This window comes from Salinibaculum salinum (assembly GCF_037645885.1).
GTDB classification, from domain to species: Archaea; Halobacteriota; Halobacteria; order Halobacteriales; family Haloarculaceae; genus Salinibaculum; species Salinibaculum salinum.
Genome location: NZ_JBBENW010000003.1, coordinates 57672 through 107074, shown reverse-complemented (window position 1 = coordinate 107074; position 49403 = coordinate 57672). Strand labels below are relative to the sequence as shown.

The following is a 49403-nucleotide window of genomic DNA, read 5'->3' as shown; positions in this document are numbered from 1 at the left end:
GGAGGCGAGGCAACCAGCTCCATCACGCCAGACGCTTCTTGAGGAGGTGAATACAGCGCTGTATGCTGGTTTCACGTCTTAACCGAATACGAATGGAGACGGCTCTCTCACACTCTGCCGGCGTCGGGCTGTGGCTGGTCTACTGGGTCGTCAAGGCCGCAAACGGCGAGATGACGTTCGGCGAATGCGAGGACGGGAACGAAATCACACTCAGGTTCGACGCCGTCGACACTCAGTGATGCTGTCGGCAGTCTCTTCGAACCGATATCCGACGCTCAGGCTATCGGCACGCTTCGGTGGCGTACAATAGAATTACCGGCCCCAGTCGTGGTCGTCGTCGACACCCTCGCTATCGACGAGTTGTTGGCGCTCTGGAAACGCAATCCAGACGAGAATCACGCCCACGATCCCGCCAGCGACGGTGGCCACGAGGAACCAAACCAGACCGGCGTCGGCCTGTAGGGTAATGAGACCGGCCGAGAGTCCCACGAGCAGGATGAACCCAGCTTTGAGTTTCCATGCGAAGGCGTCGCGCTCCTCGTCAGAGATGGGACCGACCATCAGATTTCCCTCGCTGTGCTGACGTGCATGCCGACGAACCGCCAGCGGTCGGTCCGTTCGAGTGTGCCACTCCAGCGGGTGTCGAATTCGTGGCGCGTTTGCTGTTCGGTATCGGTCCAGGCGAGGCCTACCTCGTCGGCAAACCACGCCACGGTTTCGCGCTGGTCGACGACGAGATCGTGGCTGTCGACTGTCCACTCAGTCGTCGTCGCCGTCTGCTCGCGCAGTCCGTCGGCGACGGCCTCACCACCTTCGAGCGTCTCGGAGATGCCAAACTTGACCGTCGTTTCGGCGTCCGAAAAGTAGGGGGCGAGCGCGTCGCCGTTCCGAAGCGCGCGGTAGTACGACCGGATAGCCTGCTCGGGTGTTTCGTCGACCGATGGTCTGTCGACCATCTCAGTAGAATCCCCGGTCGACGTCTTCCTCGATGACGTCCTCGAACTCGCTGTCGAGTAGCTCCTCGGCTTCCTCGAACGTGTTGGTCAACTCGCCCATCTGATCCGGTCGGTCGTAGTCGTCGAAATCCATCGGGCCGTAGGCGGGGCTGTCGAGCGCGTCCATGATGTCGTCGAACAGCGCTTCCGGTGTGGTCGGTGCGTCGGCGTGGGTTTCGACGACCGTTTCGAGGTTCTTGGCTTTATTTTTTGCCTCGTCTTCGTCTTCGGCGGGCTGTTGCACCCCGAACAGCCCCGTCGCGTCCTCCTTCCCGGGAAAGAGTGGGTCGAGTTCGTCGTCGAGCGAGCGGGCAATCCGTGCGCCGACTCCCTGAACTTCGTACGGATTTTTCGCGTACGTTTTCAGCTGAAAGACACCGACACCGGGGTGGCCGATGTAGAGGTCTTCGCCGATGCCGTTCGCGCGGTCGCCACCGATGCCGCGCCAGCCATCGGGGTCTGCGTTGCTCTCGACTACGTCCTCCATGATGTCATCCCAGTCGCGAACACGCATCGTTACCAGTCGAAAGGAGTTCTGTGGGAAAATAGGCATCGAAACGCGCGACTCGCTCTCACACCGACCGGAAGCGTTTTTCCGCCGCCACCCCTGCCCGTTGCCGTGAACGTTCGCGGCGTCGTCACCGAAGTCCCCGAGCCCAAAACCGTCAGTACACAGTACGGCGAGCGCGACCTCGTCGAGATTGCGGTCCGGCCCGACCGGGGCCGCGGCGACCCGACGACGGTGACGCTGTGGGGCAAGTGGAGTGAGACAGCCGACTATCTCGACGTAGGGATGGAACTGGCGGTCTACGACGCGGAGGAACGCGAGTATCGTGGCGAGACGCAGTACACGACCGGCGATGGAACGATGGTCGTCGTCGAACCGGACTTTCTGGTCGACGTGACTGACGTGCGCCAGTGGGTCCAGTGTCCTCGGATGTACTACCTGAACAAGATTGGTGGGACGCCGCTCGCCGAACCGGTCGTCAAGGGGACCATCGTCCACGAAGTGTTCGGCGACCTGCTGCGAGGCCGTGACCTGGACGAGGCAGTTGACGCCCGCATCGAAGAGGCCGGACTGGACCTTGGACTGCTCGGTGCCGACAGCGAGTCGATGGCGGAGACGGTGCGCCAGCATGCGAGTGCTATCCAGGGGTGGCTCAACCAGGGGACCCTGACGGGTGGCGACGACTGGCGCTCCGAGCAGACGCTCGTCAGCGAGCGCTACGGACTGAAGGGCCGGGCCGACGCGGTCCGACGCGGGATGCCGGTCGAACTCAAGACGGGCAAGAACACCCGTCGGGACCCCCGCTTCCACGACAAGGTGCAGGCGGCCTGCTACGCGCTCATCCTCGGCGAGCGTCGGGGCGACCACCCCGATACCGGCACCCTGCTGTACACGAAAAACGCAGCAGTCGAGCGAACAGAGGAGAGCGGTGACCTCTCGCCAGCCAAGGACTTCTCTATCGGGTCGGGGCTGCTGGAGTTCGTCCTCAGAGAGCGCAACGCGCTGGCGGCGATGGAACACGACAGCAGCGTTCCGACGGGGTACGAGGCCGACGCCAAGTGCGAGTACTGCTTCGAGCAGGACACCTGCATGGCGATTTCCGGCCGACTCGACCAGGAATCGAAGGCCGGACAGGTCGGGACCGCGATGCCCGAAGAAGAGCGCGAGTACTTCGACCAGTTCTACCGGGCAATCGAGATGGAGCGCCGTGCCGTCCACCGGGAGTACGCCAAACTCTGGGAGCAGACCCCCGAAGAGCGGGCGAACGCCGACCGGGCGCTGGTCGACCTCGACCCCACTGGCCGGCGGGAAATCGACGGCGGTCGCTGGGAACTGCGCGCGACGGGGACGGGAGCGGTCTCGAAGATTCGGGAGGGCGACCTGGTTCTCGCGAGCGACGGCGACCCGGTCGGCGGCGATGCCGGACTGGCGCGCGTCGAGCGGTTAGCGAGCGAGGCGCCACGCGCCTCGGAGAGCGCGAACGGCGAAGCCGTGAGCCACCCGGAAATCGTCGTCAGCGTGGACGAACCGTTCGACCTCCGCCGACTGGACGTGTATCCCTCTGAAATCGGGGCCGACAGGATGTTGACGGCGCTCCACGACGCGCTGCTCACCCAATCGGACGAGCGCAAGGACGTGCTCTTTGGCCGGCGCGACCCCGAGTTCCGGGACGTTTCGGAGACGTTCGTCGACAACAACGCGGCCCAGAACGAGGCCGTCCAGTTGGCCGTCGGGGCCGAGGACGTGGCACTCGTCCACGGCCCTCCCGGGACTGGAAAAACGTACACGCTGGCCCAGATTGTTCGGGCGCTCGTCGACCGCGGCGACCGCGTACTCCTCTCGGCCTTCACGAATCGCGCCGTCGACAACGCCATCGAGGCGCTGGAAGAACAAGGCTTTACCGACATCGTCCGCGTTGGCACGGAGAGCGGCGTCCGCGAGGATATGCAGTCTTACCGCCTTCAGACCGCAGGCAACCCCGGCGAGTGCGTCCGCGAGTTGCGGAATGCGAGCGTCGTCGCGGCGACCACCGCCTCCTGTGGCTCCCGGGTGATGCGCGACCAGCAGTTCGACGCGACTGTCGTCGATGAGGCTGGGCAGCTCACCGAACCCGGCACGCTCGCCGCGACGGCACTGGCGAATCGCTCGGTACTGGTCGGCGACCACCATCAGCTCCCACCGGTCGTGCAGGCCGAAGACGAGATCGCCGGCGACGAGCGCTGTGCGGACCTCGGCGAGAGTCTCTTTCAGCGGCTCATCGAGCGCTATCCAGCGGCCAGCGTCATGCTCGACAAGCAGTACCGGATGGCCCAGCATATCCAGGCGTTTGCCTCCCAGGAGTTCTACGGCGGGCAACTTCGGCCCGCAAACGGGACCGTTGCTGGACAGCACGTTCGCGATTTGTCTGGCGTCGACGTGAGCGAACTCCCCGACCACCTGCAGGACAGAGTCGCGTTCGTCGACCCCGACGGCGCGACGGTCGGCAACACCAACCCGACCGAGGCGGAGGCGGTTGCCGAAACCGTCCAGTCGTACCTCGACGCGGGGGTTTCGCTGGCGGATATCGGCGTCATCGCGCCCTACCGGGCGCAGGTGGCCGAAATCAACAAACACGTCCCCGACGGTGTGGCCGTCGACACCGTCGACCGGTTCCAGGGGTCTAGCAAGGAGGTCATCATCATCTCCTTCGTTGCGACGGGCGACCTCGACAGCCCGATTTTCGAGGACTACCGGCGCGTGAACGTCGCGCTCACGCGTGCAAAGAAGGGGCTCGTTCTGGTCGGTGACGCCGCCGCACTGGCAACCGACGAGACGTACGGGCGGATGGTCGAGTGGGCGCGGTGACCGGCGACCAACACAGATTTGTAGTCCGATAAAAAAGCGCGTTCTGTGTACCGATTCCGAGCCGCGAGCGAGGTGATCCGCGAGGGGGTACCGCCCGCACTCACCGACGTGTTTGCCGTGATTACGGAGTTGGGTGGCCTCCCTTTTTTGCTCGTTGCGCTCTCGGTCCTGTACTGGGTCGGTGATCGACCGTCGACGGCGACTGTCATCAGCTACACGCTGGTCGCGCTGGTCGTCACGCTCGCGCTCAAGCAACTGTTCATGTTCTCCCGGCCACCGGTGAGCGTGCAGGCAGTCGCAGAACGACCCGAAACCTCTGGGTTTCCAAGCGGACATGCCATTTCCGCGACGGTCGTCTACGGCGGTCTCGTTCTCGCACGCGACCGCCTCCGGGACATCCGGTTCGTCGGGGCTGCTGTGACCGTCATCGGTCTCGTGGGGCTCTCTCGTATCGTCATCGGCGTCCACTACCTCGGTGACGTGCTGGCCGGCTACGCGGTCGGTGCGGCCATCCTTGGCGGGCTGTGGCTCACCGTCGGCCAACGCGCAGCGCTTGGCTGTCTCGTCGCAGCAGCGGCTGCAGCGCTGACGTTTCCGGTGACCGCCGGCAGCGGCTACGCGCTCCTCGGACTCGGCGGGAGCATCGGCGGCGCGATAGCCCTCTGGACGAGCGACATCGAGCGACTCCCTACCCCAGAATCGGTCGGCCAGACGGTCGTGTTCGTCGTCGCTGGCCTCGTTTTCACCGGCATGACCTACTTGATTGCAGAGACGCTGACCGTCGCACCCATCGCCGTGCTCGCCAGTGCCGTCCTCGTCGCCGGAATCGTCCTGTTTCCGCGACTGCTGGAGACCGCGCCGCTCGACGCGCTGAGGGCGAACTGAATCTGCCGGATGAGCCGATACACGCGCCGTTTTTTGTCGCTCGACGCGCTGGTTTCCGTATGGACTTTCCACTCGGCACCGGCACTGTGGCGGTGGACCTCTCGGACCGCGAGGTAACCGTCGCGACGCCAACGGGCGGCGAGGCCGTCGACGTACGAGAGGCGGCCACCACGGCCGTAGCGAATCCCCACGGCTCACCGCTCTCGGCACGCGTCGACCCCGACGCGACGGTCGCAATCGTCGTGACTGACGTGACACGGGCGACGCCCGACGACGTGCTGCTGGACGTACTCCTTGACGAACTCCAGCGGATCGGCGTCGCCCGCGAACAGGTATCGGTGATTCTCGGCCTCGGGCTTCATCGCCCGATGACCGACGGAGAAATCGAGGACGCGCTCGGTGAACACGCCGACCTCGCCGAGAACCACGACCCCGACGCGACGGTCGAAGCGGGGACTGTCGAGGGCTGTCCCATCGAACTCAATGAAACTGTCGCAGCCGTCGACACCGTGCTGGCGACGGGAATGGTTGAACCCCACCAGTACGCGGGCTTTTCCGGCGGTGCAAAGACCGTCGTCATCGGCGCTGGCGGCGAGTCACAGATTCGCTACTCCCACGGCCCGGAGATGCTCGGGCGGGATGGCGTCCGTCTCGGCCGTATCGAGAACAACCCCTTCCGTGAGTTCGTCGACGAGGCCGGTGACGTGGTCGGACTCGACTTCTCGCTGAACGTCACGCACGGTCCGGCGGGTATCATGGGCGCGAGCGCTGGCGACCCGCGGGCAGTCGTCGCAGACCTCGCTGGGACTGCCAGAGAGGCACTCTCTGTCGAGGTATCTGAGAAGTATGACGCCGTCGTCGCGGGGGTCGGCGCACCGAAAGACGCGAATCTCTACCAGGCGACGCGGGCGGCGACGTACGTCGCACTCGGCGCGAACAATCCGCTCCGGGAAGGTGGGAGACTCGTCGTTCCCGCAGCACTGCCGGAGGGTGCCGGCGAAGGGACTGGCGAACAGCGGTTCTACGAGTGGCTCTCGACTGCTGACTCGGCAGCGGAACTGTACGAGGAGATGGCACAGGGGTACGAACCCGGCGCACAGCGGGCCTTCGTCGTGGCCCGGGTGCTTCGTGAATACGACCTGTGGGTGACCAATAGTCAGCATCCCGCAGTGGTCGAGGACTGTCTCATGCATGCCGCCGAGACGGTGGAAGATGCCATCGAACCCGGGAGTTCGGTGCTTGTCGTTCCGGACGCGTTGAATACGCTGCTCGTGTAGTCTTACCAGAGAATGTGGGGCCAGACGAACTGGAAGAGCACCCAGATGAGCGCCGTCAGCACGCCGGTCATGATGATGTTGAGGATGACGCCCGCTTTCATCATATCCTTCTGTTCGAGATAGCCGGAGCCGAAGACGATAGCGTTCGGCGGAGTCGCGACCGGTAGCGCGAACGCGAAACTCGCCGCAATCGCACCGGAGACCGCGAGGAAGACGGACGCGGCAACGTCGGGTAGTCCGAGTGTCGCCGAGAAGACACCCCCGATACCGATGAGGATGGGAATGATAATCGTCGACGTCGCAGTGTTCGAGGTCATCTCGGTCAGGAAGATAACGAGCAGGACGACGACGGCGACGACGAGGACAATCGGCGAACCGGTGAGCGACGTGAAGACGACATCGGCTATCCACTCGGTCGCACCGGTGTCCGCGAGCGCGTCGGCCAGCGAGATACCACCGCCGAACAGCAGAATTGTCCCCCAGTCGATGTCGACGAGGTCGTCCCAGTCGGCGGTGTCGGCAAGCACGAGTGCGGGGATAGCGAGCATCCCGACCATCACGTAGTAGAGCGCACCCTGGTGGCCGCGGACGCCGAATATCGTCATCCCGTCGCTGGTGCCGTAGAGGGTGTTGAACCAGGCCTGGGGCAGCGGCAGAACGTTGGTGTCGATGAGGTACTGGACGCCCTCGCCGAGTCCGCCGACGACCCAGAGGACGGCCGTCGCGGTGAAGATGTACGCGACGCGCTTGCCACGCGGACCGAGGGGACCCTCGTCTCGGAGTTCCTGGCGGGCTTGCGCGCGGGCGTCGGTCACGTCGTCGATGCGCGGCGGATACAGCACCATTGTCAACAGTATCCAGACCAGTGGCAGCGTGATGAACACAACCGGGAGCCCGATGAGCAGCCACTCGGCGAAGCTAATCTCGTAGCCCAGAATCGAGTTGAGCTGGCCGGCGAGAATTGCGTTCGGTGGCGTCCCGATGAGCGTTCCGACGCCACCGACACTTGCGGCGTACGCCGTTCCGAGCAACAGCGAGCGTTGGAAGTTCGTCGCCCCGGCTCCGTCCAGCGAACTCGCTCCGTCAGTGCCGTCAACATCTTCGATGTCCTCACTGGGGTCGGCATCCGGTGCGGAAATCCGTTCGCGGCCGACGACCTGTGCGAGGACGCCAAGCGCGATAGGCAGCATCATCGCTGCAGTCGCCGTGTTCGAGACCCACATCGAGAGGAACGCGGTGGCGAGCATCACCGCGAGAACGAGTCGCCGCGGTGACGACCCCATCGCCACCATCATCCGGAGGGCGATGCGGCGGTCGATATCGTACTTCTGGAGCGCGTTCGCCAGCATGAACCCGGCGATAAACAGGAAGATGATGTGGTCCGCGAACCCTCTGAGCGCGGCGTCCATGTCTCCGTAGACGCCGAATCCAGTGAGCAAGATTGGAATCGAGAGCGCGGTGACGGCCAGCGGGAGTGACCCGGTGACCCATAGGAAACCAGCGAAGAACATCGTTGCAAACGCGTACTGCCCTCGTAGCGAGAGTCCCTCGGGCGTCGGCGCGAACGCGATGAGTGCCGTTCCGACTACCGCAACGGCAAACGCCAGCAGTCGCCTCTGAGCCTGCGATTTTCCGAGTTGTATCATCTATACACGGCTGTTTACCGTATTGTACTGATTAATACTTCGAATAGCACCCAACTGGGTGCACGGTATCGTGTCACGCGGCCTGGTATCTGGCGTGGACGGCCGACAGTATCAGAAGTAATCGACCAGAACGCGAACCTGGTCGTCGGTCAACTCGGCGACGTAGAGCTCGAGGAGTTCACGCCGCCGTGCAGGTGAGAGCGCTCTGGCTCCGGATTCGAGCATCGAAACGTGCGCCTGCTGGACATCGTCGACTTCCGCCTCGACATCGCGTTGGCCGTACCCCGCAGCGACCCGGAGGAGCCGCCAGGCCCGCGGTGACACGTCGTCGACATCGAGCGACTCGGGCGACGCCATTACACGAAATCGTGGTCCGTCGCGATATAAAACCATCCGGGTCCGCGACCCCGACCCGTGGTGGTTCTTTGTCGCGCTTCGTACAGTTGCTGTCTGTCCCAGCAGTCGTGGATAGCGTGAAGACGGGACAGACGACAGCTTCAATCCGTCTCGGCGGCTTCCTCGTCGGTGATGGTCTCGCCTTCAATCTCCGAGAGCACGCGCTCGTGGAACTCCTGTAGGACCGCGGATTCGTCCTCGGCCAGCACTACGTCACTCGCCATCAGCGTCGCCAGCCCGAACGCCCGCGGCGTCGGCGAGTCCACACGCTTCAGGACGACTTCGATGTCGTTGGCTGTGATATCGGACAACACCGACTCGATACCGGCGACGTTGAGCTTGTCTTCCAGAATCTCGCGGTAGGTCTCTTCGATGACAGCAAATTCGTCCAGGTCGTGTGCGAATCCGAGCAGCATGTCGCTGCTTACCTGCTGCTGGCTGGCCGACTTCTCGTGGCCCTTGTAGCGTTTGAGAATCATCAGCGCCCGCGTAGCGTTGATTCGGAAGTACCGCTCCAGCAGGTCCGTTCCGTCGAGACTCGCCCGGAGGTCCGCCCGCACCTCGTCTGGATCGACATCCGCGACGATACCGGCGATGTCGACCTTCCGATTGAGCGGGAGCGAGAGCGTAAAGCCGTGGTCTGCGACAGCAACTTTCACGTTGGCGTTTGCCTGTTGCGCGCAGTGGGAGGCCAGCAACCGGGAGAGCCCGTCGTTGAACCGTCGGCCGTAGTTGGAGTGGACGTAGTAGTGGCGCTCGTACTCATCGTGGTCCAGTTCCTCCTCGATGATCAGGCGGCTGTCGGTCGCGACGCTCTCGATTCCGGCGTAGCGGACCTGCTGGTCGAACATCCGCGTAATGGCCTGGACGCTGTTCTCGTCGAGGGGGAACTGTCGAAGCCAGACGCGCACCTCCGAACGGCCGCCGCTGGCGAGTCGCTCACAGAGTTCCCGCTGGAACTGGAGAATCTCCTGACCCAGGTCGTAGGAGAGCGGGAGCCGTTCGGAGAACCACGACGGGACGGTCGGGCGCGCAGCCGTCCGGTCGACGTAGACCTTCGAACCCCGTCGGTACCGGAACTCGAAGTTGTCGCCGCCCAGGACGAATACGTCGCCACTGTCGAGCGTATCGAGATACGATTCGTCCAGTTGCCCGACCCAGTCCTTGTTGCTGCGGGTGTAGACATCGCAGGTGAACGAATCCGGAATCGTCCCGATGTTGGTCATGTAGATAACTCGGGCGAGGCGGCCACGCTTTCCGATGAGTTGTTTCCCAACTGGATACTCCTCGTAGTGGTGCTCCCCGTCGGGCGGGTCGTTCGTATCACGCCAGATCTTCGCGTAGACGTTCTTCTCCTCCATTCCGTCGTAGTCTGCGGTGAGATAGCGGAACAGTTGTGCCAGGTCGTCGTCGCCGTAGTTCCGGTAGGGGTAGGCTCGCCGGAGGATGTCGACGATTTCCTGTTCCGGTCGCGGTCCGTTGATTGCCATGCCGTAGACGTGCTGGGCGGCCACGTCCTGTGCGTTCTCGGGGACGAATACTCGGTCGACGAATCCCGCTTCGGCCTTTTTGAGCATGACCGCGCACTCGACGAGTTCGTCGCGGTCCAGCGCGACGACGCGCCCGGTGACCGTCTCGCCGAGCTGGTGACCCGCCCGCCCGACGCGCTGGAGCAGCGAGGCGACGGATTTGGGTGAACCCACCTGCACGACGAGGTCGATGTGTGGCATGTCGATGCCTAGTTCCAGTGACGTCGAGGAGGTCACCACGTCCAGCGTGCCGGCTTTGAGTTGCCCCTCGATGTCTTGCCGGCGGTCCTTCGAGAGACTGCCGTGGTGACAGCCCGAATTGGCCTCGTCGTAGTCGTCGTAGCGTTCCCGGAGGTTGTGGAGGACGCGCTCGGCACCCGAGCGGGTGTTCGTGAACACGAGCGTGTTCGTGTGCTCGCCGATTAGGTCGTGTAGTTGTTGATAGAATCGCTCGTTGACGGTGTCTCCGGGGGTGTGAATCAGGTCGTCGGTCGGACAGGTCAGTTCCATGTCGAAGTCGCGAACGAACCGCGTATCGACGAGTTGGTACTCGCGCGGGTCGCCGCCGGGTTCGTCCTGTCCGACCAGAAATTCGCCCATCGTCGAGAGTGGTTCGACCGTCGCCGAACAGCCGATGCGTGTGGGCGAACCCTCGGCCATCGCCTCCAGGCGTTCGAGCGACACCGAGAGATGCGTGCCGCGTTTGTTCTCCGCGAGGCTGTGAATCTCGTCGACGACGACGTACTCGACGGTCTCTAACTTCTGCTTGAACTTCGGGGAGTTGAGCAGGATAGCCAGCGTCTCCGGCGTCGTGTTCAGGATATGCGGCGTTTCCTCCAGCATCGCCTGCCGTTCGCTATCGCTGGTGTCGCCGTGGCGAATCGCGTGGCGCAACTCCACGTCTTCGCCGCGCTCGTCGAGGTTTTCAGTGATTCCATCGAGAGGCACTTCCAGATTCCGGTGGATGTCGTTGGCCAGCGATTTGAGTGGGGAGATGTACAGACAGTAGATGCTGTTTTCCAACTCCTGTTCGCGGTCGCGGCGAAACAGTTCGTTGATGATGCCGGTAAAGGAGGCCAGCGTCTTGCCGCTGCCCGTCGGTGCACAGATGAGTGCGTTCTCGCGCTCGTGGATGAGCGGTATCGCCTCCTTCTGTGGCGGCGTAAAGAACCCGCCGTTGTTGGGAACGAACGATCCGAACTCCTCGACCCACCACTCACGGACCGCAGGCTCCAGCAGGTCGAGTACATCGCCGTCGTCGATCTCGACCGAGCCCGGGGTAAAATCCACGTCCTGCTGGGCGAGCAGGTCACGTCCTCCCATTTCGTCTCCCTTTCGGGACTGTACCCTCTTGTGGGTTTGGAGCGGAGGGTGAAAGTGAAATCCGTTCCGAGAGTACCTTAGAACTCGACTGCACCGATCCAGAGTTCGTCGCTACACGTCGGGCATTCGTATTTCGTTTCGAAGGCCTCACACTTTGCGTGCAGATGCTCCCCGCAGATATCACACTGGACGAGGTCCGCCTCCGAGACTGTCTCCCCGCAGGTCGTGCACCGCTGTCTGAGTAACATTTCTTGTTCCCCTGCTGACTGTGTAGTGATACCATTCATCAAAGTCCTTTCGAAAATCTAACAATATGGGCATTACCCGGTACATTTCGAACGGTGAAGTGAGGAAATATACTGCCATCCCGCAATCGTTTCGGGAGAAAGAGGGACCTGTCACGCCGAGCGTCAGTTCGAGAGGGCGCGTCGCGTCGCCGCGATGCCGGCATCGGGGTCGACATCCGCGCCTTCGTCGGCCAGCACTTCGGCGAAGGCAGTGACGAAGTAGAGCGCGTTTTCGGGCTTTGCGGACTGACCCATACAGCCCACGCGGAAGATGTCTCCTTCCAGCGCGCCGAGGCCGCTGACGATCTCGATGCCGTACTCGTCCATCAGTCGCTGCGTGACAGTCCCGTCGTCGACGCCGTCGGGAACGGAGACGGCGTTGAGCGAGGGCAGCCAGTGGTCCTCGGCGACGGCCAGCGGCGCACCCATCGCCTCGACGCCCGCTTTGATTGCGCCGGCGACGTGCTGGTGTCGCTCCCAGACGTTCTCGATACCTTCCTCGGCAACCAGTCGCAGCGCCTCGCGGAGTGCGTAGTTCGTCGAGACGGGGCCGGTGTGATGGTAGTTCCGTTCGTCGCCCCAGTACTCCCAGACGCCATCGAGGTCGAGATACCACGACCGGGGCTGTGTGTCTCTGTTTCGTATCTTCTCGACGGCGCGGTCGCTGAACGTAATCGGGCTCACTCCTGGTGGCGCGGAGAGACACTTCTGCGAGCCGGTGTACACCACGTCCAGCCCCCACTCGTCGGTGCGGAACTTGTTGCCGCCGAGCGAGGCGACGGTGTCGGCGACGATGTACGCATCGTGGTCGTGTGCGATGTCGGCCAGTTCCGAGACGGCCGGCTGGCGCACGCCCGTGCTGGTTTCGCCGTGGACGAACCCGAAGACGGTGGGCTGGTGGCGCTCGAAGGCAGTCCGAACGTCTGCTGGGTCGAGCGGTTCGCCCCATGGTGCGTCGACGGTCACGATTTCTGCGCCAGCACGCTCTGCCACCTGTCCCATTCGGTTGCCGAAGTAGCCGTTCGTCGGAACGAGAACCGTTTCGCCGGGTTCGACGAGGTTGGTAAAGGCCGTCTCCATTCCGGCTGTACCGGTGCCGCTGACCGCAAACGTGTACTCGTTGTCTGTCTGGAAGACGTATCGCAGGAGGTCCTGTACGTCGTCCATCACCTCGACGTAGTAGTCGTCCAGATACCCGACCAGCGGCGTCGCCATCGCGCGCAGCACGCGCGGGTGGACGTTACTGGGGCCGGGACCGAGCAGTGTCCGCTCTGGAGGGACGAGTTCGCCAACTTCAGGTGGATCGTGCATACTGAGTGTGTTCGTGGCGATAGTTCAAAAAGACTGACCACGGTTTCCGCCCGCCAGCTATCGCAGTCGCTCACTTCGTTCCCGTTAGCGAATGTGTACCGCCGGCTTGCCGGGTCGGGATTTGCTCGCACGCTCGTCGTCAGCCTCCGCCTGCCTGACCGAGACGGCGGCCCCGAACTCGTCGCGCAAGAGCCACGCCGCACGGTCGAGCAGGTCGAACTCTTCGTCGCGCGAGAGCGTCGGCTCTAACTGCTTGCGCCGGTTCTGCAGATCCTCCGCATAGGACTGGGCCTGACTGCCGTGGGACTGGATGTCCTCGTCGGTCATAATCTTGCCTACGAGCGCATCACTCTCGTCGGCCGCGCGGGCGATGTCGTAGGCGCGGAACTTCCACTCCGGAGCGACGACGACTTCGATTTCCTCGGCGTCGTCGATGTTAGCCACGTCGAAGATGTCGCGAACGTCCGCGCGGAGATTTCGGACCAGTCGTCGCTCGATGTCGTACGCGTCGACCGGATGTTCGGGCTCGGGCCAGTCGGCGTGGGCAACGAGTCCGTCACCGCGGAGCATGTTCCACAGTTCCTCGCCGAGATAGGGGGTGAGCGGGGCGACGAGACGGGTCAGCACCCGCAGCCCGCGGCGATACACTGCCTCGTTGGGGGTGTCGAACTCCTGGTACTGGCGGAGCAGCTGTGCGAGCGCCCGAATCTCAGTGACCGCCTGATGGAACCGGAAGCGGTCGTAGTCGTCGCCTGCGGCCGCGACGGTACGGTCGATTTCGCGGGCGACGTACTCGTCGTGTGACTCTCGGTCCTCGCGCGTCTCGGCGCCGTTCGTAACGGACTGGACCATCTCGAACAGCGTCTGCTGGAGGTCGTAGGAACTGCTGACCTCGCGGGCGGTCCACTCGAAGTCCTGTTCTGGGTGGGCCGCCGACAGCACGAACAGGCGCGTCGTCTCCGCGCCGTATTCGTGGGGATTGACGACGTTGCCCTTCGTTTTGGACATCTTCTCACCGTCGTACAGCACCGTCCCCTGGTTGATGAGTTGCTGGACCGGTTCGCGCAGGTCTAACAGTCCGATATCAGCAAGCGCTCGGGCAAAGAAGCGAATGTAGAGTAGGTGGAGGACGGCGTGTTCCTCGCCGCCGACGTAGGCGTCGACCGGGAGCCAGTCGTTGGCCCGGTCCGAGTCGAACGGTGCCGTGTCGAGATTCGGTGAGAGATATCGCAGGAAGTACCACGAGGAGTCGACGAACGTGTCCATCGTGTCGGTCTCCCGTTTCGCGGGTGCACCGCACTCAGGACACTCCGTCTTGACGAACGACTCGATCTGTGCCAGGGGATTCCCCGTCGTCTGGACGAACTCCGGGAGTTCGACAGGGAGGTCCTCTTCGGGCACCAGCACCGGGCCACACTCCTCGCAGTGGACGACCGGAATCGGCGTCCCCCAGTAGCGCTGCCGGGAGATGAGCCAGTCCCGAAGGCGGTAGGTTACGTCGGTCTCGGCGGCGTCAATGTCAGCAAGCATCCGCTCGCGTGCGGCCGAACTCGCCAGTCCATTGTACTCGCCGCTGTCAGTCAACATCCCCTCATCGGTGTAGGGGCTGCCCGGCAACTCGTCGGCGGAGCCGTCGACTGGCTCGACAACCTGCTTGAGCGGCAAGTCGTGTTCGAGCGCGAACGTGTGGTCGCGCTCGTTATGCGCCGGCACACCCATGACCGCACCCGTCCCCACGTCGTCCAGAACGTACTCGGCGACGTAGACCGGGAGTTCCTCGCCAGTCACAGGATTGACTGCAACGGCGTCGGTTTCGACACCCGACATCCCGCCGTTCTCGGTGCTGGCATCGACGTACTCGGCGACTGTCTCGTCGTCGGCAGCCAGCGTTTCGGCCAGGTCGTGACCGGGCGAGAGGGCGACGTAGGAAGCACCACAGATTGTGTCGAGACGCGTCGTGAACGCGTCCACCTGGCTGTACTCCGGAATATCGAAAGACACCGACGCACCCTCGCGTTTGCCGATCCAGTTGCGTTGAATCTCCTTGACGCTCTCGGGCCACTCCTCGAGGTCGTCCAGTCCGTCGAGCAACTCCTCTGCGTAGTCGGTAATGGTAAAGAACCACTGGTCGAGTTCGCGCTGCGTGACCGGTGTCTCACACCGCCAGCACACGTTCTCGGTTGCCCCATCGTGGTCGCCTTCGACGACCTGCGCGTCCGCCAGCACCGTCTCGCAGTCGGGACACCAGTTGACTGTCGCACCCTCGTACTCGACGAGTCCCTCCTCGTAGAACTCCCGGAAGAAGTACTGGTTCCAGCGGTAGTACTCCGGCTTGTAGGTCGTTATCTCGCGGGACCAGTCGTAGCCAAAGCCCATGTCCTCCATCTCCTCGCGCATCTGCGCGATGCAGGCTTGCGTCCAGGACTCCGGGTCGGTGTACCGCTCGTAGGCGGCGTTTTCGGCGGGCAGGCCAAAAGAGTCCCACCCCATCGGGTGGAGCACGTCGTCGCCGTTCATCCGTCGATACCGGGCGTAGGCGTCCGTAATCGCGTAGTTGCGGACATGGCCCATGTGAAGATTGCCCGACGTGTATGGGAACATTCCCAGAACGTACGTCGGATCCGTGGCATCGTCGGCCAGTTCGTAGGCGTCCTCCCGGTCCCAGACGTATTGCCAATACTCTTGAACACGCGCGTGGTTGTAGCTCCGCTGTGACATAGACGGCTGTTAGTGGTGCTCCGGCGTCCGAGCATATCATTGTTCGGACGATAGCCTCGGCACTCACGACCAGTCGGCCAGGAGACAGTCATTTCAGTCACACCCACCTGTGGCCAGATATGCGACTCACGTTTCTCGGGACGGGGAGCGCGATGCCAACCGGTGAGCGATTCCAGACTGGTCTCTTGCTGGAGACTGCCGATAAGACGCTCATGATCGACTGTGGCAGTGGCGCACTCCACGGCCTCGCGCGGACGCAGACGGGCTACGAGGGCGCCGATACCATTCTGTTGACACACCACCACCTCGACCACGTCTCAGACCTGATGCCGCTAATGAAGGCACGCTGGCTGGCCGGCGAAACGGAACTGACCGTTCTCGGTCCCGACGGAACCGAATCGCTGGTCACAAAATTGCTCGATGCCCACGAGTACATGCAGGACCGACTCGACCTCACAGTCCGCGACATCGAACCCACACCGCAGTCGGACCCACACGAAATTGCGGGCTTCGAGGTAGCCGCCATGGAGACGCGTCACTCGATGTACTGTCTGGCCTACCGCTTCGAGTCGCCGGACGAGGCAGGCCCTATCACGTTCAGCGCCGACAGCGAGGCGTTTGCGGACCTCGTCGAGTTCGCTGACGGCTCTGCGGTCTTCGTCCACGACTGCTCGTTCCCCGACGAAGTCGACGTGTCGAACCATCCGACACCGGAGCAATTGGGACGGACACTGGACGAGGCCGACGCCGCTCTCGGCCGTGTCTACCTGACTCACCTCTACCCGCACACCGACGGCAAACACGAGGAGATGCTCTCCTCACTGGGCAATTACTACGATGGCGACGTTCGCATCGCACGCGACGAACTCTCTGTCGACGTTTCGGAGAACTGACCGTCAGGCCCGGTCGAGCCTGACGCGGAAGTCCGCACCGCCCTGGTCGCTGTCGCGGACATCGACCGTCCCGCCGTACGACTCCGTCAGAGCGCGGGTCAACCCCATTCCGAGGCCCGTCCCCTCGCTCTCGGGGCCTTTTTTCCCCATCTGGAAGATTTCGTCCCGCACTTCCTCGGCGATTCCTTTCCCGTCGTCGGCGAATCCGACGACGACCGTGTCCGGCGTCGGTTCTTCGGCGTACACTTCGACGGTGATCTCGTCGTCGTTGTGGACCGCGGCGTTCGAGAGGATGTTCGTGAAAATCGAATCTAAGAGGTCGCCAGCGAAGACCTGGTAGTCGAAGTCGGCGGGGTCGTATTCGATGGAGAGGTGTTCGAACTTCGTGTCGACGGTGTCGACCACATCGGAGAGGATTGGTTCGAGAGCCCGCGACTGCAGTTCGCCGTCCTGTTCGAGCGTCTTGACGAGGTCACCGACCCGGTCGACCAGGTCTGCCGCCTCGTTTGCTGTCCGGTGAATTTTCTCGGCGTACTCGGTGGTTCGGTCGTCGTCATCGACCAGATTGAGTAGCGCGTCTGAAAACCCGGAGATGACCTGCAGGTCGTTGCCGAGGTCGTGGCGGAGCAGGCGGTCGTAGACCTCTATCATCTCCTTTCGCTTCTCGAGGTCGTTGCGCGCCCGTTCGAGTCGCTCGCGCGACCGGATGTTGTTGAGCGCCGTCGCGACGTGATCGGCCAGGTACTCCAGTGGCTTGACGTGGTGTTCCTCGACGCTGGCGAGCGTGCTCCATCGTGCGGTCATGATGGTACCAATCTCACCCATCTCGTCGCTGTAGACGCTGGGGGCGGCGATAGTCAGGTCGTCGGTGGGTTCGTCGATACCGAAGTCGACAGCGCTGACGACGACCGTATCCTCGGTCGTGTAATTGACGCTCGTCGATGCACCCGGCAGGATGACTGTCTGCCCGGTCTCGTAGGTATGCCGTGCAATAGCGGCGGCCTCACTGCCTGACTCCAGTTGCGGTGACATGCTCTCGAGAACGCGGAGCTCCCCCTGGTGGACCTCCGTCACCGTCGGTGACGGGTGTCCGTCCATTACGTGAACGGTTGCTTCCAGTGCGTAGGTCCCGACCTCGTCGACCGTCTTACTCTGATTTACCTCCCTGCTGTACTTGACAAGTTGCCCGACTGTCCGGGCGGTTTCGGGATTGTCCTGCCTCCCGCTAGACTGTTCATCAGATGACATTATATATCCGTTCGAAACCCAACTGGCGAATGGAAGGTGGCAGCAGTAAAAATCGTTTCGCCGACTTCGGCTGTCGATATTCGAACTGGCACCGCGGACAGTCCGGCGACGGATTCACTCCAATCTGTAGCGCAACAGGGCCGCTATGCCGCCGAGATTCCGGAGTTGCTGGCCCGGGGCGAACTCCCCGGAGAAGACGGTGATTTCGCCGCCTTTCTGTTCGGCCGTTTCGATGACGCGGTCGACATCGATATCCCAGTCGCCGTCCCCGCCGCGTTCTTCCCGGAGTCTGTCGTCGAGAACGAGTAACTGTTCGATAGCCCCGTAGTCGGCCGCCTTCGCCACCTGCTCGGGACCGTAGGCCACCTTCGCCCCCTCGGCGATACGCTCGGTGAGTTCGTCGATGAGTTCGGACTCCTCGGCGATGCGGGTCTCCTTTTGGACTTCGTCGACCGCGCCGCGTTTGAGCACTTCGTGGACACCGCGGTCACCGACGCTGCTCGTGTCGACGGTCGTAATCTTCTCGCTCAATTCCTGTGTGTGCTCCTCGATGTAGTCGAGGGCATCCTGTTTGGTGAACCCGGGGCCGGCGAGGATAATCGCCTCCACGTCGAGGCGTTTGAGTACGTCAGTCAGCTCGGCGAAGAGTTCCGAACGCGGGCGGGCGTAGTCGCCCTTGCCTGTCGGTGCGGTAATCGTCGCGCGCTCTTCGACGCCGTACTGAGCGACGGTGTGTACGTGGGCTTCGCCCTCTTCGACGGTGGCGATGGCCACGTCTGCGTTCTCCGTCGCTTCGACGGCGTCCTCGATTCGTTCCATCTGGTCCGGTTTCCAGTTTTTTTCGACGGTGAGCTCCTCGCGCTCCTCGACGTTGATAGTGTGGTGAAGGCCGAGCTGGTCCTCGCGCGAGCAGTCGGTGATGGTCCCGCCGACGCGGAGTCGGTTCGCGAACTTCGCGAACTCCACGTCTTCGACGTCGAGCGCGAGCCAGAGGTGCTCGCGCTCCCCGCCCGTGTCTCGGAGCTGGTCGTCGTTGCGCTGGATACGGCGCGTGGTGTCGCCGGCGACGCGGTCGCCCGGCTCGATGACGTGCGAGAGATGCCAGAGGTCGTCGAGGCTCTCGGGGACGAGCGTCACCCGCTCGCGACCGCCCTCGACGGTCTGCCGGTCGGCTATGCGCATGCGCCGGTCTCCGCGCTTCCCGGATAAGTGGCTACTGGTCGCGGCTCTGGATCTGAACATAATATATAAAACTTTCCCAGATTCGTCCGTCCAGAAACTGCTCGTTGGGTCTCTTTATGTACAGTGTTCTACGTCAAACTGCGATGGACGGACTCCCCCGCGGATGGCTGGTTGCCATCGCACTGGCGCCATCGCTATCGCCGTCGACGGAGCCAACCCGCGCCGACGGAGGTAGCTGGTTCGACCCCGACTGGGACCCCAGTCGTCCTGTCGGGGGACTCTCGACACCCCACACTGCCCTGGTGGCCAGCGTAGTTCCCTGCTGACGCACTGTCCCCTGAACGTGTCCCCCTGACTTCCCCGGCCACTTCGGCCCTCCATCGCGTGCCCGGTCCCCGGGTTCGAACCGACGTTCTCAAACTGCCTGCCCCGGTAGCGACTGCCGTGTCCCGCGAGGCTGTTGCCCACTTGCGAACTGACCCCGCGCTCGCACCGCTCGTCGAGCAACACGGCCCGCTCGACCTGTCTCCGGCAGACGACATCTTCGAGCGCTTTGTCGTTTCCATCATCCGCCAGCAGGTGTCGATGGACGCTGCAGCGGCGATTCGGGAGCGCCTGTTCGAGCGCGTCGATGTCACACCAGCCACCGTTCGCGCTGCAGACGCCGACGTCCTTCGGGAGGCCGGATTGTCGGCGGCGAAAGTCGAGTACGTGAAGGCAGTCGCCGACCACTTTGCCGAGCGCGAGTACGACCGCGCGTACTTCGCCGATCACTCCGACGATGCGGTCATCGCCGAACTTACCGACATCCACGGTGTCGGCCTCTGGACCGCGAAGATGTTCCTCCTCTTTTGTCTGGGTCGCCCGGACGTGTTCCCCGTCGAGGACCTCGGCATTCGACAGGGGATGCAGGCTGTCGTCGATGCTGACCTTACGCGGGCGGAGATGCGCGAGCGAGCGAACGAGTGGCGGCCGTACCGGTCGTACGCGTCGCTGTATCTCTGGCGGGCTACCGACGGGTGACCCCCGCAGTTTAGTCCCTCGCCATCGAACACGTTTCTCACGGTGCTGACTGGCATGGCTCGCTACGAAACTACCGTCGAAGACGGCACGATTTACGTCGGGACGGCCGATGGCCCACTGGAAGTCGGTACCGTCGACGACGCTGTCGCCACTGTCGGCGGTCCGTCCTGGACTATCGTCTACTCCGACGAGGAACGCGAGCGTCATCCGGAGATGGACACCTCCGACGAAGGACTGACCGTCGACGTCGTGGACATGCTGCGAGCGATGACCCACTCCGAGCGGTTCGTCGAGACGCTCGCAGCCCAACCCGCGGAAACACCGGCTGACGACGACATTTCTCCGCGACTGGGTCTGCTGGTCGGCAAACTCTTGAACAATCTCGAAAGCGGGCTGGATTGAAACTGCGTCTGGCAAACTGACGGCCGTACCCGCCGCTGACCGGATAGTATCCTACACAGACAACGATAGCTGCTGCTCGCGGTTATTGAAGAGACGGTGTAGGTCAGCCGGCAATCACCACACGTCGAAACGCGGGCTGAAAGGTACCGGCTGACCGTGCCGTCTACCTGACTCTTTCCGGCGTTGCTACAAGACACCTCCGATACGCGAGTTCAGTGTGACCGACGTGTTCGGCCGGACTACTCGAAATCCCACAGCGACTGTTGCCCGTCGGTATTCCTCGACTGGTGGCTACCGGAAGCGTCCACAGAGTCCGTCTCGTCGGGTGCCCCGGGGTTTTCATTGGTGTCGTCGGTGTCGTCGCCACCACTCTCACCTGTGTTGTTTTCCCAGCCGTCGAGACTCGACTGGTCTTCCTCGGTGAACTGGAGATTCGAGACGCGAACACCGAGCTTGCGGACGCGGTCGTCGGCGAACTCCGTCAACAACTCCAGTGCGACCTCTTCGACGAGGGCGGCGTCTTCGACCGGTCCCGGCAGCGATCGAGCGCGGGTGTGTACGTCGAACGGTGGCGTCACGACTTTGATTCCGATGGTCTGGTAGAGTGCTCCCTCCTGCTGGGCTCGCTCTGCGACATCGCCCGCAAGCGCGCGGACCCGCTCGCGCTTCGTCTCCGTCTCTGCAGTCGGGTCGGTGAACGCGGATTCGCGGTTGAGACTCTTCGGCTTCCCCTTCGGTTCGACGGGTCGGCTGTCCTCGCCGCGAGCGAACCGATGGACCTCCAGTCCGCGCTCGCCGAATCGCTCCTCGATACGCGCCGCGTCCGCGCCAGCGAGGTCACCGGCCGTCTCGATACCCATCTCCCGGAACTCGTTCGCCGTGACCGGGCCGACGCCGTGGACTTCTTCGACCGGCAGTGGTGCCAGGAACTCCCGGACATCGCCGGGTTCCACGACGACAAGTCCGTCCGGTTTGTCGTGGTCGCTGGTCATCGCAGGGGCGATGCCGATACTGGCAGTGACGCCGACCTCCTCGTCAATGCGCGATTTGAGCGAGTGGCCGAACGAATGCAGGTCCTCGTCCCAGTCGATGCGGTCGGTCACGTCCAGGTAGGCCTCGTCGATGCTGACCTCTCTGACCCGGTCGGCCTCGTCGTGGAGAATCTCCTTTACCTCCGCGGCGACGGATTTGTAGAAGTCCAGGTCGACCGGGCGATAGAAGCCCGCTTCCTCGACAGCGAGGTCGGGGTCTTTTGCTGCTTCGACCTTTCGGGGGAGCTTCTCGAGCGCCTCGGAGATCGCCTGCGCTGACTCGACGCCGAACTCGCGGGCCTCGTAGCTAGCCGTGGCGACGGCACCGTGGGGCTCGTCGGCCTCGTAGCCCATCCCGACGACAAGCGGTTCGCCCCGCAGTGGCGGCTCGCGGAGGCGCTCACAAGCGGCGTAAAAACAGTCCATGTCGACGTGACAGACCACTCGCTCGCGCTCCTCGATAGCGACCGGCAACGTCCCGTGCCGCCCCATACCGATGGCTGGGGCTGGGCCGTGTTAAACGGTTCTCTCGAAAGAATCGACCGCAAAAGTGCCGCGGTGTAGCCGGCCGGACATACACCGGGCGCGTTTCCTGGACTGCGGTGCCAATTGACCGTAACGGTCGGCGGTCATTCCCGCCGGAAGCCCCGCTCACCAGGGCTTCATGTGAGTGTTATTGCCTACCATACTTAATCGTTGCGGCGATTTCCGAAACGTGAGACGCCCGAAGCTCACTCGATACTCGCGACGCGCTCCATCTGCCGCACGAAACAACTCGGACTGCAGTATTGCTCGGTCCGGTCGTCACGGCCGCCGTCGGCCGGAAGTACGTGCTCGACCCGTTCACCGCCCCCATCGGCGGCGACATCTCCGCCGCAGAATCCGCATGACGGCTGATCGTTCGTCGATTCGGACCGTCGCTGGCTCGCCAGTAGCTGTCCCTGATGTGTCCGGTTGTGAACTCCCATCTGTGTTCCTCCCATCACTCGCTGTGATGTGTTACCACACAGTTGCCAGTTCTGGCTCTTAACTCTCCGTCAGACGCTGAGCAGACACAAGAGCCGATGCGATACTTTCGAGACAGTGGCAGCCATCGACTCGACAACGGCGCCGCCAATGACAATAGAGCAAAGCGACAGGCCGTGTCCAGACTGTGAGCACCCGCTGCAAGTCATCTACGTGACCGAACTGCAGCAGGTCGTCTCCGGGTGGGCCTGTCCCGAGTGTGGGTATCTCGACTCCGAGAAGAACGGCATCGAGGACAGCGTCGACAAACCCGTCTCGCGAGAGTTCCTTCTGCGCATCGAGAAACCGCTCTCCGACGACGACGTGCGCGACCCGCTGGCGAGCGTCGAAGACGAGTTCCGCGCTCGGGCGCGTGCGGAGATGGCCGACGACGAGGTGTGGCTACTCATCGATCCCGACGAGGATCGTGTCGTCGATGCACGGCTGGGCGACGACGTAGAAGCATCCGAATCCTGACTTGCGCTCTTTTCCTCGCTCTTACAACTCCTCGCAGACGCGCTCGTGGAGTCGCTCCCGGATTCGGTGGCTCGCGTCGGCATCTGTTTGGAGTTCGATGACGGTCGTACTGCCGTCGCCGACCGACGAGTCGAATATCTCGAGGAACTCGGCGCGTCCGTCAACGCGTTCGAACGAGAGGTCGTAGAGGTCCTCGGTCGCTTCGAAGTCGAGCCCGTGTGGCGTTTTGAACTGCTCGGTGAACGGCGGGTCGAACGCTTCGATAGGGAGGATGTGGAAGATGCCGCCACCGTCGTTGTTGATGAGGACGATAGTTGCGTCGACGCCACATCGGCCGAGCGCGAGCAACCCGTTCATGTCGTGGTAGTAGGCGATGTCGCCGGTGACGAGCACGAGCGGGTCATCGGTGGCGCTGCCCGCACCCAGTGCGGTCGAGGTGACGCCGTCGATGCCGCTGACTCCGCGATTGCCGAACGCCGAAATCGCTGCCGTCTGTGGCCGCCCGAACCGGTCGAGGTCCCGGACCGGCATGCTGTTGGAGACGAACAGCGTCGTCGGGTCCGGGCAGTGCGCGGCCACGTCGTGGAGGACTGCCCCTTCGAAGTACTCCTCGTCGCAGGCGTCCTCGACGAGGTCCCAGTAGCGCGCCTCCGCGCGTTCGAAGCGCTCGCGCCACCCCGGGTTGCCGTCTGTGTCGACGGTTGCTGCCAGGTCAGAGAGAACCGCCGTCGGGTCGGCGACGACGTGGTCCGTTGCGGTGAACTCCGCTTCCGGCCAGTCACCGGCGGGATCGACGACGAGTTGGCGCGTGTCCGCGTCGCGGAGATACTGCCGGAGTACCTTCGACGTCGGCGAGAATCCGGTTCGAACGACGATGTCGGGGTCGGGCCAGTCGACGCCGGCGAGATAGGAGTCGTACCCGCCACAGACCGACGCCCACGCGACGTTCTCGCCGAATCGATGGCCCGAAAGCGGGTCCGCGAGCACGGGAAAACCGGTCGCCTCGGTGAAGGCTCGGAGCGCCTCCCGAGATGGGTCCGGTCCCTCCGATGGGCCACAGACGAGCAGTCCCCGCTCGGCAGTCTCGATAGCTGTGGCAAACCGGTCTACATCGACCCCGTCCAGTCGCGACGTTCCGGTCGTCGTCGTGACGAACGGGCCGTCGCGGCCAGACGCCGCCAACGGCGCGTCCCTCTCGAAGTCATCGGGTATGTCACCGGCCACCTCGGTCGGTTCGAGCGGTTTCCGAAACGGGACGTTCAGGTGGACCGGTCCGGCCGGTGTCCCGGTTGCATCACGGACGGCACGAGCGGCGCTTACCCGGAGCGACCTGACTTTCCGTGCTTCGGTTTCCGGCTCCGGGAGCGTCCGGTAGGAGCGGACGGCGTCGCCGTAGAGGTGCTCTTGCCGGGTTGTCTGGTTCGCGCCGCTGTCCTGCAGTTCTGGCGGGCGGTCCGCGGTCAACAGCAGAAGTGGCACGCGACTCTCGCTCGCCTCCAGCACTGCGGGGTGAAAGTTCGCCGCTGCAGTACCGGACGTACAGACGACGGCCGTCACGTCGCCGGTTCGGCGGGCGCGCCCGAGCGCGAAGAAGGCACTCGACCGTTCGTCGAGGTGTGAGAATACGTCGATGTCGGGATGCTCGGCGAACGCCACGGTCAGCGGTGTCGAGCGACTCCCCGGTGAGAGACAGACCGAGTCGACCCCGGCAGCGGCGAGTTCGCCGACGAGCGTCCGCGCCCACAGCGTGTTTCGGTTGGGCGCGGTCATGCCAGTTCGTCGAGCATCGGACCGTACTTCAGTTGCAGTTCGTCCCACTCCTCGTCGGGGTCGCTGTCGGCGACGATACCTGCACCGGCAAAGAGCGTCGCGGAGCGCTCGCCGGCCAGTGCCGACCGGATGGCCACGGCGAACGTCCCGTCACCGTCGGCGTCGAGCCACCCGATCGGGGCTGCGTACCAGCCACGGTCGAACGCTTCCGTCTCCCGAATTGTTCGGAGCGCGATGTCCGGCGGCAGTCCACCGACAGCCGGGGTCGGGTGCAACGCTTCGACCAGCGAGAGGATGTGTGTGTCTGCGGCCAGTTCTGCACGAATCGGCGTCTGGAGATGCTGGACGGTGTCGAGCTGGCGGACGGTCCGGCTCCCGGTCGTGATATCTGCGGCGAGGGGCGACAACTGGGCGCGAATCGCGTCGGCGACCAGCTCGTGCTCGTGAACGTCCTTCTCGCTCTCGCGAAGTTGAGAGGCGAGCCACTCGTCCTCCGCGGCGGTTTCGCCGCGCCCGGTCGAACCGGCGAGTGCTTCCGTCCGGACGGTCCGTCCGTCGAGAGTCACCAGCCGTTCCGGAGTCGCACCGAAGAAGGTACTCCCGACGGCCGGTTCGAACAGGAACCGGAAACAGCCGGGATAGGTCTGACTGAGCCGAGTGAGCGCGTCCGGCACGTCCACGTCTCGTTCGAGCGAAAGGGTCAGCGACTGCGCGAGCACGACCTTCTGGAGCGTCCCGCGGTCGACCTGATCGGTCGCAGACAGGACCTGTTCACGCCAGCCGCTCTTGGACGGCGTGGGGTTCCTGCTGGTAATACCCGGCGGGGCAGTCGGTGCGAGGTCGGGCAACGATACGAGTCGGTCCTGCCACTTCTCGAGTGTCTCCGTGGCGCGGTCGGCCGCGTCGACCCCGGTCGCAGCGGCTGTCAGCCACGCGCCGTCGGTGGTCATCGTCAACTGTATTGTCGGGAGAACGAACTGGGCTCCTGGATAGCCACTCCAGATGTCGTCGCCACCCGGGTCGGTGTGGTTCTCGTGAAACGCAAAGCCACCGAACAGGCGGGGCCGTGCGTCATCGTGGAGCCCGTCGGGCGTCTGCAGGTCGTCGAACAGTCCGTTCGCGGCGTCTTTGACGGCCGCAAATCGCTCTCTGCCGCCTGCAGCGATTGTCGCGGCAGCACCACCGGCGACGAGTGTCGTGGTAGCGTTCCCCCACGCGAAACGTGGTCGCTCGACGGCTTGGAGCATCGCCCGGACGGACGGGCGCTCGACCGGACACGACTTGACGACACCGGTGACCTCCGACACTGGCACCGCCTGTCCGTCGGCTCGCACTGATTCCATCTACCTCGTTTAGGGATTCCCAACGTTTGAGCCTAACTATACGCCGTGCCTGCTCTCCTCAGAGTTGGTGGGTCGGACTCCGCGATTCCGCTGTTCTATCGGAATATCGAGAGATATACGATATTTGGGAAGAAAATATCTACTCGAACCAAGTTCAGTTTAGCTAATCAGGTGATGATTTTGTGCGTTTCTGAACAACCCCCGTCAGGTTTAAATACCCCTCAGTCGAAGCACCCACCGTTGAGATGCCAAAGGTAGAGATCACGATTCCGGAACATCTCGAGATGCAGATCGCCCAGCTAGTCGAACAGGGCGAGTTCCTCAATCGCGAGGAAGCAATCGAGGACCTCCTTTCGACAGGGCTGAAGGCGTACAAAACGAGTGGCCCAAGCGACGACGAAGACGAACCCGGCGGACTCGAAGACGACGGGATGATGGGTCACGACGACGAGTACGTCTTCTGATCTCGCTCGCGGCGCGAGACAACGGTCCCCGAATTCTGGTAGCGACTCCCAAACAACCCTTAAATCGGAACCGAACCATTACTAGTAGTATGCACAAAGACGAACTACTCGAACTCCACGAACAGATGGTTACTATCATGGAGTACTTCAGAAACCTCGAACAGGTCGACAGCACGCTGTTCGACCCCTACGAGGAACTCGACGTCACACCGTCGGACGTCCACATGTCCAAGAGCGAGCACAAACACGCGGTGTTCGTTCTCGGGAATGCGCTCGCAAACGCGATGAGCGAAGACGAGTTCTCCGACGCCGGCCGCGTCGGCAAGCGAATGAAGGAACTCGCCGAGGACGCCGAGCGCAAACTGTAGTAGATTTTGAAAAGCAGTGCTCATTCGACCGAATACCGTCCTTCGGTCGATGTGCAACCCATGTCAAAATCTGCGACATCGTGCGCCATCTGTTCGTCCCGGTGCATTCGCCGGGTGAGTACTCTTTGCTGCCCTACTCTACTTCCAACGTATCCAGCAGCCCTGGGTCGGTCCGGAATTTCAAGACGTTGTGCAGTGCCTGGTTGCGGAGGCTATCGATCGCGTCGCCGTGCTCCTTGTAGAACTCGTGGACCCATCGGGACTCCGCCTCGCGGCCGGGGAACATCATGATCGTTTTCCACTGGTACGTGCCGGTCGAGAGGGAGTAAAACAGCGTGTGCTCGTCATCGCGGATGAACTCCATCGCCTCTCGCCATCGGTCGGCGTACTCGCTGGTGTCGAACTTGAACTCCATGAGCGTGAAGTTGAAATACGCCTCGTTGATGAGAATCGCGTCACGGAAGACCCCTTCCTCGCGCATCTTCCGGACCGATTCGCTGACAGTGACGTGTGACACGTCGATGTCGTACTTTTCCTCCAGCCTGTCGGCGAGTTTTCGCGAGGACAACTGCGGGTCTCGCGAGAGCTCCTTGAGAATACAGATGTCACGTTCGCTGAATTCCCAATCTGGCGCATCGTCCATGTTTCTACCAACTGTTCAGTGTGACGCAACATGTGGTTTACGGTGAAATGTAAATTGGGGTTAATTTAACCGGGTGGGTGAATCCACACTAAGGAGGGATCCATCTAGATCTACTACTCCCCTTCGAAGACAGGGTCGCGCTGTTCGACGAACGACTGTGCCCCTTCCGCGTGGTCCGCGGTTCCGAGTGTCTCTTGCAGGCTGTCGGCTTCTGCCTCGATACTCTCCGCGAAGGTTCGGTCCGCTCCGGACTCGATGAGCCGTTTCGACTCTCGCAACGCCACGGTCGGGCCAGTTGCGATGTGGTCGACGAGTTCTTGCGTGCGCTGTTCGAACACCTCATCGGGAAAGACGCGGTTGAACAGGCCGAGTTCCGCGCCCCGGTCGCTATCGACGAGTTCGCCGGTGAAGACCAGTTCTTTGGCGACGTTCTCACCGACCTGCCGGGGGAGCAGATACGAGGTCCCGGAGTCCACCGACAGCCCGACCTGTCGGAAACCGAAACTAATCTTCGACCGCTCGCTCGCCAGCACCACGTCACACGCGATAGCGAGTGCGCCGCCGGCACCGAACGCGGGACCGTCGACTTTCGCTATCGTCGGGAGCGGACACTCGTAGACCGCCTGCACTGCGCGGTTGATGGGTAGTCCGAACTCCTCGACGCGTTTTTCGATATCCATGTCGGTCGAGACGCCTTCGACCATCGCCTTGATGTCGCCGCCGGCACAGAAGTACCCACCCGAGCCCTGGACGACGAGACACCGCGCGTCGCTGTCTTCTACCGTCTCGACGGCCGCGATGAGTTGCTCGGACATCTCGACGGAGAGTGCGTTGCGAACGTCGGGATTGTTCAGCGTGATTGTGGCCGTCTCCTCGGCAACGTCGACGCGGACGAGTTCGCTCATGTCTCCGCTCGATGGGTGACACCGGCATAAGTGCTGGGTGGTGTCACGCGTCAGTAAGCATCGGTGCGATCTCGTCGAGGACCGCCGTTCCACTCGCACGACCGGTCAGGTCCGGTAGTTCGATGATGTCGGTCTCTTCGAACGCCGCCTCGATGTCTGCCAGCACGTCCTGCTGGCTGTCGCGCTGCGCGGTACACCGAGCGCAATTCTCGTTAACATCGGTGAGGACGCGGTTCACGACGAGATGCCCGACCGGTACATCGGCAGCACGGAGGCGTTCGACCAGTCGCTCTGTTTCGGCGAGAACGAGGCGCTCCGGTTGGCAGACGACGCGAAATTCCGTCTGTTCCGGGTCCCGGAGCAAGGCTGCGACTCGTTCCATCTCGTCGAGCAGGTCGGTAAACGCCCGGTCGTCTTCGTCGTCACCGCCCATCGTTGCGTACGGCCCGAAAAGCATCGTCTTCGCGGCGTCGGTCTTTCGGGACACCTGCTCGCGCACCGAGAGTGCCGTTTCGACGCCCGTCCCGACGGCCTGCGGGAGGTCGAGCAATCTGAGCGTGTGGCCTGTCGGTGCCGTGTCGAAGACGACGCGGTCGTACCGGTCGTCATCGGCGTAGCTATCGAGTGTCGTCAGTGCGGCCAGTTGGTCGCTCCCGGGAACCAGCCCAGAGCGAAAGAGGTCTGTGAGCCCCGCTTCGTCCAGGTCGATACCGGCACCGCCGAGGTCATCGGCCAGTGCCTCGAACAGGGCTTCGTACTGTGCTGTCCCCTTGCCGGGATCGACTTCGACCGCAGAGAGACACGGTTTGATCTGCGTGGGGTCACTTCCTACGTCGGTCTCGAAGACGTCACCCAGCGAGTGAGCGGGGTCCGTCGAGACGACGAGTGTCTCCTGGTCGCTGTCGGCGCTGCTCCATCCGGTCGCAGCCGCACACGTCGTTTTGCCGACGCCGCCTTTGCCGCCGTAGAGAATGACCGCTGGCATACGCTCACGTTGGACAGCAGGGATAAAAGCGCACCGCAGAAATAATCAGTACGTCCGCTCGATGAGGAAGTCTGCAATCCCTTCGAGCAGGTCCCGTGCGTCGTTGTCCGGGAGCGTCTGGAGGTTGTCCTTCCCACTCTGGACCAGGTCCTCCGCTTGCTCGCGGGCGAACTGGATGCTCCCGGCCTCTTCGAGCCGCTCGACTGCCTCGTCGATCTCTGCCTCGGTGACGTCTTCGACGCTGTCGGCCGCGACGAGATTGTCCACGTCGACACCGCTGCGGCGGGCGTGGACGGTGATGAGCGTCTGTTTGTTCTCGACGAGATCGCTCCCGCGCTGTTTTCCGAGCTTTTCGGTGGGCGTGGTCAGATCGAGCAGATCGTCCTGAATTTGGAACGCTCGGCCGATGTCGAGGCCGTAGCCGTACAGCGGATCGACCGCCTCCTCGTAGCCGAGCAGCATCGCCGGAATCGCAGCGGATGCCGCGTACAGAACCGCCGTCTTCAGTTCCACCATCTCCAGGTACTCGTCGGGCGTGACGGCACCGCGTCGCTCGAAGCTGATGTCGAGTGACTGTCCCTCACAGATCCGCGTACAGGTCGTCGCCAGCTCAGAAAGGGCCTGGACGGACCGTTCCGAGCGTGCGCCGGTTTCGAGCATCTTCTCGAAGGCTTTCGAGTAGAGCGTATCGCCCGCCAGAATCGCCGTCGAGAGGCCGTATTCCCGGTGAACGGCGGGGACGCCGCGCCGGACGTCGTCGTCGTCCATGATGTCGTCGTGAATGAGCGTAAACGACTGGATAATCTCGACGCTGGTGGCGGCCTCCATCACGTCGATGGGGTCGTCGTCCGCCGTGGGAAACGAACTGTAATCCGCGTCTTCGGGTTCGATATCGGCGAGTGACTCTGCGACCAGCAGGAGAATCGTCGGGCGGAGTCGTTTGCCGCCAGCCTCCAGCAGGTAGCGAGATGCCTCGTACAGCTCTTCGGGCTCTTGCAGTGGGAGTCCCTCGTCGAGGGCGTCGTTGATCTCGCCGCGTCGCGTCGCGATAGCCGCTTCGACCGCCTGCTGTCCCGACATTGCTCACTCGACCAGTGAAATCATGTTGCCGTTTCGTGTGATGTGCAGGTCGCGGCCGACCTTGTACCCCATCCCCTCCGCGAGGTCGACGTAGGGTGCAAAGCCTTCCATATCCTGGTGGGCCGGGATGACGTGCTCGGGCTGGAGTGCGTCGAGCATCTCGTAGTGACCCTCGCGGTTGAGGTGGCCGGAGACGTGGATGTCGTCGTAGATGCGGGCTCCCTGCATGCCGAGCAGCCGCTCGCTCTGGTAGCGCTGTCCCTCGTTGGTCGGCTCCGGAATCACTCGCGCCGAGAAGATGACCTTGTCACCGGCGTCCAGTTCGTACGGCGTCTCGCCGCGCCCCATCCGCGTGAGCATCGCGCGCGGTTCACCCTGGTGGCCGGTCACGACGGGCAGGAAGTTCTCCTTGCCCTCGTTCATGATTCGCTTGAACGTGCGGTCGACGGACTTCCGGTGGCCGTACATCCCGAGGTCCTCCGGGAAGTCGACGAAATCGAGTCGCTCTGCGGTGCCCGAGTACTTCTCCATCGAGCGGCCCAGCAACACCGGCTGGCGGCCGATATCCTTCGCAAACTCGACGAGGCTGCTCACACGGGCGATGTGTGAGGAGAACGTCGTCGCGACGATACCGCCGTCGTAGTCCTCCAGGCTGTAGATGACGTCTCTGAGGTGTTCGCGGGCGACCGATTCGCTCGGTGTCCGTCCCTTCTTCTGTGCGTTCGTACAGTCTTCGATGTAACAGAGGACACCCTCGCCCTCGCGGCCGATTTCGCGGAACCGCTCCATGTCGATCGGGTCGCCGATGACCGGGTTGTGGTCCATCCGCTTGTCCAGTCCGTAGACGACTGCTCCCTCGGGGGTGTGCAGGACCGGGTTGATCGCGTCGATGATGGAGTGGGTGACGTTGACGAACTCGAGTTCGTTGTGGTCGCCGATGGACATCGTCTCGCCCGGATCCATCTTGATGAGGTCGTTCTGAACGCCGAACTTCTCCTCGCTCTGAATCTGCTGTTTGACCAGTTCGATGGTAAAGGGCGTCGCGACGACGGGCGCGTCGTAGCGGTGGGCCAGCTTCGAGATGGCACCGATGTGGTCGAGGTGACCGTGGGTCGGCACGATGGCCTTCACGTCGCCTTCGAGGTCGGACATGACGCGGTCGTCCGGAATCGCACCCATGTCGATGAGATCCAGCGAGTGCATCCGCTCGGTTTCGACGTTGTCGTGAATCAGTACCTTCGAGAGGTTCAGCCCCATGTCGAAGACGACGACGTCGTCTCCGGCACGGACGGCCGTCATCTGTCGGCCGACCTCTTCGTATCCGCCAATTGTTGCAATTTCGACTTCCATGGTATCACGCCGAGGAAGCCACCCAAGACACCGGGCCGGCCGGCAGGGGTTACGAGACTACCGGGACGCACCGTTATCGCCGCCACGATGGCCGGTCGACTGTCGGTCCGTCACCGGTCGCGTCCTCGCACGCGCCATTTCCCTCGGGCAGCCCTCACGAGAGGGGCCCGACAGGGCGCGTCCGCCGGCCGTCACACCGCGAGCCTCGGACGGCCGTACGCTCGGTTACCTGACTCTAACAGACGACGTGGTAAAAACTATGGTGGTTGGCTCGCGCCGCCAGGCGAGGACGCACTACTTATCGTCCGGGTCCGCCAGCGGATCACCTGCCGACGGGTTGCCCGCCGGTTCGACCGACGACGTTTCACTCTCGGTGTCTGCCTCGGACTCGTCGGTTGGCTCGTCGTCGGATTCCGAACTCGTCCCGAACGCTATCTCTTCGGGTGAGGGCTCCGGTCGCGGCTGCTCGGGGCGCTCGTCGCGCGTCTCGCCGGTGTCGACTGTTCTGGTGGACGGGTCAGGCTCTGGCTCTGGTCCCGTATCCGCCTCGGCAGACTCCGTGGTCGGCGGCTCCGATTGGGTCTCCCGGGCCGGGTACTCCAGTTCTGCTGCCCAGTCGTCTGATTCCCCCTCTGACTCCCGATCCGTCGCAGGTTCGTCGGTGTCAGACTCCGCCACTGGCTCCGGGGCCGACGTTGTCGACTGCGATGCCGACGGCTCGCTCCCGGCCGTCGTTGCAGTCGACGGCTGCTCGGACTGTCCGCTTGCCTCCGCGGGCGGCGTCGGTGCCGGTGGTTCGGGCGGCTCCGCAGCGTCGCCGGCCGGAACAGTCTGCGTGGTCCCGTGTTCTCTGGCCGCCTGTTCACCCGGTGACGGGCCGGTTTGCTCTGCAGTACCGTCGTCGGTCGTCGAATCGGAGCGCTGCTCGGTCTCGTCTTCCGACTCCGCCGACGAGTCGGCGATCGACTGTCTGACAGGTTGGCCGGCGGCCACGCTGTCGGCAATCAGTTTGTGGACGAGTCCGAACAGCCCCGCCAGGAGAACGAATGCACCGAGGACCGCGAGCACTGCCCCGCCGGCCAGTTCGGTACTGCTGTAGCCTCCACTGTCCAGGAGTGCCCGCGCGTCGCTGTACCCGATTGCCCCGCCGAGTCCGAGCAATCCGCCTCCGACGAGCAACACCGCGAGGAGATACGCGAAGAGCCGTGCGCCGTATTTGAAACTATCGACGGAACGGACTGCTGTCATAGCGGTTGTATCGCCAACAAGACACAAATATATTACGGGGTGGCCCGCCCGCGGCCGTCGGTCACCGGTCGCCACGGACGATAGTACCGACCGACTCTCCGTCGAGAAAGCCCCCAAGGTCGTCGGGGTCGAAAATCGCCGCTGGTGCCTCCAGGTCGAGCAGCGTCCGCACTTTCCCGGCCATTCCGCCGGTCACGTCCGTCGATTCGCTCTCGCCGAGGACGTGGGAAACGTCGCCGTAGGACTCGATTTCCGGGATGACTGCACCGTCGTTGTCCAGCACGCCGGGGACCGTCGAACACAGCCCCACCCGGCTCGCACCGAGTGACGTGGCGAGCGACACCACGATGTCATCCCCGCTGAGTATGGTTGCACCCCTGTCCGCGTGGACGATTGGGTCTGCCTGCACGACGGGGAGAAATCCTTCATCGAGTGTCGTCGTAATCGTATCTGCTGGGAACGAGAGTTCGCCCCCGGCGTCGCGGTGTGCCAGCGACAGCGGACTGACCGGGACCGCCGGCACACCACGCGCTTGCAGGGCGTCGACGACGGCCTCGTTCAGGGTCGTCATCGCGCCGTGGACGTCAGTAACGGCCGTAGCGTCACGGGTCCCGTCTGTCTTCGAGTAGCCGTGTCTGGCCGCGTGGTGATGGCCGAAACTCCCGCCACCGTGGACCACAACGAACTGTCCTGGGTCGTAGTGGTCGGCGAAGATGTCGAGGACCGTAGAGAGCATTGCTTCGTCGACAGTCTCTTGCTGGTCTTTCTCCGTGACGACGCTGCCACCGAGTTTGAGTATCGTCGTCATTGCTCTTCGACGCGAACGCCCTGGCTATCCAGTTCGGCCCGGAAGGCTTGTTCACAGCCGGGCGTGTACTCCAGTGCCGTTGTCGTTTCTGGCGTCTCGTCGAGGGCGACGATACAGCCACCGCCCCCGGCACCAGTGAGTTTCGCACCGAGTGCACCCGCGTCTCGGGCCGCCCACACCATCGCATCCAGGGAGCGTGAGGAGACGCCGAGTGCCTCCAACAGCCCGTGATTGAAGTTCATGAGCCGACCGAGTTCCTCGATGTCGTCGTCAACGAGTGCCTCCTCACCGCGGCGAACGATGTCACCGATTGCGCTGACGGTGTCGGCGGCGAAGCCGTAGTCCTCGCGGAGTCGGCGCACGCCCGCCACGAGCGCGCCCGTATCGCCCGCGCCGCCGTCGTACCCGATGACGAAGGGGAGGTCCGGCGCGTCGATAGTCCGACAGTCGTCGCCCTCGACCCGGACCGCACCGCCCATCGCCGAACAGAACGTGTCCGCCCGGGACGCCTCCCCGTCCTGCACGGTGTGTTCGACGTGATAGGCCCGGTCTGCAATCTCGACCGGTGTCAGTTCGACACCGAGTTCCCGCGCTGCAGCGTCGATAGTCGCGACGGCGACGGCCGCCGACGAGCCGAGTCCCGCGCCCAGTGGAATCTCGCTTTCGATACTGATATCGAAGCCGACGTCCTCGACGCCTGCGGCGTCCTGTGCCTGTGCGACCGCCTCGTTGATGTATCCCATTCCCGCGTCGACCAGGTCGTCCGACACGTCCACGTCGGGCCGGCCGCTCGTCCCGTCGTACTCGACGGTGAATCCATCCAGCGTGAGGTCACCGGCATGGACCCGGATGCCGTTGTCCTGAGCCTCGACGGTCACTCGCGCTCGCCGTTCGATGGCACACGGCACTGCCGGCTCACCGTAGACGACTGCGTGTTCCCCGAACAGATAGACTTTCCCGGGGGCACTCGACGTTACCATGGCTGAGCTACCGGTCCCCGCCGTGTTTTAGATGTCGGTTCTGCCGTGCTCGGTCTCCGCATCGAGCGGCAGCGTCATCCTGACGATGCTCCCGATCGGACTCCGATCGTCGACAGAGAGGCTCCCGCCGATCTGGGTCACGATCCAGTGCACGAGCCAGAACCCGATACCGCTCCCGTGCCGCAGCGGCGTCTCCGTCCCGTTTATCAGCACGTCGAGTTCGTTGGCCGGGATGCCGGGGCCATCGTCCGCGACTGTGATATCGACCACCGCCGAGGTCTGTGCGACACGGACCTCCGCCCACGGCTTGGCGGCGTCGTTGTGTTCGACGGCGTTTTTGACGAGGTCGGTCAGTGCGATAGTTACCGTCTGAGAGACTCCCGCGGTAACGCCAGGTGAGACAGTGGCTGACACCGACGCATCGGGGTTGGCTCTCTGCACGCGGCCGGTCACGCGGTCGACGATAGAGGCGACTTCGACTGTACCCGTGCTCTCGGTGAGTGCGTGGTCGAGCACGCGTTGGGCGCGGCGCGCCTTCTCCGCGAACGATATGAGCCGATCACACCGCTGCTGGATGGTTTCGACCATCTCCGTGCTCTCGGTGTCGTCCAGCCTGTCGACCAGCAGTTCTGCCTGACTGAGCACCACGGTCAGGTCGTTACGGAGGTTGTGGCGCAACACGCGGTCCAGTACCGCAACCTGCTGTTCGCGCTGGACGCGCTCGGAGATATCCCGGACGACGCCGACACAGCCTCCCTCGTGTTGGTCGTCGGGTAACAGCGAAACGGATGTTTCACACGGTATCTGTCTACCGGCGTTATCTTCGAGCGTAATTTCTGCTTCGCCGTGTTCGTTCGGACTCGACCGGAGGTTGTCAGCGACTGACTGAATCTTTGCGTACGCGTCGGGACCGAACACCGCTCCGGCGTCCTGTCCCTCGATACGCTCGGGAGTCGAGCCGAGGAGAGCGGCGAACGTCTCGTTGGCCAGGCGAATCCTTCCGTCACCGTCGAGGACGTACACCCGGTCGGACACCGTCTCGAAGACGGACTGGTACTGTGCGAGCTCCTGCTCGCGTGCCCGACGTTCGGTCACGTCGCGTGCGACGCCCATGAGTCCCTGGTAGGACCCGTCTTCGTCGGTGATGAGCGTGAAGTGAATCGAGAGCTGTATCTCGTCGCCACCTTTCGTCTCGTGAACCTGGTCGAGCATCGTGCTCTCGCACTCGGGATCGTTCAGGAGTGACTCGACTGCCTTCTGACCCCGGCTCAGTGCGCCTTCGCTCATGACCGCTGCAGCGTGTCGGCCAACGAGTTCTTCGCGTTCGTACCCGAGCATGCTGGCGTACCGCTCGGTGACGAACGCGAATCGGGCGTCAGCGTCGATCATGTAGAGTCCGTCCCTGGCGAGCTCGACCAGTTCCTCCAGTCGTGCCAGCCGCTCGGATTGCTGTATCGTCGCTGTCTCTTCCCGATACGCCTCAAGCCGCCGAGCAGAGTCGTCAAGTGGGTAACTCCAGCACGTGTAGGTCACCGAGGGTACTTCGCCCGGTGGTGCCTCGCGAGGCAGTTCGACGCCGACACGCTCGGCGCTTCGCCCCGCTGCAACTGCGTCAGCCATCTCCTCTGTGTAGCTGTATTCGCCCGTTGCCGTCCGAGAGAGTCGGTCGTGAAGACGTTCCTCCTCTCTTTGGGCAGCGACACTATCCGGAAAGAACGTCGACACTGTGGTACTGCTCCACTCGACTGTGCCATCTGCATCGAGGAGGAAAAACTCCGTCCGGGCGTCCGGAACTTCGTCTGTGACCCGTTCGGTGTCGTCGTCATCGGCCCCGTCGTCGCACTGGACGATACCGCGAATCTTGTTCACGAGAAAGTCGACGTGACACTCGCTGCCCTTCTGGACCAGCGTATCCGCCTTTGCCAGCAAATCGTCGCTGATTGCTGTCGGGTCCGTTTCGGTGAACAACACGAGCGGCGTCTCCGCACAGACGTCGCTCACTGCTGTCGCGAATTTTAACTCGACGACCACACAGTCGAAGGGCTCCTGTGTTACCCGCTGGCGAGCCCCGTCACGACTGTGTTCGCTGACCACCCGCATGTCGTCGTGGTCCGCGTCGACGACCGCTGCCACTGCGTCGGTCTGTGTCGGGTCGTCGACGTACAGGACCTGTCGCTGTACACCCATCTGTGTCCCCCGGTCTGAGTTATCTGAGTCCATCCCTGAACCTGCTGGTTGCGTTCTCTGCGTCTTGCCACTCCACCCACTGGCCTGTCGTTTGTCAGCTATCCTCACGCCACCATTAAATTCTACTGGTCTCGGTCAACGGACACCACAGCGAAACTCTGCACAGGGGCTGATTGCTTATCCGTTACCGGCAGCCATCTCACTGCGTTTCTTTCAAGAAGACGGTCTGTGCAAGACCTACTCCACTCGATCCCAGAAAGAACGCGAGTGTGCCTCGATCGTGTCCTCAGCAGGAATCTGAGTGGCGAGACTCACTGCCACGAAGATACCGTACGCAATAATGACCCCGACGAATCCGTAGTGCGTGCCGAACGTGTACTCTGGCGGGATATATTCAAGGAAAAACAGAATCGTAATCCCTGGACCGAGGATCAGCGATGCGATGCCGCCAGCTGCCGTCCCACCCCTCCAGAATACGCCGAGGAACACCGGCGCGGATGTCGTCGCAAACCCGACGACCGCGAACGCCACGATATCGAAGATACCTGCCGGACGCATCCACGCCAGGACGAGCCCGAGGAGGATGATCCCGATCAACAGCGTTTGCGTGACCCTGACCTCTCGGCGATCGCTCGCCTCTGGGGCGACGAACTCGTGGTAGAGGTCCCGGCTGACCATCGAACTCATTGTCAGCGCAACGGAGTCGGCGGTGGACATGATCGCTGCGGTCGCTCCGGCCATCGCCACGCCGAACACCACCGGGTGCATCAGCGTCTCGACGAGCAGCGGGATTACGTAGTCCGGATTCTCCGGCGACGGAATGACGCCGACCGACCACACCCCGAGTACGGCGCCAAAAAAGTAGACCGGAATCGCGACGACGGCAAAAAGGAACCCGGACCGACGCATAACATCGCTGTCTCTCGCGGAGAAGAACCGCTGAATAGTGTGCGGATAGGCGGGGACGCCGAACGTGAACGCCAGCGCTGCCGTGATCACTGCCAGTGGCGTCCACGCGCCAACCGGCCCGACCAGTTCCATCAGCCCGGGGGTCGTCTCGATCGCCTGCCGTGCGATAGCGGTGCTGTCCAGGACGAACATCACATAGAGTGTGACTCCCCCGAGGACGGCGAAGAGTACGGTCGACTGGACCGTATCCGACCATACGACGCCGCGATAGCCCGCGATGTGGATGTAGACGATCATGAAGACCGCCATTACCAGTATCGCCTGGACGTACGGAATCCCCACCAGCGCGTCGAGTGCAACGCCGCCCCCGATCAGCTGTCCGGCGATCATCGAGACCATGAAGATCCCGGTGATGGCGAGGTATAGAACGCTGAGAACAGGGCTGTCGTACCGCTTGCGGACGTACTCGGAGGGCGTCACGACGTCCATCTCCTTGCCAATCTCGAATAGCGAGACACCGACTGTTCCGAAGATCAGCGTATAGAAGACAGCCGCAAGGGCCAGAAAGGAGAACGCACCGAGGCCGGTTCCAGTTGTCGTGGCACCAATCCCGAAGACTGTGAACGCGGACAGGACTGTCGCGACGAGGCTCAACCCGAGAACTACCGTCCCAACCGTTCTGTCGGCGATGTAGAAATCTGCGGGTGTGTATTTCGTAAATCGGGACGCGTACACTCCGATCAGGAGGACGAAGAAGAGATACAGGCCAAATACCAGCTGAGCGGTCGTCAGTACCACGTCAGCCGTCCTCCTCGCTCGCGGCAGCGACCAACTGGACGGCGAACCATGCGATCCCTAGCATCGCAAAGACGACGCCAAGTTCCAGCCATACCCAGAGCGGAAGCCCGAGGTAGAGGGCCGTGAGTCCCTCAAGAACATACAAATGTCCGACTGCAACCACGACTAACAGTAGGAGGAGCGTGCCAAAGACGAACTTCGCCATAGGCGGGCTGGTTGCCCAATCGGATGATCTTGGAGTGGGATTCTCCATGTTGTGGCTGGTAAATGGGTTTCTATTATAATTTCTCTTCGGTAACACCCGGTCATAAGGAATGACTGCCTCTTGCCGACTTTCTGGAGGCAATTCATCGACTCTGCCTCTTCTGTGACTGATCCGCGTGAAGCGACGAGGGCGGTACCTTCATCCAATCGCACGGTATTCTCGGTGGTTACTGATACTGCCGGACCCAACTATTTGAACCATTCATTATGGTGTCACGTGTGGCAACGTGTAGTGTAATAAAGAGACCGTTTCACCGAGAACTGGACAACGTCTGGGAGTAGTGCCGGCCAGTGTTCCGAACGAGTTCGTTGAGAGTTGCACGTCTCAAATATCGATGTCGGTGTCGTATTTCACGTAGTTGCCAAGCCAGCCACCGGCAGCGCTGAATACGACGGTGTAGACGACAGCAGAAACAACGATACCGAGCAAGATGACGAACCCAAATCCACTGAACGCGCGAGGGACGCCGAACCCACCCACAAAGAGCCCAAGAAAGACGTTCCCGAAGAGCGCACCGACGACGAGCAGCGGGACCAGCGAGACGAGTCCGGCCAGCGCGCCGACTTTCAGTCCCTCTTCCCGACTGCCGCCCTGGAGATAGCCGGCGACGGCACCGCCGATGACGGTCGCAAATGGGATTATCGGGCCACCGAAGACGTTGATGGCCGCACCGATCAGAACGTTGAGCAGCGTGTCGCCTTCTGCCATTGTGGAGTCGTCACTGGCCGGACAAATAGGAGTTGTGGCGACGAAAACGACTCTCGAAGTTAAATCTCGCTCTCGAAGTCGTCGAGCGAGTAGGCTGGCTCCGCACCGCGGCGGTCGAGCGTCTCGTTGGCCAGCAGCCAGTAGACGACCGACAGCGCCTTTCGACCCTTGTTGTTCGTGGGAACGACGAGGTCGACGTTGCCAGTGGTGTTGTTGGAGTCACACATCGCGATGACCGGAATCCCGACGGTGATGGCCTCCTTGACGGCCTGGGAGTCACCGATGGGGTCGGTCACGACGATGACGTCCGGTTCGATGTACCCGTCGTACTCCGGATTCGTCAGCGTACCCGGAATGAACCGCCCGGTTCGTGCGCGTGCACCGACGGCATCGGCGAACTTCTCGGCCGGGAACCGGCCGTACTGGCGCGAGGAGGCCACGAGAATCTGCTCCGGCTCGTAGTTGGCCAGGAAGTCCGCGGCTGTCCGAATCCGCTTGTCGGTCATCGAGACGTCCAGCACGTAGAGCCCGTCGGTCCGGACGCGGTGGATGAACCGCTCCATGTCCTTGGTCTTTTGCTGGGTCCCAATGTGGGCACCGGCCGCGAGGTAGTCCTCGACCGGGATGAGGAGGTCCGCCTCGTCGTCCGGCATGACGTCCTCGTCCAGGTTCGGTCCGGCGTCTTCTTGTTCGGCCTCGGCCTCGACGGCCTCGGCGGGCGCTTCGTCTGTGTCTTCGGTCTCCGCGCCCGCCTCGGCCGTCTCCTCGACCGCACCGTCGTCGGTGGGTTCGGGGTCGACGTCCGACTCGGACGCGTCGAGACCTTCGTTCTCGTTTCCGCTCATGCGTTTTGCTCGATTCTGATGAGTTCGTTCAACTTCGCTGTGCGTTCGCCACCGACCGTCCCCGTCTTGATGTACGGGGCGTCCGTCGCGACGGCCAGATGTGCGATGGTCGTGTCCTCCGTCTCACCGCTGCGGTGAGAGATGACCGGGTCGTAGCCGTTCTCGACTGCCAGTTCGACCGCGTCGACGGCGTCCGAGAGCGTCCCGATCTGGTTGGGCTTGACGAGAATGGAGTTTGCCGCGTCCGCCTCGATGCCAGTCTCCAGTCGCTCGACGTTCGTGACGAACAGGTCGTCACCGCAGACGAGCGTTCGGTCACCGACGCGGTCGGTCAACTCGGCGAAGCCCTCGTAGTCGTTCTCGTCGAGGGGGTCCTCGACGTAGACAAGGTGGTACTCCTCGACCAGGGCGGCGACGTACTCGATTTGCTCGTCGGTGTCGCGGGTCTGCTCACCGTAGCGGTAGACCTCTTCGTCGCTGTCGTACAGTTCCGCCCCGGCCATATCCAGTCCGAACCGGATTTCGAAGCCCACGTCGTCTTCGACGCGCTCGACGGCCTCGGCCATAATCTCGAAGGCCTCGCTGTCGTCGATCGCTGGTGCCCACGCGCCTTCGTCTCCTTTGGCGCTCGGGACACCGCGCTCGTCGAGAATCTCGCCGGCAGCCTCGTGGACGGCCGCGTTGGCGAAGACAGCCTCCTGGACGGAGGGCGCGCCGACGGGTGCGGCCAGAAATTCCTGAATATGAGTTGCGTCTGCGGCGTGTTCACCGCCGCCGATGACGTTGCCCAACGGAATCGGGAACGTGTTCCCACGAAAGGTCCCGCCGAGGTGCTGGAAGAGCGGGAGTCCGGCCACGTCTGCGCCGGCTTTCGCTGCGGCCATCGAGATGGCGACAGCGGCGTTCGCGCCGATTTCGGAGAAGTCGTCGGTACCGTCGGCAGCGTGCAGCGTCGCGTCGACACCGCGCTGGTCGCCGGCGTAGACGTCCTCGACGAGTCGCGGCACGGCCTCCTCGCGGGCAGCGGCGATAGCCTCGTTGGCCGGCAGTTCGAGTGCCTCGTACTCGCCGGTACTCGCTCCCGAGGGTGCTTTGCCGCGGCCGAAGCCGCCGCTCTCGGTGGTCACGTCGGCCTCGACGGTCGCGTTCCCGCGGGAATCGAGGACCCGTCGCAGTCTGACGTCCGTGATCTTCGTCACTCGCTGTCACCTCGCCGCACAGTGAACGGCAGCACGTCGGCGTCGAACTCTTCGGCCGCGATGAGAATCGGCTGCGTCTGCTCCGTCTCGACGAGAACGGGCGCACCGTAGGCCACCTGCAGCGCTCGCGCCCCGATGATGCGTGCCTTCTCGTAGCGGTTGTCTGTTCGTGCCATTATTGATACGGTGCGACGATGTCGACCAGGTCCTTGTGCGAGACGAGCATTCGACGGCAGCAATGTCGCTCGACGCCGAGTTCGTCGAGGACTTTCTCCGGGTCCTCTGGCTCCTCGGCCTCGCGCGTGCGTGCCTTGAACTCCTCCCAGTGTTCGCCGACGACGTTGCCGCAGGTGAAACACCGGACTGGGACCATCATAGTTGTATCACCGGTAGGACTTCTGGTAGCGAGCCCGTGCGCCCGGGCCGCCCCACTTCTTGGATTCGCTCTGGCGCACGTCGTTGACCAGGAGCGACCGGTCGAACTCCATGTAGGCGTCGCGGAGTTCGGCGTCGTTGGTGTGCTGGACGAGTGCGCGGGCGATAGCGGTTCGGGCCGCGTCTGCCTGTCCCATCACGCCGCCGCCCTCGATGTTGACGTCGATGTCGACGTCGTCACGGAGCTCCTCGGACGCGATGCGGAACGGCTCCAGCATCTTCAGCTGTGCCATCTCCGGCTCGACGAGTTCGACCGGCTGTGCGTTGACGCGGACCTTGCCGTCCCCGTCGCTGATGGTCGCTCGTGCGATGGCCGTCTTCTTCTTTCCTGACGTGTTCGTTACCATGTGACGTTCGCTCCGAGTGTTTCGCTGACGTCTCCGAGGGAGACGAACTTGATGTTCGAGAGCCTATCCAGCGAGGTGCCGTCGAGGACTTCCCCGTCCTGATCGTTCGGATTACCGACGTAGACGCGGATGTTCTCGAAGGCTTCCCGTCCGTTCGTGGTCTTGTACGGAATCATGCCACGAATGGAGCGCTTGAAGATACGGTCGGGGCGCTTCGGGTACATCGGCCCGCGATCCGAGCCGTGGCGACGACGGTCCTTGAACTTCTCGAGGATTGCGTCTTCGCGGCCCGTGATGACCGCCTGCTCTGCGTTGATGACGGCGACCGTCTCGCCGTCGAGTGCCCGCTCTGCAACGTTCGAGGCCACGCGGCCCATGATGCAGTCGCGAGCGTCGACGACGAGGTCGGCGTCGAATTCTGCGATACTCATCGAATCACCCGTACGTTCGCGCCGTCGGGATTGTTTTCGAGTGCCTGTTCGAGTTTCATGGTCTCGCCAACCTGGTCGATCTTCTGTTCGGCCGTGCCCGAAAAGTCGACTGCGGCGACGGTGACCTCCTTCTGGAGAACACCGCTACCGAGGACTTTTCCGGGGACGACGACCGTCTCGTCTTCCTGGGCGTACCGCTCGATGCGGCCCAGGTTGACTTCGGCGTGTGTGCGCCGAGGCTTTTCGAGGCGCTCGGCGACATCGCCCCAGACGTTGCCGCCCGCGCTGCGGGCGGTCGACTTCAGGTCAGCGATGAGACTACTCAGTCTCGGATTCGTCTTACTCATAACCTACCTCCTGTGAGAAAGTGCAGGGAGCAGGATTTGAACCTGCGGACCCCTACGGGACAGCGCCCTGAACGCTGCGCCGTTGGCCAGACTTGGCTATCCCTGCACGCATACTCTGGTACCGGGTGCCCCCTCATACTGGTTTCGATATCGCCGGCCCGACCGCTCTCCGGTCGGGCGGCCGTCGATGTGAGGAGGCTCCCTGTCATTAGAGTTGGACTGCGTCTTTCAGTTCGTTCGCACGCGTCTCCAGCGATCCGACTGCCGCGTCGACCAGCTCGTCGACGCTGAAGGAGCCGTCGGTCTCCACGTCGAAGACGAACGCGCCCTCGACGTCGTGGACTTCCAGCTCCTTCCCGGGGTACCGCTTCGACAGGTCGTTGTCGAAGCTGTCGGTCGCGACGAGGTCTCCGTCCGCGGGTTGCTCGCCATCTACTGGTTCTGCGTGTGCTGCTTCCTGTTCTTCGATGACACCGCGGAGGATCTGTGGGTCGTCGTCCTCGAACTCGCCTTTGTCACCGACCACTTCGACGGTCTGGAGGTGACGGTAGCCGACAGCGACGCCGCCCTGGTGTTTGGCGTGTGCGCGACCGGTGTCGAGCACGGCGTCAGCTTCCAGTTCGAGCCGCTGGTCCTCCTTGAGGTCGATGATCGGGATGTTGTCGTCGGCCGGCTGGACCATGGGGTCACTGGAGACGATATCGCCCGAGTAGGCGGTCTCCGGGCCCATCACGTCCAGCGAGAGCGTGACTTCGTCACCGATTTCGAACTCGCCGACCGGCGTGGTCAGCGGGACCAGTCCGAGTCGGAGTCCGAGCTGTTCGTCGAACATCACGCTCGAATTCTCGACGAAGCGGACGGTGTCGACGCTGAACGTCGGGATGTCCGCGATCATCGCCCGACGGATGCCGTTGGCGAACGCGGGCGTAATCGGGCGCACGAGGAACTTCGCCTCGCGCTCGGTTCGTTCGACGAACTCGACCTCGTAATCCTCTGTCATTGTTAGAAGCCTGCGTTCTTCGGGGCGCGGGTTCCGTCGTGCGGGATGGGCGTCACGTCCTCGATACGACCGATCTCCAGCCCCGCACGGGCGAGTGCGCGAATGGTCGCCTGCGCACCCGGACCGGGGTTGGTCTGCTGGTTGCCACCGGGGCCGCGGACACGGACGTGAACGCCGTCGATGCCGCGGGCCTGGACGGTCTCTGCGACTTCTTCGGCCATCTGCATCGCCGCGTACGGCGACGCTTCGTCACGGTTCTGCTTGACGACCGTCCCACCGCTCGATTTGGCGATGGTTTCTGCGCCGGTCTGGTCCGTGATGGTGATGATGGTGTTGTTGAACGATGCGTGCACGTGGGCGATGCCCCATTTCTCGTCTGCCATGTTATTGTTCCTCCGCTCGTTCCGGGTGGAGTTCGTCCGTCAGCGGCGACGCGCTGTCGAAACTGACCGTGTCCTCAGCGGCCACGTCGACTTTCATCGAGGGCGTCTTGACGCGACTGCCGTCGACGGTGATGTGACCGTGGCTGATGAACTGTCGAGCCTGCTGGGTGGTGTTTGCCAGCCCTTTCCGGTAGACAATCGTCTGCAGGCGACGCTCCAGTACGTCGGTGATATCGAGGGACAGGACTTCGTCGAGTGCGTCCTGTTCGCCGAGGATGCCGATTCGCTGGAGTCGGGTCAGGAACTCGTCGGCTTCGACCGTCGCAGCCTCCGTGTCGCCCTGGGTCTGTCCCAGCAGGTCACGGGCCTCGCGGCGGTAGTTACGCAGTTCGGACTGCGCTCGCCAGAGTTCTTCCTTGTTCTTCAGGCCGTACTTGCCGAGGAGACCGGACTCTTCGGCGATACGCTCGCCCTGGTAGGGGTGATTCGGCGTCTCGTAGAACTTGGTGTTGCTACCGAGCGCCATTATTCGTCATCCTCCGCAGCGGCCTCTTCGGCCTGTTCTTCCTTGATGGCCTCGACGTTGACACCGATGGTGCCCTCGGTCCGGCCCGTGGACTTAGTTCGCTGTCCGCGAACCTTCTGTCCGCGCTTGTGGCGGACGCCCTTGTAGGAGTTTATCATCTTCATGCGGTTGATGTCCTGACGGCGCGTCAGCTCGAGGTCGTTGCCGACCTCGTGGGTTGTCTCGCCGGCGAAGAAGTCGTTCCGGTGGTTCGAGAGCCACTCGGGTACTTCGTCGGCGTAACCTTCGACGAGTGAAACGATGTCGTCGATGTCGTCCTCGTCGAGCGCACCAAAGGTGGCCCGACGGTCGACCTCTGCCTTGTCGGCGATGATACGCGCCGTGCGGCGACCGATACCTTTCATTTCCGTAAGCGACCGCTCGACGGACTTCGTGCCGTCGAGGTCGGTCTGGCCGATGCGGACGAAGTAACGAATGTCCTCGTCTTCCTCGTCCGCGTTTTCGGGTTCTTCTGCACTCATATGTAGTGGATGTGTTGCACGTCGTGGCGGGGATTCGAACCCCGGAGGCTGTACGCCACAGAGTTAGCAACCCTGCGCCTTGGGCCAGGCTTGGCTACCACGACACGCGTGCCTTTTTGCGTGTGCTCGGCCGATCGAGGCCGAGCGTTCGGGTACTCTCGCCCGCCGACGCGGACTCGGGAACAGGTGAACCACCACACGGTTCCAGGTTCCCTACACGACTGTACCCCTACATCCCCACCCGGCATATAAAAACGCAACGGAAAGTCTCGCGCGTGTCCACGACTCACACGATTCCAGGGTCTGGACTGCAAGCCATCGATGCATCTGGGACGCCGGAGTACGCAACCCTTTTCGCCCGTCCGAAGCCTACGGAGAGCTATGACATCGACTCCTCCGACCGTGGAGGCAATCCGGGAGCAACTCGGGAGCGTCGAGGACCCCGACCTCGGCGACGACATCGTTTCGCTCGGCCTCGTCAACAGTATCGATATCGACGAAGAGTCCGAGACAGTCCATATCGACCTCTCGCTCGGCGCCCCCTACTCGCCGACAGAGACGACGATGGCGGGCGACGTGCGTGAGGAACTCGCCGATATCGACTGGGAAATCGACCTCTCGGCGACCATCGACAGAGGTCTCGACCCCGAAGACTCGGTCTTGCCAAACGTCGAGAACATCATCGCCGTCGCCTCGGGCAAGGGCGGCGTCGGCAAGTCGACTATCGCAGTCAACCTCGCGGCCGGGCTCGCGGACATGGGCGCACGCGTCGGCCTATTCGATGCAGACATATACGGTCCGAACGTCCCGCGAATGGTCGACGCCGACGAACCGCCACAGGCGACCGAGGACGAAGAGATAATCCCGCCAGAGCAGTTCGGAATGAAGCTGATGAGCATGGACTTCCTGGCCGGCGAGGACGACCCCGTCATCTGGCGGGGTCCGATGGTCCACAACGTCCTCACGCAGCTCTGGGAGGACGTGCAGTGGGGCCACCTCGACTACATGGTCGTCGACCTCCCGCCGGGAACGGGCGACACGCAGCTGACGCTCCTCCAGAGTGTCCCTGTCTCCGGTGCGGTCATCGTCACGACGCCCCAGGAAGTGGCACTCGACGACGCCCGGAAGGGACTCAAGATGTTCGGTCGTCACGACACTCCAGTGCTGGGTATCGTCGAGAATATGTCCTCGTTCCACTGTCCGGACTGCGGGAGCGAACACGCCATCTTCGGCGAGGGTGGCGGACACAAACTCGCGGACGAGGTACAGATGCCGTTCCTCGGTGAGATTCCGCTGGACCCGTCGATTCGGGAGGGCGGCGACGCGGGCGCACCGATAATTCTCGACGACGGCGAGACCAGCGACGCGCTCAGGGAGTTCGCCCGTGAGACGGCGAACATGCAGGGACTGGTGCACCGACAGCGGGTCTCTGGTCAGCGAAACTAGAGCCAGTACTGTTTTCAACGCGGTCTCAAAAGAGAGGTGACATGACGCGCAGACGGACGCGGCGAGCGTTTCTCAGGGCGGGGTTCGCCTCCGGGACCGTTCTCGTTGCTGGCTGTAGCAGCGGGGAAGAACTCCTGGGCGAGGCGGACGACAACTCGACGCTAACGGCGACACAGACCGAATCGTCCAGCGACGGCGGCGAAACGCCGGACGACCAGGAGCAGTCAAACGATGGGGCACAGACTGACGAAGATTCGCCGGCCCTGTCACTGGGAGAACTCGTGTGGCCGATGGCGCGCTACGATGCGGCGGGGACCGGCCACAACCGCAGCGCCGTGGGACCCGCCGAAGAGCCAACCGAACAGTGGAACATCCCTATCGACGGCGAACCGGTCACCGAGCCTATCGCCAGTGAGTCGACGATTTTCGTCGCGACGAGCGAGCAACTCCTCTACGCGCTCTCGACGGCGGATGGGAGCCTCCGATGGTCGACGTTTCTGGAGGGGACGATTGGTACACCGGCACTCGGCGATGGCAAACTGTTCGTCCCCCACGCCGGGATAACCGCGTTCGACCCGGTGACCGGCGACGAACACTGGCACTACTCAGGTGACGGGACCGATGCCTTGACACCGGCACTGTACGCGCGAAACCAGGTCTTCGCAGGTCTCACCGACGGCTCCGGCACCAGTCAGATACTCGCAGTCTCATCGAGTGGCCAGCGACAGTGGGGGCAGTCGAATCTCAGCGTCGGGACGGGAGGAGTACGGCCGACGAAAATCTCGTCGGACGGCGTTCGCCTCTACGTCACGGGCCGCGGCCCGGGTACTGTCGTCCTCAACCAGCGACGCGGTGACAGAGAGGGGTCGCTGGACCTCGAATCGAGGCCGGGGCTAGCAGTCGGTCGGGAAGTGCTGGCCTACGGCGGAGACGAAGCAGGCATCCGGGGTCGGAACGACGAGAGTCGTCGAAGCGTTCTGAACAACAAGGTCCGAGACGTGCAGACGGCGTCTGCGCCACTCATCACCGACGACTTCGTCGTCTGGTGTACCGACACCAACCCGAACGGTGACCGGAACGGCATGATGGCGTTCGACCTGGACGACGACACGCTGCGCTGGACCGAAGGATTCAGCACCGAGATGCCACACGCGCCGGTCGCCAGCAGCGACCACATCTACGGGACCGGCCGGGAGTGGCTCTACTGCACTGCAAGCAGCGGTGCTGACGTCTGGCAAATGCGACCCGGTGGCGAGATAACGTCAGAGATGGCAATCGGTGGCGGCAAACTCTACCTGGGCGTCGACCGGGAATCCGGCCACAGGCTGATCGCGCTCGGCAACACTGGCTGAGTCAGGACGACGCCGCTTCTGCATCCAGGTCCGCCATCGTCCACTGCACGACCCGAGCCTCGACGAGGTGCTGTGTTTCGATGTCGTCGCCGCGCTCGAACGCCTCGATTGTCGCTCTCGCGTCGGCGAGCATCTCCGCTTCGCGAGCGCCGTGGTCCTGACGACTCCGGACGGTGTTTGTCAGTGCCTCGAAATCGTCACGCAAGTCGAAGTCCGCCCGCGCGGCGTTGCACCGGGAGATGGGGTTCATCCCCGTCTCCAACACCAGGTCACAGACCGTCTCCCAGTCGTTCGCACAGAAGTACACCGACACCTCGCCGAGGATGTCGCGCCAGGCCACGCGCCCGCTGTGTTTCATCGCCTCGATGGCGCGTGGTGGCACGTCGAGCCGGTGCGCAGTGTCGGGGTTGCCACAGAGACAGCACGGTCGTTCCCGCTTGCCCGTGTACATACGCGGGGCTCAGGGTTGGTCCCGTTTATCGATTCCGCTGCCGTAGACAGCCGAGAGGGTGTGCCAGTATCCCACTGCGTGAAAACGAAATCGTTTTCGGCCTGTTGGTATATTCCAGAAACAGTCACACCCTCATGACCGACGATAGGAGGTGTCGAGATGTCCTCGAGTGAGCGGCTTCTCGTCCCTGTTTCGGAGAGCGCGACGCTGCGCGCGACGGTCGGCTACGCCGTCGAGTCGGCACTCGAATCAGCATCTCCGTCTGCTCCTGCGACTATCCGGTTCGTCTACATCCACTCGCCCAGACTCGACGAGGATATCGAGGACCG

General features: G+C 63.1%; 52 protein-coding genes and 2 tRNA genes (1 of these 54 only partly in view). 14 read left to right on the top strand and 40 right to left on the bottom strand.

The annotated features are described in order from the left end of the window. Positions 1–92 precede the first annotated feature (92 nt). Positions 93–239, top strand: a complete 147-nt coding sequence (locus WDJ60_RS05910; RefSeq protein WP_340099174.1) for a hypothetical protein — start codon at positions 93–95, stop codon at positions 237–239. Between the two features lie 73 nt (positions 240–312). On the opposite strand, the gene WDJ60_RS05905 is transcribed toward WDJ60_RS05910, so the two are convergent. The 3 genes from WDJ60_RS05905 to WDJ60_RS05895 are packed head-to-tail and all read right to left on the bottom strand — an operon-like array spanning position 313 to position 1509. Next, positions 313–561, bottom strand: a complete 249-nt coding sequence (locus WDJ60_RS05905) for a hypothetical protein (protein WP_340099173.1) — start codon at positions 559–561, stop codon at positions 313–315. Beyond that, the gene (locus WDJ60_RS05900; protein ID WP_340099172.1) at positions 561–956 is read right to left on the bottom strand and encodes an AtzH-like domain-containing protein; all 396 of its coding nucleotides are present in this window, start codon (positions 954–956) and stop codon (positions 561–563) included. Before WDJ60_RS05900 ends, WDJ60_RS05905 begins: the two co-directional genes overlap by 1 nt. A gap of 1 nt (position 957) precedes the next feature. Further along, positions 958–1509 carry a hypothetical protein gene (locus tag WDJ60_RS05895; protein WP_340099171.1) on the bottom strand — a complete coding sequence of 184 codons (552 nt, stop codon included), beginning with the start codon at positions 1507–1509 and terminating at the stop codon, positions 958–960. 105 nt (positions 1510–1614) lie between these two features. Here WDJ60_RS05895 and WDJ60_RS05890 point away from each other — a divergent pair, with 105 nt between their 5' ends. Genes WDJ60_RS05890 through WDJ60_RS05880 form a run of 3 tightly spaced genes read left to right on the top strand, consistent with a single transcriptional unit; the run spans position 1615 to position 6509 of the window. After that, positions 1615–4347: an AAA domain-containing protein gene (locus WDJ60_RS05890; protein ID WP_340099170.1), complete on the top strand. Its 2733-nt coding sequence runs from the start codon at positions 1615–1617 to the stop codon at positions 4345–4347. Positions 4348–4392: 45 nt separating this feature from the next. After that, positions 4393–5232, top strand: a complete 840-nt coding sequence (locus WDJ60_RS05885; protein WP_340099169.1) for a phosphatase PAP2 family protein — start codon at positions 4393–4395, stop codon at positions 5230–5232. A 59-nt stretch (positions 5233–5291) separates the two neighbouring features. Next, positions 5292–6509 carry a lactate racemase domain-containing protein gene (locus WDJ60_RS05880; RefSeq protein ID WP_340099168.1) on the top strand — a complete coding sequence of 406 codons (1218 nt, stop codon included), beginning with the start codon at positions 5292–5294 and terminating at the stop codon, positions 6507–6509. A gap of 2 nt (positions 6510–6511) precedes the next feature. Here the strand turns inward: WDJ60_RS05880 and WDJ60_RS05875 are convergent, their stop codons facing one another. The 5 genes from WDJ60_RS05875 to leuS all read right to left on the bottom strand — a co-directional run bounded on the left by WDJ60_RS05875 (position 6512) and on the right by leuS (position 15719). Beyond that, positions 6512–8155: an SLC13 family permease gene (locus WDJ60_RS05875; RefSeq protein ID WP_340099167.1), complete on the bottom strand. Its 1644-nt coding sequence runs from the start codon at positions 8153–8155 to the stop codon at positions 6512–6514. Between the two features lie 111 nt (positions 8156–8266). Then, positions 8267–8512, bottom strand: coding sequence for a hypothetical protein (locus WDJ60_RS05870; protein WP_340099166.1), 246 nt, complete (start codon positions 8510–8512; stop codon positions 8267–8269). Between the two features lie 140 nt (positions 8513–8652). Continuing rightward, complete coding sequence (locus WDJ60_RS05865) at positions 8653–11403, bottom strand: ATP-dependent helicase (protein WP_340099165.1); 2751 nt, start codon at positions 11401–11403, stop codon at positions 8653–8655. Positions 11404–11813: 410 nt separating this feature from the next. Beyond that, on the bottom strand, positions 11814–13001 hold the full coding sequence (locus WDJ60_RS05860; protein ID WP_340099164.1) for a pyridoxal-phosphate-dependent aminotransferase family protein: 1188 nt from the start codon (positions 12999–13001) through the stop codon (positions 11814–11816). Between the two features lie 84 nt (positions 13002–13085). Then, positions 13086–15719, bottom strand: a complete 2634-nt coding sequence (leuS, locus tag WDJ60_RS05855; protein WP_340099163.1) for a leucine--tRNA ligase — start codon at positions 15717–15719, stop codon at positions 13086–13088. A gap of 119 nt (positions 15720–15838) precedes the next feature. Here leuS and WDJ60_RS05850 point away from each other — a divergent pair, with 119 nt between their 5' ends. Beyond that, a complete protein-coding gene (locus tag WDJ60_RS05850) occupies positions 15839–16612 on the top strand; it encodes an MBL fold metallo-hydrolase (protein ID WP_340099162.1) in 774 nt (257 codons plus the stop codon). Positions 16613–16615: 3 nt separating this feature from the next. Here the strand turns inward: WDJ60_RS05850 and WDJ60_RS05845 are convergent, their stop codons facing one another. Both WDJ60_RS05845 and WDJ60_RS05840 read right to left on the bottom strand, forming a co-directional pair. Then, positions 16616–17860 carry a sensor histidine kinase gene (locus WDJ60_RS05845; RefSeq protein WP_340099161.1) on the bottom strand — a complete coding sequence of 415 codons (1245 nt, stop codon included), beginning with the start codon at positions 17858–17860 and terminating at the stop codon, positions 16616–16618. Positions 17861–17974: 114 nt separating this feature from the next. Next, positions 17975–19042, bottom strand: a complete 1068-nt coding sequence (locus WDJ60_RS05840; RefSeq protein WP_340099160.1) for an mRNA surveillance protein pelota — start codon at positions 19040–19042, stop codon at positions 17975–17977. 143 nt (positions 19043–19185) lie between these two features. On the opposite strand from WDJ60_RS05840, the gene WDJ60_RS05835 reads away from it, so the two are divergent. The 3 genes from WDJ60_RS05835 (at position 19186) to WDJ60_RS05825 (ending at position 20467) form a co-directional block, all read left to right on the top strand. Further along, positions 19186–19368 (top strand): hypothetical protein, encoded by a 183-nt coding sequence (locus WDJ60_RS05835; RefSeq protein WP_340099159.1) that lies wholly within the window; start codon positions 19186–19188, stop codon positions 19366–19368. A 118-nt stretch (positions 19369–19486) separates the two neighbouring features. Beyond that, positions 19487–20065, top strand: a complete 579-nt coding sequence (locus tag WDJ60_RS05830; RefSeq protein WP_340099158.1) for a DNA-3-methyladenine glycosylase family protein — start codon at positions 19487–19489, stop codon at positions 20063–20065. 54 nt (positions 20066–20119) lie between these two features. Next, positions 20120–20467 carry a hypothetical protein gene (locus WDJ60_RS05825; protein WP_340099157.1) on the top strand — a complete coding sequence of 116 codons (348 nt, stop codon included), beginning with the start codon at positions 20120–20122 and terminating at the stop codon, positions 20465–20467. A gap of 239 nt (positions 20468–20706) precedes the next feature. On the opposite strand, the gene WDJ60_RS05820 is transcribed toward WDJ60_RS05825, so the two are convergent. Together WDJ60_RS05820 and WDJ60_RS05815 are read right to left on the bottom strand one after the other, a co-directional pair. Then, positions 20707–21990 (bottom strand): DNA polymerase Y family protein, encoded by a 1284-nt coding sequence (locus WDJ60_RS05820; protein WP_340099155.1) that lies wholly within the window; start codon positions 21988–21990, stop codon positions 20707–20709. A gap of 239 nt (positions 21991–22229) precedes the next feature. After that, complete coding sequence (locus WDJ60_RS05815) at positions 22230–22466, bottom strand: hypothetical protein (RefSeq protein ID WP_340099154.1); 237 nt, start codon at positions 22464–22466, stop codon at positions 22230–22232. Between the two features lie 148 nt (positions 22467–22614). Here WDJ60_RS05815 and WDJ60_RS05810 point away from each other — a divergent pair, with 148 nt between their 5' ends. Then, entirely contained in the window at positions 22615–22980 is a 366-nt protein-coding gene (locus WDJ60_RS05810) for a hypothetical protein (protein ID WP_340099153.1), read from the top strand. Positions 22981–23001: 21 nt separating this feature from the next. Here WDJ60_RS05810 and menD read toward each other — a convergent pair whose 3' ends face one another. Further along, on the bottom strand, positions 23002–24750 hold the full coding sequence (gene menD, locus WDJ60_RS05805) for a 2-succinyl-5-enolpyruvyl-6-hydroxy-3-cyclohexene-1-carboxylic-acid synthase (protein ID WP_340099152.1): 1749 nt from the start codon (positions 24748–24750) through the stop codon (positions 23002–23004). Next, positions 24747–26093 (bottom strand): isochorismate synthase, encoded by a 1347-nt coding sequence (locus tag WDJ60_RS05800; RefSeq protein ID WP_340099151.1) that lies wholly within the window; start codon positions 26091–26093, stop codon positions 24747–24749. The genes menD and WDJ60_RS05800 overlap by 4 nt, the downstream gene beginning before the upstream one ends. A gap of 245 nt (positions 26094–26338) precedes the next feature. On the opposite strand from WDJ60_RS05800, the gene WDJ60_RS05795 reads away from it, so the two are divergent. Beyond that, positions 26339–26557, top strand: coding sequence for a ribbon-helix-helix domain-containing protein (locus WDJ60_RS05795; protein ID WP_340099150.1), 219 nt, complete (start codon positions 26339–26341; stop codon positions 26555–26557). A gap of 89 nt (positions 26558–26646) precedes the next feature. Next, positions 26647–26925: a UPF0058 family protein gene (locus WDJ60_RS05790; RefSeq protein ID WP_340099149.1), complete on the top strand. Its 279-nt coding sequence runs from the start codon at positions 26647–26649 to the stop codon at positions 26923–26925. A 133-nt stretch (positions 26926–27058) separates the two neighbouring features. Here the strand turns inward: WDJ60_RS05790 and WDJ60_RS05785 are convergent, their stop codons facing one another. From WDJ60_RS05785 to WDJ60_RS05665, 25 genes are all read right to left on the bottom strand, one after another. Beyond that, positions 27059–27568: an Lrp/AsnC family transcriptional regulator gene (locus WDJ60_RS05785; protein ID WP_340099148.1), complete on the bottom strand. Its 510-nt coding sequence runs from the start codon at positions 27566–27568 to the stop codon at positions 27059–27061. Between the two features lie 113 nt (positions 27569–27681). Further along, positions 27682–28473: an enoyl-CoA hydratase/isomerase family protein gene (locus WDJ60_RS05780; RefSeq protein WP_340099147.1), complete on the bottom strand. Its 792-nt coding sequence runs from the start codon at positions 28471–28473 to the stop codon at positions 27682–27684. 43 nt (positions 28474–28516) lie between these two features. Then, on the bottom strand, positions 28517–29458 hold the full coding sequence (locus tag WDJ60_RS05775) for an ArsA family ATPase (RefSeq protein ID WP_340099146.1): 942 nt from the start codon (positions 29456–29458) through the stop codon (positions 28517–28519). 45 nt (positions 29459–29503) lie between these two features. Then, entirely contained in the window at positions 29504–30538 is a 1035-nt protein-coding gene (gene idsA3, locus WDJ60_RS05770) for a geranylfarnesyl diphosphate synthase (protein WP_340099145.1), read from the bottom strand. Positions 30539–30541: 3 nt separating this feature from the next. Continuing rightward, the gene (locus tag WDJ60_RS05765; protein WP_340099144.1) at positions 30542–31888 is read right to left on the bottom strand and encodes a ribonuclease J; all 1347 of its coding nucleotides are present in this window, start codon (positions 31886–31888) and stop codon (positions 30542–30544) included. Between the two features lie 294 nt (positions 31889–32182). Next, positions 32183–33136: a prolipoprotein diacylglyceryl transferase gene (locus WDJ60_RS05760; RefSeq protein ID WP_340099143.1), complete on the bottom strand. Its 954-nt coding sequence runs from the start codon at positions 33134–33136 to the stop codon at positions 32183–32185. Between the two features lie 61 nt (positions 33137–33197). Beyond that, positions 33198–33944 (bottom strand): isopentenyl phosphate kinase, encoded by a 747-nt coding sequence (locus tag WDJ60_RS05755; protein WP_340099142.1) that lies wholly within the window; start codon positions 33942–33944, stop codon positions 33198–33200. Continuing rightward, on the bottom strand, positions 33941–34924 hold the full coding sequence (mvk, locus tag WDJ60_RS05750; RefSeq protein WP_340099141.1) for a mevalonate kinase: 984 nt from the start codon (positions 34922–34924) through the stop codon (positions 33941–33943). The genes WDJ60_RS05755 and mvk overlap by 4 nt, the downstream gene beginning before the upstream one ends. Before the next feature lie 27 nt (positions 34925–34951). Beyond that, complete coding sequence (locus WDJ60_RS05745) at positions 34952–37144, bottom strand: PAS domain-containing sensor histidine kinase (protein WP_340099140.1); 2193 nt, start codon at positions 37142–37144, stop codon at positions 34952–34954. A 204-nt stretch (positions 37145–37348) separates the two neighbouring features. After that, positions 37349–38818 (bottom strand): sodium:solute symporter family protein, encoded by a 1470-nt coding sequence (locus WDJ60_RS05740; RefSeq protein WP_340099139.1) that lies wholly within the window; start codon positions 38816–38818, stop codon positions 37349–37351. Position 38819: 1 nt separating this feature from the next. Next, complete coding sequence (locus WDJ60_RS05735) at positions 38820–39023, bottom strand: hypothetical protein (protein ID WP_340099137.1); 204 nt, start codon at positions 39021–39023, stop codon at positions 38820–38822. Positions 39024–39407: 384 nt separating this feature from the next. Next, a complete protein-coding gene (locus WDJ60_RS05730; protein ID WP_340099136.1) occupies positions 39408–39791 on the bottom strand; it encodes a DUF5518 domain-containing protein in 384 nt (127 codons plus the stop codon). Positions 39792–39850: 59 nt separating this feature from the next. Further along, positions 39851–40636: a 30S ribosomal protein S2 gene (gene rpsB / locus WDJ60_RS05725; protein WP_340099135.1), complete on the bottom strand. Its 786-nt coding sequence runs from the start codon at positions 40634–40636 to the stop codon at positions 39851–39853. After that, positions 40633–41835, bottom strand: a complete 1203-nt coding sequence (eno, locus tag WDJ60_RS05720; protein WP_340099134.1) for a phosphopyruvate hydratase — start codon at positions 41833–41835, stop codon at positions 40633–40635. Before eno ends, rpsB begins: the two co-directional genes overlap by 4 nt. Next, the gene (locus tag WDJ60_RS05715; protein ID WP_340099133.1) at positions 41832–42011 is read right to left on the bottom strand and encodes a DNA-directed RNA polymerase subunit K; all 180 of its coding nucleotides are present in this window, start codon (positions 42009–42011) and stop codon (positions 41832–41834) included. The genes eno and WDJ60_RS05715 overlap by 4 nt, the downstream gene beginning before the upstream one ends. Further along, complete coding sequence (locus WDJ60_RS05710) at positions 42011–42211, bottom strand: DNA-directed RNA polymerase subunit N (protein WP_159901306.1); 201 nt, start codon at positions 42209–42211, stop codon at positions 42011–42013. The genes WDJ60_RS05715 and WDJ60_RS05710 overlap by 1 nt, the downstream gene beginning before the upstream one ends. Positions 42212–42218: 7 nt before the next feature. After that, complete coding sequence (locus tag WDJ60_RS05705; protein ID WP_340099132.1) at positions 42219–42617, bottom strand: 30S ribosomal protein S9; 399 nt, start codon at positions 42615–42617, stop codon at positions 42219–42221. After that, on the bottom strand, positions 42611–43048 hold the full coding sequence (locus WDJ60_RS05700) for a 50S ribosomal protein L13 (RefSeq protein ID WP_340099131.1): 438 nt from the start codon (positions 43046–43048) through the stop codon (positions 42611–42613). Before WDJ60_RS05700 ends, WDJ60_RS05705 begins: the two co-directional genes overlap by 7 nt. After that, complete coding sequence (locus WDJ60_RS05695) at positions 43045–43395, bottom strand: 50S ribosomal protein L18e (RefSeq protein WP_340099130.1); 351 nt, start codon at positions 43393–43395, stop codon at positions 43045–43047. The genes WDJ60_RS05700 and WDJ60_RS05695 overlap by 4 nt, the downstream gene beginning before the upstream one ends. 21 nt (positions 43396–43416) lie before the next feature. Continuing rightward, positions 43417–43501: transfer RNA gene (locus tag WDJ60_RS05690), tRNA-Leu, on the bottom strand. Between the two features lie 102 nt (positions 43502–43603). Further along, on the bottom strand, positions 43604–44395 hold the full coding sequence (locus WDJ60_RS05685; protein WP_340099129.1) for a DNA-directed RNA polymerase subunit D: 792 nt from the start codon (positions 44393–44395) through the stop codon (positions 43604–43606). Positions 44396–44397: 2 nt separating this feature from the next. Further along, complete coding sequence (locus WDJ60_RS05680) at positions 44398–44778, bottom strand: 30S ribosomal protein S11 (RefSeq protein ID WP_340099128.1); 381 nt, start codon at positions 44776–44778, stop codon at positions 44398–44400. A 1-nt stretch (position 44779) separates the two neighbouring features. Next, a complete protein-coding gene (locus tag WDJ60_RS05675; RefSeq protein WP_340099127.1) occupies positions 44780–45304 on the bottom strand; it encodes a 30S ribosomal protein S4 in 525 nt (174 codons plus the stop codon). Then, positions 45304–45825, bottom strand: coding sequence for a 30S ribosomal protein S13 (locus tag WDJ60_RS05670; RefSeq protein ID WP_340099126.1), 522 nt, complete (start codon positions 45823–45825; stop codon positions 45304–45306). The genes WDJ60_RS05675 and WDJ60_RS05670 overlap by 1 nt, the downstream gene beginning before the upstream one ends. A 19-nt stretch (positions 45826–45844) precedes the next feature. Beyond that, positions 45845–45929 (bottom strand) — tRNA-Ser (locus tag WDJ60_RS05665). A gap of 277 nt (positions 45930–46206) precedes the next feature. Between WDJ60_RS05665 and WDJ60_RS05660 the strand changes: the two genes are divergently transcribed. Further along, on the top strand, positions 46207–47271 hold the full coding sequence (locus WDJ60_RS05660) for an Mrp/NBP35 family ATP-binding protein (RefSeq protein ID WP_340099125.1): 1065 nt from the start codon (positions 46207–46209) through the stop codon (positions 47269–47271). A 41-nt stretch (positions 47272–47312) separates the two neighbouring features. Continuing rightward, positions 47313–48623 carry an outer membrane protein assembly factor BamB family protein gene (locus tag WDJ60_RS05655; RefSeq protein ID WP_340099124.1) on the top strand — a complete coding sequence of 437 codons (1311 nt, stop codon included), beginning with the start codon at positions 47313–47315 and terminating at the stop codon, positions 48621–48623. A gap of 1 nt (position 48624) precedes the next feature. On the opposite strand, the gene WDJ60_RS05650 is transcribed toward WDJ60_RS05655, so the two are convergent. Further along, the gene (locus WDJ60_RS05650) at positions 48625–49074 is read right to left on the bottom strand and encodes a DUF7960 family protein (RefSeq protein WP_340099123.1); all 450 of its coding nucleotides are present in this window, start codon (positions 49072–49074) and stop codon (positions 48625–48627) included. 159 nt (positions 49075–49233) lie between these two features. Between WDJ60_RS05650 and WDJ60_RS05645 the strand changes: the two genes are divergently transcribed. Further along, a protein-coding gene (locus WDJ60_RS05645) for a monovalent cation/H+ antiporter subunit E (RefSeq protein WP_340099122.1) crosses the window boundary here: on the top strand, positions 49234–49403 show its 5' portion. The gene runs 937 nt beyond the window's last position; the window shows 170 of its 1107 coding nt (coding positions 1–170); the start codon lies at positions 49234–49236; its stop codon lies beyond the right edge, outside the window.

What these genes read in the sequence shown, in the direction of transcription:
- WDJ60_RS05775 (WP_340099146.1), bottom strand. Translation starts at nt 29,458, where the DNA reads ATGCCAGCGGTCATTCTCTACGGCGGCAAAGGCGGCGTCGGCAAAACG.
- WDJ60_RS05705 (WP_340099132.1), bottom strand. Translation starts at nt 42,617, where the DNA reads ATGGTAACGAACACGTCAGGAAAGAAGAAGACGGCCATCGCACGAGCG.
- WDJ60_RS05910 (WP_340099174.1), top strand. Translation starts at nt 93, where the DNA reads ATGGAGACGGCTCTCTCACACTCTGCCGGCGTCGGGCTGTGGCTGGTC.
- WDJ60_RS05735 (WP_340099137.1), bottom strand. Translation starts at nt 39,023, where the DNA reads ATGGCGAAGTTCGTCTTTGGCACGCTCCTCCTACTGTTAGTCGTGGTT.
- WDJ60_RS05835 (WP_340099159.1), top strand. Translation starts at nt 19,186, where the DNA reads ATGGACGGACTCCCCCGCGGATGGCTGGTTGCCATCGCACTGGCGCCA.
- WDJ60_RS05810 (WP_340099153.1), top strand. Translation starts at nt 22,615, where the DNA reads ATGACAATAGAGCAAAGCGACAGGCCGTGTCCAGACTGTGAGCACCCG.
- WDJ60_RS05695 (WP_340099130.1), bottom strand. Translation starts at nt 43,395, where the DNA reads ATGAGTAAGACGAATCCGAGACTGAGTAGTCTCATCGCTGACCTGAAG.
- WDJ60_RS05745 (WP_340099140.1), bottom strand. Translation starts at nt 37,144, where the DNA reads ATGGACTCAGATAACTCAGACCGGGGGACACAGATGGGTGTACAGCGA.
- WDJ60_RS05870 (WP_340099166.1), bottom strand. Translation starts at nt 8,512, where the DNA reads ATGGCGTCGCCCGAGTCGCTCGATGTCGACGACGTGTCACCGCGGGCC.
- WDJ60_RS05765 (WP_340099144.1), bottom strand. Translation starts at nt 31,888, where the DNA reads ATGGAAGTCGAAATTGCAACAATTGGCGGATACGAAGAGGTCGGCCGA.
- WDJ60_RS05780 (WP_340099147.1), bottom strand. Translation starts at nt 28,473, where the DNA reads ATGAGCGAACTCGTCCGCGTCGACGTTGCCGAGGAGACGGCCACAATC.
- WDJ60_RS05675 (WP_340099127.1), bottom strand. Translation starts at nt 45,304, where the DNA reads ATGGCGCTCGGTAGCAACACCAAGTTCTACGAGACGCCGAATCACCCC.
- WDJ60_RS05875 (WP_340099167.1), bottom strand. Translation starts at nt 8,155, where the DNA reads ATGATACAACTCGGAAAATCGCAGGCTCAGAGGCGACTGCTGGCGTTT.
- rpsB (WP_340099135.1), bottom strand. Translation starts at nt 40,636, where the DNA reads ATGAGCGGAAACGAGAACGAAGGTCTCGACGCGTCCGAGTCGGACGTC.
- WDJ60_RS05860 (WP_340099164.1), bottom strand. Translation starts at nt 13,001, where the DNA reads ATGCACGATCCACCTGAAGTTGGCGAACTCGTCCCTCCAGAGCGGACA.
- WDJ60_RS05710 (WP_159901306.1), bottom strand. Translation starts at nt 42,211, where the DNA reads ATGATGGTCCCAGTCCGGTGTTTCACCTGCGGCAACGTCGTCGGCGAA.
- WDJ60_RS05700 (WP_340099131.1), bottom strand. Translation starts at nt 43,048, where the DNA reads ATGAGTATCGCAGAATTCGACGCCGACCTCGTCGTCGACGCTCGCGAC.
- WDJ60_RS05760 (WP_340099143.1), bottom strand. Translation starts at nt 33,136, where the DNA reads ATGACAGCAGTCCGTTCCGTCGATAGTTTCAAATACGGCGCACGGCTC.
- WDJ60_RS05655 (WP_340099124.1), top strand. Translation starts at nt 47,313, where the DNA reads ATGACGCGCAGACGGACGCGGCGAGCGTTTCTCAGGGCGGGGTTCGCC.
- WDJ60_RS05905 (WP_340099173.1), bottom strand. Translation starts at nt 561, where the DNA reads ATGGTCGGTCCCATCTCTGACGAGGAGCGCGACGCCTTCGCATGGAAA.
- WDJ60_RS05815 (WP_340099154.1), bottom strand. Translation starts at nt 22,466, where the DNA reads ATGGGAGTTCACAACCGGACACATCAGGGACAGCTACTGGCGAGCCAG.
- idsA3 (WP_340099145.1), bottom strand. Translation starts at nt 30,538, where the DNA reads ATGTCGGGACAGCAGGCGGTCGAAGCGGCTATCGCGACGCGACGCGGC.
- WDJ60_RS05660 (WP_340099125.1), top strand. Translation starts at nt 46,207, where the DNA reads ATGACATCGACTCCTCCGACCGTGGAGGCAATCCGGGAGCAACTCGGG.
- WDJ60_RS05790 (WP_340099149.1), top strand. Translation starts at nt 26,647, where the DNA reads ATGCACAAAGACGAACTACTCGAACTCCACGAACAGATGGTTACTATC.
- WDJ60_RS05650 (WP_340099123.1), bottom strand. Translation starts at nt 49,074, where the DNA reads ATGTACACGGGCAAGCGGGAACGACCGTGCTGTCTCTGTGGCAACCCC.
- WDJ60_RS05715 (WP_340099133.1), bottom strand. Translation starts at nt 42,011, where the DNA reads ATGGCACGAACAGACAACCGCTACGAGAAGGCACGCATCATCGGGGCG.
- mvk (WP_340099141.1), bottom strand. Translation starts at nt 34,924, where the DNA reads ATGGTAACGTCGAGTGCCCCCGGGAAAGTCTATCTGTTCGGGGAACAC.
- WDJ60_RS05900 (WP_340099172.1), bottom strand. Translation starts at nt 956, where the DNA reads ATGGTCGACAGACCATCGGTCGACGAAACACCCGAGCAGGCTATCCGG.
- WDJ60_RS05825 (WP_340099157.1), top strand. Translation starts at nt 20,120, where the DNA reads ATGGCTCGCTACGAAACTACCGTCGAAGACGGCACGATTTACGTCGGG.
- WDJ60_RS05685 (WP_340099129.1), bottom strand. Translation starts at nt 44,395, where the DNA reads ATGACAGAGGATTACGAGGTCGAGTTCGTCGAACGAACCGAGCGCGAG.
- WDJ60_RS05800 (WP_340099151.1), bottom strand. Translation starts at nt 26,093, where the DNA reads ATGGAATCAGTGCGAGCCGACGGACAGGCGGTGCCAGTGTCGGAGGTC.
- WDJ60_RS05755 (WP_340099142.1), bottom strand. Translation starts at nt 33,944, where the DNA reads ATGACGACGATACTCAAACTCGGTGGCAGCGTCGTCACGGAGAAAGAC.
- WDJ60_RS05820 (WP_340099155.1), bottom strand. Translation starts at nt 21,990, where the DNA reads ATGGGGCGGCACGGGACGTTGCCGGTCGCTATCGAGGAGCGCGAGCGA.
- WDJ60_RS05865 (WP_340099165.1), bottom strand. Translation starts at nt 11,403, where the DNA reads ATGGGAGGACGTGACCTGCTCGCCCAGCAGGACGTGGATTTTACCCCG.
- leuS (WP_340099163.1), bottom strand. Translation starts at nt 15,719, where the DNA reads ATGTCACAGCGGAGCTACAACCACGCGCGTGTTCAAGAGTATTGGCAA.
- WDJ60_RS05845 (WP_340099161.1), bottom strand. Translation starts at nt 17,860, where the DNA reads ATGTCATCTGATGAACAGTCTAGCGGGAGGCAGGACAATCCCGAAACC.
- WDJ60_RS05680 (WP_340099128.1), bottom strand. Translation starts at nt 44,778, where the DNA reads ATGGCAGACGAGAAATGGGGCATCGCCCACGTGCACGCATCGTTCAAC.
- WDJ60_RS05670 (WP_340099126.1), bottom strand. Translation starts at nt 45,825, where the DNA reads ATGAGTGCAGAAGAACCCGAAAACGCGGACGAGGAAGACGAGGACATT.
- WDJ60_RS05730 (WP_340099136.1), bottom strand. Translation starts at nt 39,791, where the DNA reads ATGGCAGAAGGCGACACGCTGCTCAACGTTCTGATCGGTGCGGCCATC.
- menD (WP_340099152.1), bottom strand. Translation starts at nt 24,750, where the DNA reads ATGACCGCGCCCAACCGAAACACGCTGTGGGCGCGGACGCTCGTCGGC.
- WDJ60_RS05880 (WP_340099168.1), top strand. Translation starts at nt 5,292, where the DNA reads ATGGACTTTCCACTCGGCACCGGCACTGTGGCGGTGGACCTCTCGGAC.
- WDJ60_RS05850 (WP_340099162.1), top strand. Translation starts at nt 15,839, where the DNA reads ATGCGACTCACGTTTCTCGGGACGGGGAGCGCGATGCCAACCGGTGAG.
- WDJ60_RS05785 (WP_340099148.1), bottom strand. Translation starts at nt 27,568, where the DNA reads ATGGACGATGCGCCAGATTGGGAATTCAGCGAACGTGACATCTGTATT.
- WDJ60_RS05795 (WP_340099150.1), top strand. Translation starts at nt 26,339, where the DNA reads ATGCCAAAGGTAGAGATCACGATTCCGGAACATCTCGAGATGCAGATC.
- WDJ60_RS05895 (WP_340099171.1), bottom strand. Translation starts at nt 1,509, where the DNA reads ATGCGTGTTCGCGACTGGGATGACATCATGGAGGACGTAGTCGAGAGC.
- WDJ60_RS05840 (WP_340099160.1), bottom strand. Translation starts at nt 19,042, where the DNA reads ATGCGCATAGCCGACCGGCAGACCGTCGAGGGCGGTCGCGAGCGGGTG.